Raw genomic sequence first — 56,579 nt, forward strand, 5'->3', positions numbered from 1 at the left:
GATCGGACACAGAAATAACGGGATATGACATACGGACTCCCAGCGGTAATCGCGAAAATGCGGCGCGCACGAACTGCGGGCCACGCGGCGGTTACCTCAAGAAATCAACGCAATGTCTCCGATCGGATGGGGCTGGGAACGGCTCCACGATAACCAAGGTCAACGAGGCCGTGCAAGTACATATTTCGTGACCCGACTCTCACCGCATGCGGTCACCGAGCTTCGGGAACCTCAACCCTCCGGATGCTGCTTCCACCGCGCGAGGGTGCCACGGAGCAGGCGAACGTACGGGGACCATCGGGCGGGCCGCGCCGGCGGATGGCCGACCGCTGTCGCCGCACGATCGAGCAGCTCCTCGATCATCGCGTCGTGCGACCACCGGATGACCAGGCTCCATTGCAGACGGCCACGCAGGTCACGCGGGGTCGCGATAATGGCATGCCGCAGTACGCAGGCATTCGCGCCGCTCTTCAGCACGTCGAAAGCGTGTGTGCCCACAAAAGGCGATTCGGGGCCGAACGTGAACTCCACCCGCCGACCGGGCTGGTAATTGGTGCAGGAGTATCGGTTACGGCCGTGGCCGCCGTCCGCACCGTCTGCCAGCGGACGATCCAGGACCAGCGCGGGCCAGTTCTGGTTCGGCCAGACGGGATTTCCGGGTTCGGCGAGACGGTCGAGCAGTGTGCCCGCGACGTCGGCGGGCACGGGCACGGTGCGCAGGTGAACATTGCGAATCATTGGATCCCCTCCCCCATACGGTACCGTATGGAACATTTTCCATACGGTACCGTATGGATTCATGGCGGAGAAGAGGCGACGACTCGGACGCGAGGATTGGATCGCGGCAGCCCTGGTCGCACTCACCCGGAAGGGCGTCGGCGCGGTGGCCATCGAACCGCTGGCCGCCCAGCTCGGCGCGACAAAAGGGAGCGCGTACTGGCATTTCGCCAACCGTGACGAGTTGTTGCGAGCCGCACTCGAGCGCTGGGAGCACGACGAGACCGACGCGGTCATCGCACTCGTCGACAATGTTCCGGACGCCGCCGGACGGCTACGAACGCTGCTCACCGCCGCGTTCGTGCACACCAGGGACAATCTGGCAGTACTGCTCGCGGGGACCGGCGATCCGATACTCGAGCCGGTGCTGGCCCGCGTCACCGAACGCCGGATCGCCTACATCGCAAAGCTTTTCGAAGAATTGGGTCTCCCGGAACAGGTCGCGCGGCGACGGGCGGTGCTGGTCTACAGCGCCTACCTCGGCAACGCGCAGCTATGGCGCACAGTCCCGGCGGCCTTGCCGTCGAACCCCGGCGATTGGCAGCACTACGTGGATGAGGTCCTACGGGCGTTCACGCCCTGACTCTCACTGCCCGATGCGGCGGGCCTTCATCCCGTTCTGCAGGGGGACTTCGGCGACTACGCCGCCGGGTTCCGCGTGCAGCATGCGGCCGTCGCCGGTGTAGACGCCGACGGTCGCGGGGCCGCGGACTCCGAAATTGCCGAAGACCAGGTCACCGGCCTGCGCTTTGATCAGCGGGACCTCGACGCCCTGTTCCCACTGCTGCTCGGCGGTGCCCGGCAGGGTGATGGCGCCGCCGCTCGCGGCGAACACCGAGGCCGTGGTGAAACCGGGTTCGTCGAAGCCGCCGTTGGATGGGCCCTGCGCACCGCCGCCGCCGAAAACATAGTGGGTACCGAGCCATTGCTGCCCGGCGGTGACGACCTGCGGGCCGAGCGTGGCGGAGGAATCGGGCTGGAACCGGCCGTCGCTGCCCATACTGCGGAAATTCGCCTCGGCCGCAAGGATATTCGTGACGTAGGGGCGGGTTTCGGTGAAGTGCGCGGCCACCTGGTTGGGCATGCCACCCGACGCCAGCACCGCACCCTCACCCGCGTTGTAGGCGGCCAGGGAGAGGGCGGTGACATCACCCGTCACCTTGCCCTCGTTCTCCCAGCCCTGAATCTTCTGCGCGATGGCGCACATATAGCGGCCCTGGCCGATGATGGCGTCGCCGTCGTCCCAGAGGCTGGCGCTGCCATTACCGTCCGCGTCGATCACATACGGCTGTCCGTCGGGGGCCAGTGAGGCTGCCGTACCCGGCAGGAACTGCGCCAAGCCTTCCGCGCCGGCGGGTGAGGTGAGACCGCGGTGGAAACCCGATTCCTGCTGTCCCTGCGCGGCCAGTAGCGAGGCGCTGATCTGCGGGCACAGCGATCCGGCGCGCCGATACCAGATCTCCAGCTCGGGCGGCACCTTGCCCGGAGCGAGATTGCCTCCGGCAGAACCGAATCCGTTCTCACAGGTGGGCGCATTGGCGGTCGGCAGCGAGGAACCGGCCAGCCACGGCAGGGGGTCGACCTGTTTTCCACCGGTCAGCCGGCCGCCGGGCACCACCTCGAAATGCAGGTGCGGGCCGGTGGATTCGCCATTGGAACCGACATCGGCGATGTGCTGTCCCATGGTGACGATATCGCCGGTGTGCACGAAGATGCCGGACTCGTACATGTGCCCGTAGACCGTGGAGTAGCGCTTACCGCTCTCGTCGATCGAGTCGATGACCACCCAGTCACCGAAACCCGACGCCGGACCGGAAGCGACGACCAGACCATCGGAGGCGGCATAGATCGGTGTGCCCGCGGCACCGGCGAAGTCGACACCCATATGCGTGCCGCCGCGGGCGCCGAACACATCGGAGACGGTGAAAGAGCCTGCCGCCATGGGGTATTGACGCCGCCCCACACCGGTCAGCTTGCCCGCCTCATTGACCGCACCCGGCATCGAGGCCAGCGAAACCTCCGGCGGCGCGCTGACGGTCGAGGTGGCCACCACGGTCTTGATGGTCACCTGGACACGATCCATGTGATTGCGCACCGGATCGCCGCGATCCTCCATGGGCGTCCACTGGGTGCCGTTGGCAGCGTCGGGAGTCCAGCTGCGCTGCTTCCACATCACGTAGTCGATGTGGAAGTTGGCCGCGCTCTGCTGCAGGAAGGCGACAATGGCATCACCCTTGGCCTGGTCATTGCCGACGATGAATTCGACGGCCCGGCCTTCCCTATGGTCCGGATAGGCGTCGTCGGCGACAACGCCGCGCATATCCAGCATGCCGAAACGGGCGACCACACAGCGCAGCGCGCGCAGCGCGCCGTCCTGCAAACCGGCCTCGGCAGCCGCTCCGGTGGCGGGGCAATTGGGTTCGGTGAGCGCCTGGGTGGTCGAGGGCACCACCGGTGTGCCCGCGCCACAGGTCTCTTCGCTGGAGGGCAGAATAATGACCAGGAGCAGCAGGAGCACCATCCCGGCCAGGCCGATGGCGCCGACGATCAGGGCTTTGGCCTTCACGCTCGAATACTCACGGCCGCCGCAGAGGTCACAGGAACATCATGCCATGGCCTACACACGGTTTCAGGGAGCACAACACTGTTTCGACACGCGCTGACGCCGTTTCGAGCGGCACACATCGGGCATCCCTACCTAATGCCGTACGTCACGCGCAATGAGGCCACCGCCGCCAGAATCATCGGCGGGGTCGGAGCACTGTTCGCCCTGTTCGAGGGCGTATATATCTTGCTGTTGGTACTGGAGGCCGATCAGGCCAATCGGTTCTTCGTCTTCATCAAATCATGGGCCGAACCGCTGGCGCTGTTCTTCCCGGGACTGTTCCACACCGGCAACGGCACCATCGACATCATCCTGAATTATGGTCTGGCGGCTATCTTCTGGCTTGTTGTCACCGGCTTCATCGCACGGATGGTGGCCCGCTAGAGATCGGCCGCGGCGAGGTCGAATGCGGTGAGTGCCGCGGCGAACAGCGGCGTGTGCTCGGACCGGCCCGGGTCGTAGCCGGTCAGGGTGGCTATGCGGTTCAACCGGTAGTTCAGCGTATTGCGGTGCACCACCAGGGACTCCGCGGCCGCGACCCGATTGTGGTCGTGCGTGAGATAGGCGCGCAGGGCCTCCATGAGATGCGGGTGCGCGGTCAGGGGTTCGAGCAGCCCGAGCAGCCAGGCGCGGGCCGGTCCCGGTCGCGCGAACTGGTACTGCAACGCCAGATCCGCCATGCGATACACACCGGTCGGTCGACCCAATCCGATGGCCAGGCGCGCGATCTCACCGGCCTCCTCGGCACGGGCCGGAATATCGGAAGTCAGTGTGGCGGTGGCGGTTCCGGCGATCACCCGCACGCCCGCCGCGGCGGCGATACCCGCGATCGCGGCATCCAGGCGCGCGCCCGGTTCGGTCGCGGGCACCAGCGCCCAGCCGCCGGACCGGTCCAGCACCGTCAGAGCCTGCGGGGACAGTGCGTCGATTTCGCCGTGAATGACGCGCATGGCGGGCCGGGCTCCGTCGGTGGCGGCGGGAACTTCGGCGGTGCGCAGCGCCAGCACGTGATAGCGGCCGAGCGTGATGCCGAAGCGCTCGGCGAGCAATTCGGCGGGCTTACCCTGCAGGAGCGCCTGCGCCAGTGCGCGTTTCACTTCCCGCTGCTCCCAGTGCAGATCCTGGCGCTCACGCAGATAGGACGCGGCGACGCCGGGCACCACCGCGCCCAGATATCCGAGCAGCTGCGGCACCGCCGCGATCAGCGCATCACGCTGCTCCGGGGTACGCGCCCCCGCGGCCATGAAATTCCACGCCGCCACCGCGCCCCGGTGATACACCGCGAGCACCGCATCGAGTGGAATCCCCTCGCGCGCACGGCGTACCGCCGCCTCGATCATCTCGTCGAGGTCGGCCGCACCCGGTTCGCGCTCCTCGATCAGCAGGCGCACGAACAGGCGCAGGTTCTCCTCGGAGCGCCGGATCAGGTCCTGTTCGACCCGCTCGGTGGGCAGCTGTTCGTAGTCGGGGACCGCCCGCACCACGGCGGTCATCATCTCCCGCGCCACCTCTGGCAGGTGCGCGGTCAGGAATTCCGTGAACGGTGCTGCCGACTCCCCCGGTGCAGTACTCATCTCGATATTGTGAGCGTGAACGAATCCGCCTGCACGGCAAACGGACACAGCAGGGCAATCCGGATGACAGGCTGCTCACATCCTGTCATCCGAACAAACTGCACGCCCGCACGGTTTTTCCGCGACCGACCGGTCGCTGGTACCGTTTCGAGGGGCGCGGATAGGGCATTACCGCCCTATGCCCTATATGTACGACACCTACCGCGAGAGCACCGCCGCCCGGTTGATCGGAGGCATCGGCGCTCTCTTCGCGATCATCGAAGTCGTCTACATTCTGCTGCTGGACTTCGGCGCGGATCAGACGAACCGGTTCTTCACCATCATTAAAGCGTGGGCCGAACCATTGGCCCTGTTCTTCCCCGGCCTGTTCCATACCGGAACACCCCATATGGACATCGCCGTGAACTACGGTCTCGCCGCACTGTTCTGGCTCGTTGTCACCGGGATCATCGCCCGCATCGTCGCCTGACGGACCACCGTGCGGGTTCGGCTCAGAGCTTCACGATCGAGGTCAGCGGGTAATCGCCCTGCTTCGACCGGCCGTCGAGGAAGCCCAGCTCGAGCACCACGGCCGCGGCCATGACCTCGGCGCCGGCCGCCTGGAACAGCGCCGCCGCGGCGGCGAGCGTGCCGCCGGTGGCCAGCACATCGTCGAGCAGCAGCACCCGGCGACCCTTCAGGTCGATGCCGTCGGCCGGGATTTCCAGTGCCGCCGAACCGTATTCGAGCGTGTACTCACGGCTGATCACCGGCGGCGGCAGCTTGCCCGCCTTGCGCACCGCCACCACACCGGTGCCCAGCACCGCGGCCACACCCGCACCCAGCAGGAAACCGCGCGCATCGATGCCCGCCACCAGATCCGCGTCCGGTGCGCAGGCGGCGAAGCAATCGAGCACCGTGCGGAAGCCCTCGGCATCCGCGAATACCGGCGTCAGGTCGGCGAAACGCACTCCGGGAGTCGGGAAGTCGTCGTGCCAGCGGGTCAGCCGCTGTACGGCTTCGGCCGCTCGGGCGGTGCGCTCACCGACGGTCTCGTCGGTATCCACCATTCCATGCTTGCTCATCTACACCCGCTCCTCTTCACCACGCCACCGCGGTCTTTACCGCTCCAGCACCCAACGATCCATATTCCAGCCCGCACCTGCCTTGGTGGGGCTGGCGACTCCATTCCGCATTCCGTCACCGAACGCGATGGTGCGTGGGGTGGCGAACAGGGGAATCGACGGCATCTCGCTCCACAGCAGGTTTTCCTGCTCATTGAGCAAGTTCAGCACGGTGGTCGAGTTGTCCTCCGCCGCAAGCTGATCCGCGATGGCATCGTAGCGACCGTTACCGTACCTATTGAAATTCAGGCCCTGGCCTGTGTGCAACGCCGCAATGGCATCGGTAGCCGACAGCGATCCGGAAGGTCCCGGCATGGCGGCCGTACCACCGAGAATCGCATCCACCTTGCCGTCGGTGAGCTGCTGCGCCGAGAAGTCCGGCGTCCCCGAGTCGACCACCGTGATACCGGCGGCCTTGCAGGAGTCGACGATCATGGCGACCGTCTGCGCGCGCCGATCGTCCGGGCGCAGATAGCCGATGCGGATGGTCTGATTCTGCAGTCCGGCCCCGCTCGAGGCCTGCGTGGCCGCGGCGACATCACCGTTCTTGTACTTGTCGGCGGCACCGGAGATCGCCCCGTAGTACAGCGAATCCTGCGGCACGGTACGGGAATTCAGCGGACCCGCACCGAGGCCGGAATCCACCTTGAAACCCGGGTGGCCCAGCTTGTCGAACAGCGCCTGCCGCGGTACGCACAGGGCGAACGCGCGCCGCGCCGCGACATTGCCGAAGACGCCGCCGGTGCTCAGCACCAGCTGCTCCACGCCGCGACTGGGGAAATTCTCGGCCGAGAAACCGCTCGGAATGCCGTCACCGAGCGCGCCCGTGCCCACATCGAGCACACCGACGGCCTTGGCCGCGACCTTGGCCTTCAGATCGGTGTTCTTGTCCCACACCACAATGCGCGGTGTCTTGGCCGGATTACCCCACCAGTGCTCGTTCTTCACCAGCACCAGACCGTCCTTGTCACCGAAGGATTCGATCCGGTACGGACCCGAGGACGGCAGCACATTGAGGTCCAGCTTGCCGGGGGCGAGCTTCCAGCCGTTGTTCCAGAAATCGGCAATACGCTCGGCGGTCGCCTGATCACCCGATTGCAGGGGCACCACCACATTCGGCGCCTGCACCGCCGTGGCCACAATGTGCGCGGGCATCAACTCGGAGGCATTGAACAGCGTCTTCCAGGCCGAATAGTGCCGGCCCGGCCGGAATACCACGGTGGCGTCCTTGGATCCGGGCGTGCAATCCACCCGCTCGATATCGGCGTACCCGGCGGTACTCGCCGCATCGAATATCGGAATCGGTCCGCCCGGACCGGCTTTGGTGAACCGGCCGCTGCGCGCGGCCCACGCCATCACCAGATCGTCACAGGACGTGGGTGTGCCGTCGGAGTACTTACCGTCCGGATTCAACCGGTACTGGATGGTCTGGGCATCGCCCGGGACCTCCTTGGCGGTGCCGGTATCGGTGTCCGCCACCGGCTGCCCGTCCGGACCGGTATAGAAGAACCCGGTCAGGACGCGCGAGAACACCGCCGCCGCACCACTTTCGGCGCCCAGCGTGCTGCCGCCGTTGTAACTGGCGACAACCGTGTCCACGCCGTACCCGATGGACGGCACCTGATTCTTCCCGGCGCAGCCCGTCACCATACCCGCGGCAACCGCACCGGCGAGCACGACGACGACACCGCGGCGAGCCGCGAAATAGCCCCCGCGGCGGGCCCTCTTATCGACCACCGACGGCAACCCCCTGCGCATAGCTCAGTGCCTCTTCTTGGTTCGTTTCCCGCTCGGCCGAGTTCCAGGTCGCGGTCCCTCACCACCGCGCGGACGCGATGCGGAGGCTTCCCGCCCGGCACCGACGGTGACCGGACGGCTGGCCGCATCCGCACGCTGCGCGGCCGCATCGGTTGCCCGCCCGGTCGACGCACCGCTGCGACGAGCCAGCACCTTCTTGGTATGCGCGGCCACCGGGCCGAAGCGCTCCTTGATGGTCACCAGCAGCGGCACTGCGAAGAAGATCGACGAGTACGCGCCGACGATCATGCCGACCAGCTGCACCAGCGCCAGGTCCTTGAGCGTGCCCACGCCCAGCAGCCATACCGCGATCACCAGCATGCCGATAATCGGCAGGATGCCGATGATGGTGGTGTTGATCGATCGCATCAGGGTCTGGTTGGCGGCGAGGTTCGCCTTCTCCGCATAGGTGTGCTTGGTCAGATTCAGCACCCCGTCGGTGTTCTCTTCGACCTTGTCGAAGACGACGACATTGTCGTAGAGCACATAACCGAGGATGGTGAGCAGGCCGATGACCGCCGCCGGTGTCACCTCGAAACCGACGAGCGAGTAGATACCCGCGGTCACCACGAGGTTGAAGAACAGCGAGCCGATGGCCGCGATGGACATATCGCGTTCGAAGCGAATCGCGATATAGATCATCGTCAGCAGTACGAAGACGCCCAGCGCCAGCAAAGCCTTGTGGGTGACCTGGCCACCCCAGGTCTCGCTGATCTCCGCGGTACTGATGGCGTTCATACTCGGCTGTCCGCCCGAGTCCTTCGGCTTGAACGCGTTGAACAACGCGTTCTGCAGCGTGTCGGTCTGCTCCCGGGACAGCGTGTCCGAGCGGATCTGAATGGTCGCGGCCGAACCCGAACCGACCTTCTGGACCGTCACGGCGTCGTGCCCGAGGGCCTGGTTGTAGACCTTCTCCACCTGTGAGGTGGTGGCGCCGTCCGCGGGCAGCTGGATCCGCGAACCACCGGCGAAGTCGATGCCCAGGGTGAAACCGCGAATCCCGATGCTCAGGATGGCGATCAGCAGCAGTACCGCCGCCAGACCGTAGAACAGCTTGCGCCGGCCGACGATCTCGAATCCGCCGGTGCCGGTGTAGAGCCGCTCGAACAGGCTGTGTTTCTTCGTCGTCTTGTCCGACTCGTAGTCGAGTTCGGAATCGATATCAAGAACGGAGCTGGTATCGCGCATGATCACGCCTCCTTTACCAGAACGCCGGACGCCACCTTGCGTTCCCGGGCGAGTTCAGCCACCGCGCCGAGACCGTTGACCGACGGCTTCGCCCAGAAGGCAGAGCGCGACGCCAGCATCAACAGCGGCGAGGTGACCAGGTACAGCACGATGATGTCGAGCACGGTGGTCAGACCCAGGGTGAAGGCGAAGCCCTTCACCTGACCTGCGGCCAGCAGGTACAGCACCGCAGACGCGATGAGGCTCACCGTCTTACCCGACAGGTTGGTGCGCTGTGCGCGCTTCCAGCCGCGAGGCACCGCGGATCGGAAGCTACGACCACCGCGCATCTGGTCCTTGATGCGTTCGAAGAACACCACGAACGAGTCGGCTGTCAAACCGATACCGATGATCAAACCTGCGATACCCGCCAGGTCCAGGGTGAATCCGATGGACCGCCCGAGCAGCACGATGAGCAGATACACCGCCACACCCGCGGCGACCAGCGAGAAGCCGGCCAGGAAGCCGAGCATTCGGTAGTAGAGCAGGCAGTAGAGCAGCACCGCGATCAGGCCGACGGCGCCGGCGATCAGACCGGCGTGCAGGGACGACAAACCCAGTGTGGCCGAGACTGTTTCGGCCTCGGAGGTCGCGAAGGACAGCGGCAGCGACCCGTACTTGAGGGTATTGCCGAGCTCCTGCGCGGTGGACTTGTTGATGCCCGTACCGGAGATGGAGGTGCTACCGCCGTACTGGCCACCCTGCTGCACAACGGGCGCGCTGACGACCTTCGTATCAAGAACGAACGCGAGCTGCTTGTTGTAGAACTCGGTGGTCAGCTTGCCCCAGGTGTCGGCGCCGCCGGACTTGAAGTCCACATTGACGACCCACTTGGATTCCTTCTGCTCGAAGACTCCGGAGGCGTCCTTGATCTCCTGGCCGTCGAGGCGGCTCTTGTCGAGCAGGTAGACCTGCTGGCCGTCGGTGCCACACGCGACCAGCGGCAGGTTCGGATCGTCATTGCCCTGCAATGGATCCGGCTTGGTGCAGTCCATGGTCAGCATGGCTTCCTGCTGAACCGACTGATCGGTGCTCTGCCGCAAGGCTTTTGCGGCGGCGATATCCTGCTGGGTCTGCTGCGGTGACACCTGCGCCGGCGCGGCAGGGGGAGCCGACGGCGTGGTCGGCGCCTGCGCCGGGAACACCCGGTTCTGCGCGGCCGGGGCCTCGGCAGTGGTCGGCGGCGTCTGCGCGTCGCTCGGCGCCACAGTTTCCGCCGGCGGCGCGGCGGGCTGCTGCTGCTGCCCCGCGGCGGGCGACTGCGGCGCACCGGGCTGCTGCGCGGCACCGGGCTGCTGGCCGACCGGCTTGCCGTCCTTCACCTGCGGGGCGATGGACTGCAGCACGGGGCGGATGTACATCTTGGCGGTGGTGGCGAGGGCCTTGGCCTGCGCGCCGTTCTCACCCGGGACCGTGATCACCAGGTTGTCGCCGTCGATCAGGACCTCGGAACCGGAGACACCCAGGCCGTTGACACGCTGCTCGATGATGCTCTGCGCCTGGCGCAGACTGTCCTGGCTCGGTTTCCCGCCATCGGGGGTACGCGGCGTCAGGGTGACACGGGTGCCGCCCTGTAGATCGATGCCGAGTTTGGGGCTGGCGGATTTGTCACCGGTGAAGAACACCAGGCCGAACATCACGGCCACCAGTGCGGCGTAGACGCCGAGCAGACGCAATGGATGCGCCGTTCCCTGGGAAGGTGGCACTGTACTTATCTCCTAGGCGGATTCGAGGTGGAACGAGCGGGCACACCGCAACGCCGTCGGCCACCGGATTGCGGAGGCCGACGGCGCGCGGGAATCTCAGTCCTTGGACAGCCGGGGGGCGTCGTCGGCGTTCTCGGTGGCAGCGTCGGACTTCGCCCCGAGGCCGTTGTCGGACTTCGCCCCGTTGGCGTTATCGGACTCCGCCTCCAGGGCGTTGTCGGACTCGGCTTCCGAAGCGGTATCGGTCGACTCTTCGGTCGTGGCGGCGGCATCCTCATTGCGGATCTCACGGATGCTGGCACGCAGCCACGTGGTGACGACGTCCTCGGCGATCTCGAGATCCACGGAGGTGTCATCGGCCTCGACCACGGTGCCGAACAGGCCCGACGTAGTGACGACGCGGTCACCGACCTTCAGGGTGTCCTGCATCTCGACGACCTTGGCCTGTTCCCGCTTCTGGCGGCGGACGCCCAGGAACATCGGGATGAGCAAGGCAACCAGCAGCAGCGGCAGCAGAAGGTCCATCGTCGAAGTCAGCCCTTAATTTGAGTGGTCGTGTGGTCGTTTCCCAGACAGTCTGCCAGCTGAAGCTGAGATAGGCCGCGCCGACCTGTACTGGATTCGCCCAGGGCGAAGGACACAGCAAGATCAGTCAAGCGCCGCGGCGGGCGGTCCGGCCAGACTGATCGGGTGCACATCGGACGGGATCGGCTTCGCGAACTGCTGGACGCGGTACTGGCAGAGGACAATTCGACGCTCGGCGAAATGGCGGCCGGGGCCTATGCCTCGCCGTTCCACTTCTCCCGGCAGTTCGCCCGCGGCACCGGCGAATCCCCGGTGGCGCTGCGACGACGGGTGCTGCTGGAACGTGCGGCCTGGGAGCTGAGCCGGGGCGGGAGCGTCACGGACGTGGCGTTCGCGGCCGGATACGAATCGGTGGAGGGCTTCAGCCGGGCGTACAGCCGGGCATACGGGCATCCGCCGAGCAGCACCGGTATCGAGCGGGCCGCGCGCTGGCTGCCGACCGTAAACGGCGTCCACTTCCATCCGCCCATGTCGCTCTGGGTGGAGAGCGAACCGAAAGGACGGGCCGATATGGATCCGACCGCGATCATGCTGCATCAGGATCTGGACGACACCCGGGAGCTGTTGCATCTCGCGGCCGGACTGAGTGCGGACCGGTACCGCCACGTACGCGCCCCGGGCTTCACGGTGATCCCGTGGTCCGGCACCGAGGAATCGCTCGCCGCGGTGCTATTGCAGCTGGTGTGGACGAAACAGGTGTGGCTGGCGGCGGTCGAGGGTGCGGACAGTCCACAGCAGCCGAGCGATGAGCCGGTAGCACTGCTCGAATGCTTCGAGGAGATCGGTCCGCGCTGGCTCGCGACGGTGCGTGAGATCGACCGGCGCGGGGGCTGGAACGACACCCTCATCGACGCACTCTGCGATCCGCCCGAGAGCTTCGTGCTCGGCAGCGTCATCGCGCACGTGCTCACCTACTCCGCGCATCGCCGACTGCTGGCGCGGCAGTGGCTGTCCGCCGAATTGCCCGATACCACACGAGAACTCGGCCACGGAGATCCGATCACGTGGCTACGACAGAGAGGTTGAGATGTCCTTCACCACCTATTACACCGCCAGCAGTCTGGACGGATTCATCGCCGACGCCGAGCATTCCCTCGATTGGCTGCTGTCGCGCAAGTCCGACGGCGACGGCCCGATGGGCTTCGACGGTTTCATCGCCGGAATCGGCGCGATGGTCGCGGGCGCCAATACCTATCAGTGGCTGCTCGACAATGACCCCGATGCCTGGCCGTTCGATATGCCCTGCTGGATTCTCACCCATCGCGAGTTCGCGGCGCGGCCCGAGCACGATATTCGCTTCACCAGCGAATCCGTACCGGCCGTCTACGCGCGGATGGCAGAGGCGGCCGGGGACAAGAAGCTGTGGGTGGTGGGCGGCGGGGAGCTGGCGGGGCAGTTCGCCGATCATGGACTGCTCGACGAGATCGTGGTGTCCTACGCACCCGTCATGCTCGGATCGGGTGCACCGCTGCTGCCGCGGCGACTCGAGCTCACCCCCACCGAAGTGGCACTGAACGGTGAACTCACCTGTGCCCGTTATGCGGTCGTGCGCGACTGACCGCCGCGCACGACCGACGAGCCGCTCAGGCGGACTGCGCCCCGTAGGTGTAATCGTCGAGCGGGAAGGTCACCGCTTCGCGGTGCGCGTTGAGCGTGCTGGTGGGACGCAGCAACGCCGCCTCACCGTGCTGGTTGTAGTAGTAGCTGCGCGCGGTGGAGCACTGGCCGCTGTAGAACACCGAGGAGTCCAGCTTGTCGGTGACACGATCCAGGAATCCGGCATTGGCCGCTTCGTTGACCTCGAAAACCTGTTCGCCGCGACGGTTCATCTCACCGAACAGACGGCCCATATGCTTCATCTGGGCTTCGATGGTGGTGAAGTAGGACAGCCCGCTGTAGGAATACGGGCTGTTGAGGCTGATGAAGTTCGGGAACTTCGGCACGCTGATGCCCTCGTATGCCTGGAAGCGGTTGTCGCGCCAGAACTTTCCGAGGTTGACGCCCTCACGGCCGATGATCTCGATGGCCGGGAAGTTCACATCCCACAGGTTGAAGCCGGTGGCCAGGATCAGGGTGTCGATCTCGGTCTTGTTGCCGTCGGCGGTGACGATGCCGTCGGGCTCGATGTGGTCGATGGAGTTGGTCTCCAGGCGCACATGCGGCTCGTTGAAGGTCTTGAAGTACAGGTTCGAGAAGGTGGGGCGCTTGCAGCCGAAGTCGTAATCCGGCGTGAGCTTCTTGCGAGTTTCCTTGTCCTTCACCGAAGTCCGCAGATGGGCCTTGGCCAGGGCGGCGGCAGCCTTGTTCAGCGGCTTGGCCTGCTTGAAATGCAGCACGCCGACGACCATGAGGGCTTCCAGCGCGGTGGTATTGGCCAGCCGGGCGGCCTTCTGCGTCAAAGGAACTCGCGCGAAGAGCGATTGCACCGACTTCGAGATGGCGACATCGACCTTGGGCACCACCCAGATCGGGGTGCGCTGGAAGACGGTGAGCGCCTCGGCCTTCTTGGCGACCTCCGGAATCAACTGCACGGCAGTGGCTCCGGTGCCGATGATGGCGGCCTTGCGATCGGTGAGATCGAAGTCGTTCTCCCACCGGGTGGTGTGGATGATCTTGCCCTTGAAGGTGTCGATACCCGGGAACGGCGGCGTGTACGGCTGTGACAGGAAGCCGGTGGCGGTCAGCAGGTAACGGCCGGTGAGGGATTCGCCGTTCTCGATGGCGACGACCCAGTGCTGCTGCTCTTCGTCCCAGCGTGCGCCCCCGACCACGGTGTCGAAGCGCATGCGTCGGCGCAGGTCGTACTTGTCGGCCACATGCTCGGCGTACTTCTTGAGCTCGGCGCCCGGCGCGAACAGTCGCGACCAGTTCGGGTTCGGCTCGAAAGAGTACGAGTAGGTGACCGAGGCGATGTCCACGGCCAGGCCCGGATAGTGATTGACGTGCCAGGTGCCGCCGAGGTCGTCCTCGCGCTCCAGGATCACGAAATTGCTCAGACCGAGCCGATCCAATTCGATGCCCGCGCCCATGCCGCCGAAACCCGCACCGACCACGATGGCGTCGTACTGAGGTGCCACGCCGAACCTCCCTGAAAGCTGCGGCTCACAAGAGCCCTGTGACTCAGTTGTCACGGAATGACATCTCATTCCGTTAATGAACACCGTATCATCGGGGTCGTGACGAAGCCATCCTCCCGACTCGAACGGCGCAAGGCCGAGCTCCGCCAGGAGATCATCGATACCGCGTTCGCCTGCTTCGCAGAGAAGGGCTATCACGCCACCGGCATTGCCGATATCGCCAATGAGCTGGGCATCGGGCACGGCACCTTCTACCGGTACTTCGCCAATAAGCGCGACATCATCGATCACGTCATCGACGATCTGGCCGCCCGCATCGTGGAGGCCCTGGGCACCGAGAACGCACCCGACGCGGCCGAGAGCCTGGAGGCGTACCGGGGGCAGCTCGAACGCATCGGCGCGGCGCTGAACAGCATCTTCCTCGAGGATCGGCGGGTGGCACAGCTGCTGCTGTTCCAGGCCACCGGTATCGACGCCGAACTCACCATGCGGTTGTACGGCCTGCTCGATACCGCGGACGCGCTGACCACGGCCTATCTGGAGCACGGTGTGGAACAGGGGTATCTGCGCGCCGATCTGGACACCGTCAATACCGCCAAGGCCGTCACCGGCATGCTGCTGGCGGCGATCCTGCACGGACTGCGCAATCCCGATCTCGACGAGTCGGCGGTCGCCGGCCTCACCCAGGCCATTCGGCGACTGCTCATCGACGGCGTGCGCAAGGACTGAATCCGCCACGCGCACACGGACTCATCCGACAAAGCGGATCCACAAGGGGCGGCGGCGATTCGGACATGAGCACATTGGCACAATGTCCGACGTGACCCCCGAGGACGTTCGCCGCAGGCACTTCGGCACAGCACCGTTCGGGCACCACGGCTACCACCCCGCCCAGGTGGATGCCTTCTGCACGCGCATTGCCGACACCATGATCGGTCACGATCACCTCAGCGCCGCCGATATCCGGCTGGTCGAATTCGATCAGGCCCCGCGCGGGCATCGCGGCTACGACATCGACCAGGTCGACGAATTCCTGGATCGAGCCTGCATGCAGCTGGAGTTCGTGCGCCGCGGCTGCCATCGGGTGCCGACGGGCCGCGACAAGGATCGCCTCACCCACGACGACGTCCTGCGCGTCCAGTTCTCCGCTCCCCCGTTCGGCCTGACCGGTTATGCGGCAGAGGAAGTGGGTGCGTTCCTCGATCGCCTGGCCGCCACCCTCGCCCATGACGGGCCGAACGGCCTCACCGCAGAAGATGTGCGGGGCACGGCTTTTCACACCGCACCCGGTGGGACGGCGGCCTATCACCGCGAGGAGGTCGACGCCTTCCTCGATCTGGCGGCGCACCAGCTGGAGAAGGCCTCGCGCTGAATCCTGGAAACCTCGAACTATCGTTGGCGCGACCATCAATCTCAGAGTAGCGTTGGTCTTACCAACGTTTCTTGGAGGTTCCCATGACCCAGAATCCCGCGCCGCGGCCGAGCCTCGGCCGCGCACTCGGCGAAACCGCACACAAGATCAAGAAGTTGCACGACCGCGCGCTGGCGGACCAGAACACCGACTTCCCCACCTGGATGCTGTTCACGCTGCTGAATGAACAGGGCCCCGCGCTGCGCCTCAGCGCAGTGGTGGCCGAGCTGGATCAGCGCATGGATCTGCCTCGGTCACAGGTCATCAGCCTGCTGGAGCGAATCGCACCGACGGGCGACATCGTGTTCGACACCGCGGGCGCCACCGTGGAACTCACTGCCGCCGGCGCTGATCACTTCAAGCAGACATACACCCACGCAAGACAATTGACCGATGCCGCGCTCAGCGATATCGATCCGGACCTGGCCGAGGCCGCGATCACCATGCTGCTGCAGGCGGGCGAGCGCGCGAGCGCACTGCTGGAGGCATAGATCAAGGATCGCGGAAGGGGCGCTCATATCTCCCTTCCGCGCCCCGCGCGTATACATTTCATCCAGGTACGGCGAGGAGTCTGGCCGGCACGTCAACTCATCGATCGAGCTGGAGGCGCACCGTGCGCGGCATAAATCCCGAATGGGACCGGCGGCGGGATACGCTGCGCACGAATCTGTGGTTCGTTCCCACCATCGAAGTGCTGGCCGCGGTAGCGGTCTTCGTCCTCACCTACGGCCTGGACCGGGCAACGTTCCGGGGTGAGTTCGGGATTCCCTCCTGGGTGATCGGCGGGACGCCGGATGCCGCGCGGCAGGTGCTCACCGCGATCGCCGCCGCCATCATCACGGTGGTCGGCGTGGTCTTCTCGATCACGATCGTCGCGCTGACGCTGGCCTCGACGCAGTTCGGTCCACGCATGCTGCGCAACTTCATTCGCGATCGCGGCACCCAGGTGACGCTCGGAACCTTCGTGGCGACCTTCGTCTATACGGTCGCGACGCTGGTGGTGGTCGGTCCGGAGTTCGTGCCGCACATCAGCACCACGGTGGCGATCGCCTCGCTGGTGCTCGATCTGGTCGTGCTGATCTACTTCATCAATCACATTGCGCAGGAGATCCAGCTGCCCAGAGTGATCGCCGGGATCGCGCGGGACGTCTCGATCGCGGCGGCGGCGTACACCGACGGCACAGCCCAGGGCACGGGCATCGAGACCGGGCCCTCTGCCGCCGAATTGCTGGTGCTGATGGCCGAATCCGGCGGTCCGGTACGCACCGCCACCAGCGGCTATCTGCAGTACATCCGCTACGAGCAGCTGGTCAATATTGCCGAGAAGGCCGATGCGGTCATCCATTTGCCTTACCGCCCAGGACATTTCCTCACCGAGGGGCAGGTCATGGCCATGGTCTGGCCGGCTTCGGCGGCCGAGGTGGTGGCGGTCAAGCTCGATCGAGGCCACGTGGCCGGGCCGACACGCACTCTCACCCAGGATATTTCGTTCGGTATCGACCAACTGGTCGAGATCGCCCTGCGGGCGCTGTCTTTGGCGGTCAACGACACCTTCACCGTCATGACATGCATCGACTGGCTGGGCGACTGTCTGTCCCGGCTCGCGGTGTCCTGGGATCCCGCACCGGTGCGCCGCTGCCGCAGCGGGCAGATCCGGGTGATTGCCGAGCAGGTGAGTTATGAGCGCCTCGTGCAGCGGTCCTTCGAGAAGATTCGGCAGGCCGGAATCGGCATGCCCGCCATTATGATTCGCCAACTCGACGCGCTCACCCAGATCATGGATCGGACGAGCGCGCCGGAGCGGCAGCAGGTGCTGTTGGATCAGGCGGAGATGATCGAGCGGTCCGTGGCCGATTCGGTGCCGGAGCAGTCCGACCGCGACGATATTCTGCGTCGCTGCCAGGCCCTCCGCGAGCGCATCACCGCCTGAGCGCTCAGCCCTGGGTCTTCAATCCCTTTGTCGGATCGATGAATTCATTGGTGACCAGATCCTTCGCGGCCAAACCGTCGGGGACCTGCTGGCCTTGGCTGTGCAGGATCGGGGTGACGGCGGCGATCACGCGGTCGATACGGGCCGTGTCGAAATTTCCGAGGGTATTGCCGGGGCCATTGGCGATGATCTTGTCCGCCAATTGGACTTTGACGGAATCGGTATTGGCGGCCGCGGTCATGGGCGGGCCGTCGGGGATGGCCTGGGAGATTTTCAGTAAGGCCTGATTGGTGGGTTCGGGGTTGGCTGCGTAGTCGATCTGGGCCTGCTGCAGCATGGGGACGAGCTTCTGCAGGCAGGGGCGGAGCTTGTCGAGTTCACCGGTGCGCACCGACCACTGATGCGGGTAGATCTCGTAGCCGGACTGGGAGACCAGCAGGCTGCCGGTCGGCTTCTGCCAGCCCTTCACATCGTGTTCCCAGCGGTAGGGCTCATTGGAGACGTAGCCCTGCTGCATGACTCGGCCCTTCTCGGCGACGAAGCGGCTCGGAGTGCCGTCGTAGGAGGCGTCGAGCTGTTCCTTCTTCACATCGCCGTTGGCGATGAGGTAGTCCATATAGGGCTTGCCCTCGGAGTACAGGATCGGCGCGCCGCTGGCGGCCACGTCTTTCCACGAATTGATGTGGTACGTCGCGGGATCCCACATGATGACCTGCGGGTTGGTCTGCAGCGAGGCGAAGACGCCGGTGAGCGGGAGTTTGGCCTCGGCCCGCACCTGCTCGTCGGTGGGCACCAGACCCAGGGTGATGCTGGTGTCCTGATACATCTGGGCCGGCACCGGCTGCCCGCCGAGGAACGGACCGCCCAGGCGCACTTCGACATTCACGCCGGTGTCGCCGAGCGGGCCGACATATGCGCCCTTCTTGGCGTCGACGGTGCCATTGGGTCCGACCAGCTGGTAGGCGGCGGCGCGTTCGGGGGTCCCGTACCAATCCGTCTGGATCACCACGGTGGCCGGGCATACGCCGGCGAGGACACCCTGGCCGGTCGGTTTGGGCGACGAGGAGCTACCGCCGCAGGCCGCGAGCACAAGGCTGAGGCTGCCCGCGAGCGCGGCAGTGGCGAGGAGACGTTTCTTCACAAGCATTCCTAGGTTGTCACAGAGGGGTGGAAATCAGGCGCGCTTGCCGTGTGCGCGATCGACGCGGGCGGCGAGAAAGTCGAAGGCCCAGAACAGGATCAGGCCGACGAGGGAGGACAGCAGCAGGGCGGTGAGCAGTTCTTCGGTGGCCAGGCGCTGCCGGTAGACGTCGATCATGCGGCCGATGCCGGGATCGCCCTGGCGGAAGAAGAAGTCGGCGACAATGGATCCGATGATGGCCATGCCGGCGGAGATCTTGAAGCCGGTGATCATGGCCGGAAGTGCCGCGGGCAGTTGCAGTTTCAGCAGGCGCTGCCACCGGTTGGCCCCGTGCAGCGTGAACAGGTCGTGTTCGGCGGGCTGCACCGATTTCAGGCCGAACAGCGTATTGGTGATGACCGGGAACAGCGACACCATGACGCAGACGATGACGCGGCTGCTGAATTCGTAACCGAACCAGAAGCCGAAGAGCGGGACCACCGCCAGCACCGGAATCGTCTGCAGGATCACGGCATACGGGTACAGGGAGTATTCGGCCCAGCGGGCCTGGCTCATGATCACCGCGAAGGCGACGCCCAGCACAATGGCGATGACGAGGCCGGTGAGCGCGATCTGCACGGTGGCGCCCAGCGCCGAGAGGATCTCGGTGCGGGTCGCGGCATTCAGCAGGCCCTTGGACAGCACCGACTCCGGCGGGGGCAGCAGGAACCGGGAATCCGCGGCGAGCACGAAGTGGCTGACCACCGTCCAGGCGGAGATGACGAGGACGAAGACGGTGACCGGGGCAATGATGCGCACCGGGGCAATCGCGAAGGGCCACCGCAGTTTTCGGCGATTACGCGGCCCCGGGGTGCGCAGCCCCGCGCCTGCGAGAGTCTTGGTCCCGCCACTCATCGGCGCGGCCTCGACGGGTTCGGCGGAGTTCTCGCCCGCCATGACCGCGGCGACAAGCGTTGCGGCAGTGGCGGAGCGGGCGGTGGCGGCGGTCATGCGGCGGCCCTCCCGGTCGGGGTGATGTCGGTGCGTTCGGCGTCGTGCAGCGCCGCCGAGACGGTGGCGGCGATGGCCCCGAACTCGGGGGTATAGCGCAGCTCCGGTACGCGCGGGAAGTCCAGCGGCACCGGGATATCCGCCGACACCCGCCCAGGGCGACCGGTCAGCACGACGACCCGGGTGGACATGAATACCGCCTCGGCCACGGAGTGGGTGACAAAGACGCCTGTGAAGCCCGAGCGCCGGTACAGGCCGCTCACCTCTTCGTTCAGTCGCTGCCGGGTGATCTCGTCGAGTGCGCCGAAGGGTTCGTCGAAGAGGAACAGTTCCGGTGCGACGGTGAGCGCGCGAGCGATCGAGGTCCGCATGCGCATACCGCCGGAAAGCTGTGCGGGCTTGTGGTTTTCGAAGCCCGACAGCCCCACTCGTTCGATGGCGTCCCGGGCCGCGGCGCGGCGGGTGGCCTTGTCGACGCCCGAGAGTTCGGCGGGGAGTTCGACATTGCGCAGTACCGAGCGCCACGGCAGCAGGGTCGCCTCCTGGAAGACGTACCCCAGCTTGCTGGTGGCCGCCGCCACGGTGCCCGCGGTGGGCTTGTCGAATCCGGCGGCCAGGCGCAGCAGGGTCGATTTGCCGCAGCCGGAGGGTCCGACCAGGGAGACGAATTCGCCTGGGCGAATGTCGATATCGATGCCGTCGAGCGCGTGCGTGCCGTTCTCGAAGACCAGCGAGACGTTCTGGAAGGACAATGCCGGGACGGTGGCGGCCGGGCGGGTGTATACGTTGCCGTCGTCGGCGGCATCCGTCTCACCGGCCCGGCCCTGGCCGGTAATGGCTTGTGAAGCGGTGGTGCTCATGCTTCACAGTTCTATCGGTGGCTCATTGCCGTTCGCGGTCTACATGATTACGCCACTGTTTCGTATACGATCAGTTCTCGACGAGAACGCCATTACGCGCGACGATCCGGCCGCGCTTGAGCACCAGCGTGCGTGCCGCCACGGAAACCACAGCGGCGGCGGGCGTTTCAGCGCTGACGGTGCAGAGATCGGCAGCCGCTCCCCCGATCAACCCGTAGTCGGTGAGACCGAGAACTTGTGCGCCACCGTAGGTTCCGGCGGCGAGTGCCAGTTCGATCTCCGGGTCGGACACCAGACGGTCACGGAAGGCGACGGTCATAATGCGGCGCAGCATGTCCCCGTCGCCGTACGGGGTCCACAGATCGCGAATGCCGTCATTGCCGAGCGCCAGGGTCGCACCCACCTCGTGCATGAGCCGCACCGGCACCACCGGGGCATCCCCGACCGCGCAGGTGACCATCGACACTCCCGCCTCGGCAAGGCCTTCCGCAATGCGCCGCTGTTCGCCCGGTGCCAGCTCCCCCATGGCGTAGGCGTGGCTGATGGTGACGCGACCGGCCAGCCCCGTGGCCCGGGTGCGTTCGATGATCAGGTCGTACTGCCAGGCGCCCAGGGCGGCGCGGTCATGCAGGTGGATATCGATACGCGCGCCGTACTTCTCGGCGAGGCCGAAGATCAGATCGAGCTGGCCGTTGGCATTGCGGTCGTATCCGGCCGGGTCCAGGCCGCCGATCACCTCGACGCCGTCGGCGAGGGCGGCCTCCAGAAGTTTGTCGGTGCCGGGACGGGTCAGCAGGCCACCTTGGGGGAAGGCGACCAGCTGAACGTCCACTCGACCCGAATACCGTTCGGCCGCGGCGCGCACGGCGTCCACCCCGCGCAACCCGACCTCCGGGTCGATATCGATATGACTGCGCACGTGGGCGGTACCGCCGGAGATCATGGCTCCCAGCAGGTTCGCCGCGTAATCGGCACTGGGCAGACCGAGTTCGTCGCGCCGGCCTTCGCCGTTCGCGATGCGACCCTGCAGGGTCAGGCCACCACTATTGGGCACCCAGGGGCCGCCGTACATGGTCTTGTCGAGGTGACAGTGGGAGTCGACCAGGCCAGGCAGAACCAGCGCGCCCGCCAGATCGATGGTTTCCGTGGCGGTTTCGGTGAGATTCGGGCCGATCTTGGCGATCCGGCCGTCGCTGATCGCGATATCGGCGGTTTCCAAAGGCTGACCGGGAATCCAGGGGCGGCCGCCGCGAAGCAATAGATCGTTCATCGATGTTCCTCTTCCGACCAGACAGATATGCAACACATCGTATACAAACTGCCCTGACCCAGCGCGCTGAAGATCGCGGTGGGGCAATGCGGCTCACACCCGGCCGCACCCGCCTGCGGTCACACAGGCGGACAACCGCTTTCATGCAGTACATTTGCGCCAATCGATCCGGCAGCACCACGATGGATCGTATGCAAATGCCCCTTTCCCCGTTTCGTTTGTGAGGCCGCAGTGAGCAGCACCGTCCGGCGCATGACGCCGCAGCAGCTGTGCCGCGCGATTCGCGACGACATCATCAGCGGGGTGTTCACCCCGGGCCAGCGCCTCACCGAGGAGTCGCTCGCCGAGAGTTACGGTGTCTCGCGCGTGCCGGTGCGGGAAGCGTTGCGCACCTTGGAGGCCGAGGGTTTCGCCTCGTCACGGCCCTACGCCGGAGTTTTCGTCGCGGAATTGACCGAGGAGGAGGCGGCGGATCTGCTGGAGATCCGCGCCCGCCTGGAACCGCTGTGCGCCTCCCGCGCGGCCGTGCGCCGCACGCCCGAACAGCTCGGGCGCCTCAAGGAACTCACCGTGCTGGGCCAGGATGCCGTGCGCGCCGGTCGACTGGAAGAACTGACCCGCCTCAACAGCCGCTTCCACGAGGTGCTCGCCGAGGCGTCCGGCAGCACCCTGCTCGAACAGCTGATCACCCAGCTGAGCTGGAAGATCGCATGGGTCTACGCCGTCGAACTGCCACGCCGGGCCAGTGACTCCTGGCATGAGCACGAGGAGATCTGCGCCGCACTGGAGGCCGGTGATCCCGACCGCGCCGCGCAGGTGGTCGCCGACCATATCGCGCAGGCGGCGTACGCCTATCGGCTGCGCCAGCTGCCCTAGGCCATCGGAAGTCCTTGCCCGGCAAGGTGGCTCGTAACATCAGCGCAGCAATTCCCGCCTTCGGACGAAACACGCCGGTCGTATACAAACGGTGACACTCTCGTTCAGGAGGCACCAATGGCGGATCTCGTGCTGCGCAATGCCCGCATCGACGACAATATCGAGCCGGTGGATATCGTCATTGCCGACGGCCGCATCACCGATATCGGCCACCGACTGCCCGTGCGGGCTCGCGACGAAATCGATTGCGCCGGTCGCGTGGTCATTCCCGGCCTCATCGAATCCCATGTGCATTTGGACAAGGCGCTCCTGGACGCGGAACGGCCGAACCCCGACGGCACCCTGGCCGGGGCCATCGCGGTCACCGCCGAACTCAAGCGCGGTTTCACCGTCGATTCGATCCGCGACCGTGCCCGCCGCGTCCTGGATATGGCAATCGCCCATGGCACCACCGTTATTCGCGCACATCCCGACGTCGATCCCATTGTCGGGCTGCGTGGTGTGCAAGCCCTGCTCGAGCTGCGCGACGAATACCGAGACCGCATCGATCTCCAGATCGTCGCGTTCCCGCAAGAGGGCATCCTGCAAGCTCCCGGCACCCTCGACCTGCTCCGCGAAAGCCTGCACCTCGGCGCCGACGTCATAGGCGGCTGCGCCTACAACGAACCCACCGTCGCCGAATGCCGCCGCCACATAGACCTGGTCTTCGACCTCGCCGCCGAATTCGATGTCCCCGTGGACATGCATGCCGACTTCGCCGACGATGCCACCGATCCGCGCTTCGCCATGGCCGACTACATCGCCGACGTCACCGACCGTACCGGCATGTCCGGCCGAGTCACCCTGGGCCACATGACATCCCTGGCCGGACAGGAACCCTCCCGCCGACACCACACCCTCGCCCGCCTCGCCGCCGCCGGTGTCGCGGTAGTTCCGCTCCCCGCCACCGATATGCATCTGGGCGGCCGCACCGACACCACCAATGTCCGCCGCGGCATCGCCCCGCTCCGCGAACTCTGGGCGGCAGGCATCACCACCGCGTACTCCTCCAACAACATTCGCAATGCCTTCACCCCCTACGGCAATGCCGACCTCCTCGACATCGGCCTGTTCCTCGCCCAGACCTGCCACCTCTCCGGCGCCGAAGACCTGACCCGAGTCCTCGCCATGGCTACCACCGAGGCCGCTCGCGTGATTGGGATCGCGGGCGACTACGGCCTACGCCCCGGTGCACCCGCGGACCTGGTCGTCCTCTCCACCCACCGGGTGGCCGACGCTCTCCTGGACCGCCCTGATCGCAACTACGTGCTGAAGGCAGGCCGAATAGTCGCCCGCACCAGCAGAATTCGGGATGGAATCGACACGCACCAACCGTTCACTGCCGGGTTTGCCATCGCCAAGCGATCTCTCGAATTCGCCGATACACCGATGGATGCGTCGAATTGATCTCCACGAACAAGTCGAGCGCGCGGATCACCAGCGAGCCCGATTCGACGATTTCCACCGGCATCCAGTCGTACTTTCGGCGGTGCGCGAGGTATGCCCGCCATCCTGCCCCGTATCCGACGTCCACGACCACCTGATCGGCGGCGAATTCGCTGCGGCGGGAGATGGCGAGCTGAGCGAATCGCTGCACCCCCGCCGACCCGAGCAGCACGATCGCGGCAACCGAACCGAGCAATTGCCACGTCAGCACGCTCAATCCGATCAGAACGCCCAGCTGTCCCGCGGCCACCGCGCCTGTCTGGAGCACGTGGGCCGAACGCGAGGTAACCAGACGGGCGAACCTCGTGACCGCAGCCAAAGGCAATCGCAGGGGTATGGCATACCAGTGGGCCAATCGCCACCACCAGACACCGCCGCTGCCCAGGAGGTGGCCGATTTCATGAGCCAGCAGGCCCCGCAACTGCTCAGGCGGGAGTTCGGGCACCGCGGCTGCCGAGAGGACGACCATGCCGCCAGGTAGAGCGCCACCCGTCGGCCCCTCGCCCTGCCGCACCCACAGCGAAAACGCGGAGTCTCCGAGCCCCAGTGCGCACATCGTCTCGTGCCACGCAGGATTCAACACCTCAGACTCCGCGGCATTCGGCCGGCGCGGCACGTAATCGGCGATCTGCTCCTCTGATCGAGGGAAGGCCAGTAGCAGCAGGGTCGCGGAGACGAGCCATACAACCAGCAGTACCACGGCCAGCCAATCCCCGACGAGGGCGCCAAGACGTGCGAGCAGCAGTCCGATCAGCACGGGCACCGGCCACGAAACGATCAGCATCAGGGCCGATGTCAGCAAACGCCGCCTGCGCAATTGCGACCGATAGGCAGCACGATATTCGGAGTCCGCGGATTCGAGCCGTGGAGCGAACATAGACGGTACCGATACTGAGAAGGGAGCTGAATATTCAAGATACACAGCAGAAATCGCGCATCCTCGCCCCGAATTCCATGGTCCCCGAAGAGCTACGAGCGATTCGGCAACAGGGCAACCCTCATGCGTACAGACAGGCGCCGATGCGTCCGTCCGGGCGTACCAGTAGTGCGGTGGTGCCGGACAGGCCGAACTCCCGCCGAAGCTGTTCTGGCAATTGCTTTCCCGACAGAAGTGTAGGGCCTGGACCGATCAGGTCGAAGGTGGAGTGACCGTCGGCCAGCCAAGCATGCGGCAGCCGGGCTCCGACCGCTGCCGAGGGCCGGTAGCCGCTGGAGTTCAGCGGGCCTGCGGGATCGCCGTAGCCGGTGGTGAGCAGCACAGCCGCCGCCGACCCCAGAAGTACTGCACCCCCCGCTGCGCCACCCGTACCCGCGTCGCCACCCACCGTGAACGCAAGTCCTGAAGTCCATCGCGGCAGGCCACACGCCAGCTACACCCAAAACCCAGCCCGCGCCGAGTGGGCTCTGACGGTGGACAACTGCGGCGTGTCGCCACCATGAGAGCCCACTCGGCGTCGCGGGTGGGGGTGGGCGCGCGAATGGCGCCTTTGGGGAGGCGGGGGCCGCGGGTCGGGAGAGTCGGGGGGTGGGATTTCGGACGACGTCGACGACGGGTGACTCGCTGTCGACCGGCGGTCGGTCAGTGTGGTTGGGGGAGATGGGATAAGGCAATGATGTGGGCTTGGCGGATCAGGGTGTGGTCGGTGTCCGGAGCCCCGAGGAGGCAGAGGCCTACGGGGAGGCCGTCGATCGGGCGAGTGGGGAAGGTGACTGCGGGGAGGCCTGCGAGGGAGGCCAGGCAGGTCAGGTGGAGGGTCCTGGTTCGGCCTGCCTCCAAGGTGATGGCGGGTGCTGCGCGTGGGGGTGGGAGGGTTGCTGTGGTGGGGAGTAGGAGAGTTCGGCCGGTCAGTGCGCTTCGCAGGTGGTCAGCTGCGGCGGCCACCACTGCGCGAGCGCGGTCCGCGGCGGTATCGGAGATGGTAGCGGCGTAGGCGAAGCGTTGGGCCACTTCGGGTTCCAAGGCGTTGGGGTGGGTGGTGATCCAGTTCCCGTAGGTGGTCCAGGCTTCGTGCGCCTGCACCATACGGAAGGCGGTGAACCAGGCGTCGAGGTCGGCATCCAGGTCCAGGTCGGTGGCACTCAGCGCATTGGCGGCGGAGAGTGTACGGCTCGCCAGGTCGCCGTCTGCGACGACGCACAGCGAGGGATCGACGACGAGCCGCGGCGAGGTCGAGTCGGGGTCCGGTAGCAGGCAATCAGCCACGGCGGCAAGTGTTTCCGGGTCGCGTGCTATCCAGCCGACGGTGTCGAAGGAAGGGGCCAGTGGGACGAGACCTTCGGTGGAGATACGGCCGTGAGTGGCGCGGATGCCCCAGAGGCCCTGGTAGGCGGCGGGAACTCGGATGGAGCCTGCGGTATCGGTGCCGAGGCCGATGGTGACCTCACCTCGCGCCACAGCCACCGCCGAACCACTGGAGGAACCACCCGGAATACGTTCGGGCGCTGCCGGATTCACCGGCATGCCGTAGCGGCCGTTGGATCCGGTGATGCTGTAGGCGAATTCGTCGGTGTGCGCTATGCCGGTGATGTCGGCACCGGCCGACAGCAGAGTCGAAACGGCGGCGGCGTGGTCGGGCTGCGGTTCACCGAGATAGTCGGGTACGCCTGCGCCGAGGGCGAATCCGGCCACGGCGTAGAGGTCTTTCACCGCCACGGCGTGACCGGACAGCGGGCCCGGCGCGGTGGCCGCGACCAGGGGCGCGCCCAGTACGCGCCAGACGCCGTCACCGCTCCCCCGCACCTCGGGGTCTTCCTCCACTACGCACGCCCCAGAATGCGGCGCGCCAGGTCGGTGGTCGCATGGTGCGCGAAGTCGGCCACCCTGATCTCGCCGTGCACGCCGCGCACCTGGTCCACGGCCTGCGAGATATTGAAATCCGTCGCGGCACTGAGGTAGAGGTAGGCCTGCTGCGGGTCGGCGTCGAACAGGGACACCACCATTTCGACGGCATTGCGGACGCAAACCTCGAGCGCCCGATTCAGGTCGGGGTCCAGGCCGGTGGGGATGACGAAGCCGTGGGCGGCGGCGAACGGGCCGATGGAACGGCTGAGGCCTGCTGTCACCTCGGCGGCGGGGACCAGGTCCACGGTGAGGCGGGCCCGCAGCGGTGCTTCCAGTGCGGTCAGCGCGACCTCGCCATTGCCCTGCGCGAAATGCGGGTCGCCGATGTAGAAGAGCGCGTCCTCGACCTGCACGGGCAGAAAGAGTGTCGCCCCGGGCGTGAGGCGGCGGATATCGATATTGCCGCCGTGCTGACCGGGCGGCACCGAGGAGATGTGCGAGTCGGTATCGGTGGCCACACCGATGAGCCCGAGGAACGGGTTGATCGGGAACTCCGCACGGTGGGGCCGGTCGGGGTGAATCGGCATGGCACCGAACCACTCTCCGTCGCGCGCCGCGACGCTGCAGAACTGGCCGTAGTCACCGTCGAAGCCGAGACGATGCGCGAGCACACCGCGATTGTGCCGGGTGGAGACGACGCCGTAGGGCGCGCGCATGGCCAGGTCATCGATGCGAATGGCGAGCAGGTCGCCGGGCTGGGCGCCGGTGACAGCGATCGGCCCGGTGACAATATGCGGTCCGGCGAGGGAGTCGCGCTTGCGGGCGGCGGCGACTTCGACTGTGTCGGTCAGGATATGACCGGTCTCAACCCCGTGCCTGCCGAAATAGGCGACCGGGTCCGACCCCTGATCCTCGAGAATGCCCTCATGGCTGATGGTGTCGATGAGTACTGTCTGCCCGGGGTCGACGGTGGCGATGGGTTTGTCGCCGATACAGGGGATGCGCCCCCACAACACCTTCGGCGGCTCGGCCGGGATGTAAAGGTCCGCACCGGCGATCCCCTCGCCCTGTTGCAGCACCGGAAACGCGGGGACGAACTCCTGCACGATCGACGTCACGCTCATACCTTCCATACCCGACCGCAATTGGTCGGACCATCCGATATGCCGACCATAAGACAGGCGAACGACCGAAGACGCTATTCGAAACCTAACGTAACCAATGGTTTACAGCCACGAAATGGCAACCATACGAACGGATTTAGAGTTGAGTCGGTGACCACTTCGATACCACCGCTGAGCCGCCGCTCCCGCAGTGTGAGCGCGGAGGTCGCGGCGCACCTGGAGGGCCTGATCATCAGCGGTGAGCTGTGCGCGGGCGACAAACTGCCGCCGGAGCGCGAACTCGCCGCCAGTATGAACATCTCCCGCTCATCCCTCCGGCAGGCCATGTTCGAACTGGAATCGAAAAAGCTCATCGAGCGCCGTCAGGGACGTGGCAGCACCGTCACCGAGATGCCGCGCGGGGCAGCGGAATTGGCTGGCAGTCTCGCCGAAGCCGATATCGAACTCGGCTACGCCAGCGAGCTCCGAGATCTCGTCGAGCCACGAATCGCTCAGCTGGCCGCACTGCGCGCCGTGGAGTCGAATCTGCTCTCGCTGGAGTCCGTCCTCACACAAAGCCACGAAACCCTCTCCGCCGCCGAATCACTGCGCCTGGATATCGAGTTCCACACCCTGCTGGCACACGCCGCGCAAAACCCCCTGCTGGTGACCCTGTGCACCATGACCACCGACTGGACCCGCCGCACCCGAACCCTCTCGCACCGCACCAAACTCGGCCGGCGCACGTCCCTGCGCGGCCACCAACTGATCTACGACGCCGTCGCCCGTCGCGACGGCGCCGCCGCAGCAGCAGCCATGGAACTGCACCTGCACGAGGTGCGCGACCTCAGCCTCCCCCGGGCCGCGCGGTAAGCGCGCAGCGCAGCACTCGAACTGCTGCGCTGCAGCAGGTCAGGGCGGCGTGGTCTCACCCGGACTCCGGAATGCGTGGCCCGATCGCCCAGCGCACGATGCGAGTGGCTATGCGCACAATGTCGTCGACACCGATGAACGGCCGCGGAGCTCCTGCTATCCGAGCGGATTGCCACGGCCGGCTCAGCGTGAGTCGAAGATCGCGCCGGGCACGAAACCGACTGCGGGAAGTCAGGATCCGGCGAGGGCGACGGCGCGGAAGGTTCGGCGGTAGGCCAGTGGGGCGACGCCGATGGCCTCGTGCAGGTGCTGGCGCAGGGAGGCTCCGGTGGCGAAACCTACTTCGGCGGCAATGCGATCCACCGGCAGCTCGGTGGTTTCCAGGAGTTCGCGGGCGCGGAACACTCGCTGTTGAATCAGCCAGCGGCCCGGGCTCATGCCGACCTCGTCGCGAAAACGGCGGGCGAAGGTGCGGCCGCTCATGCGTGCCTGGCCCGCGAGATCGGCCATGGTCAGGGGTTCGTGCAGGTTCTCCAGCGCCCACTGCCGGGCGGGGGCGGTGCCCGGGGAGGCGAGCGGGGGCATCGGTTGTTCGATGAACTGGGCTTGACCGCCCTCCCGCCACGGCGGCACCACACAGCGGCGAGCGACCATATTGGCGACCTCGCTGCCGTGATCGCGGCGAATGATGTGCAGGCACAGGTCGACTCCGGCGGTCGCACCCGCCGAGGTGAGGACGTTGCCGTCATCGACGTACAGGACATTCGGGTCCACACGGACGCGGGGGAAGCGGCGCTGGAATTCGTCGCTGAAGTTCCAGTGCGTGGTCGCGGGGCGATCGTTCAGCAGGCCCGCGGCAGCCACCACAATCGCGCCGGTGCAGATGGAAACCAGCCTGGCCTGCGGTGGAATACGGGCAAGAGCATCCGAAACCTGCTGCGGCAGTCCGTCCTTCAGGATCGACAGCACATCACACGGCGGAATGACCACGGTATCTGCGGTCTCCAGGATGCTCGCATCGTGGGCGACGGCAATGTCGAAATCGGAATTGCTGCGCACCGGCCGGCCGTCGACCGAACAGGTCAGCACCTCATAGCGCCCGTCGGCGGTGCCGAACACCCGATAGGGGATGCCGAGTTCGAACGGATACACCCCGTTCAAGGCCAGCACGACCACCCGGCGTGGCGGGATTGCCTGCATCTCCATGGCACGATCCTATCGAATAATGGCGATCGTGCCATTTCCCGGGGCGGCAGACGACGGCAAGCTGGGTGACATGAGCGAGCAGAGCATCAGCATTCCCGAGACCATGCGTGCCATCAGCCAGGATGTGCTGGGCGGACCGGAGGTACTGCACGAGGTGGAACGCCCGGTGCCGCAGCCCGGTCCCAGCGAAATCCTGGTGCGGGTGCGCGCCACCGCGCTCAATCCCACCGACTGGGGTCACCGCAGCCGGACCGGGCTGTTTCTTCCGGAACCGCCGTTTGTGCTCGGCTGGGATGTGTCCGGCGAGGTGGTGGCGATCGGCGTCGGCGTCACCCTGTTCGAGCCCGGCGACGAGGTCTTCGGCATGCTGCCCTATCCGCACGGACACGGAGCCGCAGCGGAATACGTCACCGGTCCCGCCCGCGCATTCGCCCGGAAGCCCGCCGGTCTCAGCCACATTCAGGCCGCCGCCATCCCGCTGGCCGCGCTCACCGCATGGCAGGTGCTGGTGGATACCGCCGATCTGCAAGCGGGACAGCGTGTCCTGATCCACGCCGCCGCCGGTGGAGTCGGCCACTTCGCCGTGCAGATCGCCAAAGCCCGCGGCGCGTACGTGATCGGGACCGCCAGTTCCGCCAATCACGACTTCCTGCGCAGCCTCGGCGCGGACGAGGTGATCGACTATCGCACCACCGATGTGGCGGAGGCCGTCCGGAACGTCGACGTCATTCTCGATCCGATCGATGCCGACCACGCCATCGAATCACTGAAGTCCCTGAGCCCCAATGGAATCCTGGTATCCATCCGCGCCCGCGAAGCTGAGGTGCTGATCGCGGCTGCCCGGGAGCGCGGCGTGCGCGCGGCCGTATTGCTGGTCGAAGCCGATCACGCCGGCATGACCGCCCTCGCGGACCTCGCCGCCTCCGGTGCCCTGCGCCCCACGATCGCAGGCGTCTTCCCGCTCGCCGACGCCGCCAAGGCGCACGCCCTCGGCGAAACCGGCCGCACCGCCGGCAAACTAGTCCTCACCGTCGACTGAACTCGCATTGGGCGGTTGATCACCAGGAACTGGTGGCGGCATCAGTCGAGAACAGCCCGCCACCAGTTCCTGGTGATCATGAAAGCTCGCCTATGCGGAGTCGAACAGGCCCGGATGTGATTCGCGGGCACGGACTTCGATGGAACCGAAGACCAGGTCGGGGGGCGGCACCAGACCCAGGTGCTCCCACGCTGCGGCTGTCGCGACCCGGCCGCGCGGGGTGCGGGCCACCAAACCCGCACGGACGAGGAAGGGTTCGCAGACTTCCTCGACGGTGGCGGACTCCTCCCCCACCGCGACGGCCAGGGTCGAGACGCCTACCGGGCCACCGTTGAAGCTGCGGATGAGTGCCGTGAGTACGGCGCGGTCGAGACGGTCCAAGCCGAGCACATCCACGTCGTAGACGGCAAGTGCGGCCTGCGCGAGCTTCCGGGTCACAATGCCGTCGAACTTCACCTCGGCGTAGTCGCGGACGCGGCGCAACAGGCGGTTGGCGATACGCGGCGTGCCACGGGAGCGGCCGGCGATCTCGGTCGCGGCGTCGATCTCCAGCTGCACACCCAGAATGCGTGCCGACCGGACCAGAATCTGTTGCAGCTCAGCGGGTTCGTAGAAATCCATATGCCCGGTGAAGCCGAAGCGGTCACGCAGCGGGCCGGTCAGCGCACCGGAGCGGGTGGTCGCACCGACCAGGGTGAAGGGTGCGATATCCAGCGGGATCGAGGTCGCGCCCGGACCCTTGCCGACCACCACATCGACGCGGAAATCCTCCATGGCCAGGTACAGCATTTCCTCGGCGGGCCGGGCGATGCGGTGAATCTCGTCGATGAACAGCACATCGCCCTCGACGAGATTGCTGAGCATGGCGGCCAGATCACCGGCCCGTTCGAGCGCGGGACCGGAGGTGAGGCGCAGCGCGGAACCCAGTTCGCCCGCGATGATCATGGCCATACTCGTCTTGCCGAGTCCGGGCGGACCCGAGAGCAGCACGTGATCCGGTGTGCCGCCTCGCTGTTTCGCCCCGCGCAACACCAGCGCGAGCTGTTCGCGCACGCGCGGCTGGCCGATGAAATCGTCCAGGGATTTCGGGCGCAGGCTGGCCTCGATCTCCCCATCGGAGGTGAGATAGCTTGCGCTGACGGCGGATTCGTCGGAATCGGCCGAGTCGGCGTCGAAGTCGGGTTCGTCGATCATGATCGCCTAACGGTTCTTGCCCAGCAGCCCCAGCGCCGCCCGCAACGCCTGTGAGGTACCCAGGTCGGGATCGTGAACCAGGACCGCCTCCACCGCGGGTTCGGCCTGCTTCACCGGGAAGCCGAGGCCGATCAGCGCCTCCACCACCTGCTCGCGTACCGGGGTGATCATGGCGGCGGGTCCGGATCCGGGCGGACCGGACTGCACCGGAACAAGATCCACCTTGTCGCGCAATTCCACGACCATGCGCTCGGCGCCACGCTTGCCGATACCGGGCACGCGGGTCAGGGCGGCAACATTGGATTCCGCGAGCGCCTTGCGCAGCGCTTCGGGTTCGAGCACCGCGAGCACCGCCATGGCGATCTTGGGGCCGACGCCGGACACGGTCAGCAGGAGCCCGAACAGCTCCCGCGACTCGGTGTCGGAGAACCCGAACAGCGTCATGGAATCCTCGCGCACGATCATGGTCGTGTAGAGGCGGGCATCCTCGCCGCGGGTGAGCGTGGATAGTGTGATGGGAGTGGCATTGAGCCGATACCCGACGCCGGCGGCCTCCAGGACCACATGGTCGAGCCCGATCTCGAGCACCTCACCGCGTACCGACGCGATCACCCGGACACCGCCTTCCGTTGCTGGGCAAGCCGTTCCTCGTACATGCGCCGCTGCGCGGCCGCCATGGCCTCTGCCTTCGCCATACGATCGATCATCGGCGCGCGCCAACAATGGCAGATGGCCAGTGCGAGCGCGTCGGCAGCGTCGGCCGGTTTCGGCGCGACCGCCAGCCCGAGGATACGGGTCACCATGGCGGTTACCTGTGCCTTGTCCGCCGAACCGTTTCCGGTGACAGCTGCCTTCACCTGACTGGGAGTGTGGAAGTGCACGGGGATCCCGCGCCGCGCCGCCGCGAGTGCGATGACGCCACCCGCCTGCGCGGTGCCCATGGCCGTCCGCACATTGTTCTGCGAGAACACCCGCTCGATCGCCACGGCTTCGGGCTTGTACTTGTCCATCCACAGCTCAGCGGCATCGGCGACACCCATGAGCCGCTGCGCCAGATCCATATCCGGCGGCGTGCGCACCACATCGACCTGAATGGCCTTGACCGTCCGCCCCGAACCACCCTCGACCATGCTGAGCCCGCACCGGGTAAGCCCGGGGTCGACGCCCATCACCCGCACGAAAGCCCCTCTCACCGCAGACGAACAACTGTTCGAGAGTCTAACGGAACAGCGGAGATTCCCCGCCCATCGACACGGGCACGCCGCTCACGGACAGGACGGCTGCACACCCAGCAGCGTCGGATCCTTGGCCCGCTTCCCCCACTCCTGCGCCGGATTCGCCACCAGCCGCCGGGTACGTAGATCCATCAGCCCACTCACATGACTGACGGTCGCGGAGAGCTCCCCATCAGCCCGAATCAGGTTGTGCTCAACGCGGTACGTCTTCCCCTCACCCCACATCCAAGAGCACGACACCTCTACCGAATCCCCCGCCCGCAACTCCCTGTGGTACTTGATCACCGTCTCCAAATTCACCGGACCCAACCCCTCAGCCAGCAACTCCGCCACCGAAATCCCCGCAGCCTGAACACATTCGAACCGTGAATGATCAGCAAACTGCTGATACGCAGCCCCCGTCACATGCAACTGCGGATCCAGATCAGACACCCTGACCTCGATCCGAATCCGGAACGGCTCATACGTATTCGTCACAACCCCACCCTTGCAGACCCCACCGACAAGAACGCGCTGCTCAGATTCCTTGCGCAAGAAAGGCCTGGTAGGCGTCCTCGGTGAACAAAACGAATCGCACTTCACGCACGGCGGTGTCGGTTCCGCGGACGGTCTCGACCGCAAGCCGAGCCCCATCGTCGATGGGCCACCCGAAGATCCCCGTGGAGATCGCCGGAAACGCGACCGTCCGCGCCCCCAATTCATCTGCCACACGCAGCGATTCCCGATAGCACGACACCAACAATTCGGACCGATCCGCACTCTCCGACCACACCGGCCCCACCGTATGAATCACCCATCGCGCCGGCAGCCGCCCCGCCGTGGTGGCCACCGCCTGCCCGGTCCCCAACCCACGCCCGTAGTGCGAAGCCCGCAAGGCCCGGCACGCAGCAAGAATCTCGGGCCCGCCTTTGCGATGAATAGCCCCGTCCACACCCCCACCGCCCAGCAGTGACGAATTCGCCGCATTCACCACCGCATCCACATCCTGCCCAGTGATGTCCCCCCGAACCGCAACCAATTCGACCATGCCCGCATTCTCGCACCGGACGACACAGCAGGAGGTGGCAGGATGAGTCTGCCGGAGTGTTCTCAGGGGGTTGAATATGAAGCGGCACATCGAGTTCGAACGACTGCACAACTTCCGGGATCTGGGTGGCTACCGGACCGGCGACGGGCGGATGGTCGCGTGGGGACGGTTGTATCGATCCGACTCGCTGGGAAAGCTACGCGACCAAAACTGGAATCACTTCCTCGACCTGAATATTCGCACGGTCATAGATCTGCGGTATCCGTGGGAGATCGAGGCCAAGAGTTCGGTTCCCGAGCCGGAACGATCGAGAAGCTGAAAGTCCGGCTGGTCACCGATGCGTAGTGACCAGCCACAAACAGTCAGGTCACCCGGCGGAGCCGGTGCGGGGGCCGAGTTTTTGGTCGTTGTCGACTGTTGCGGTTCGGTAGTCGATGGTGAGGGGATAGGTGGAGTCCCAGGTGCCGGGGTCTTGGACCTGGTTGTTCTGCCAGGTGCCGTCCGGCTGCATTGTCGACTCCGAGTGGGAGGTGCCGGGCTGGTAGTTACTTGGGCAGGAGATGGGGACCTGCTCGGTAGCGCGGCGGCCTACGTAGGCCGAGAAGTCGTGGGCGCCACCGCCGATCGAGCAGGTCACCTGGCCGGTGACGTAGTAGATGTCGTCGGTGTCGTTGCGGCAGGTGTAGTCGCTGCACGAGACGCCGGAGGCCAGATCTTTCGCGGCGGCTTGCGGGGCGAGTACCGCTACTGCGGCGGAGGTCAGGGCGGCGATGCCGAGAGCTACGGTCAACGGTTGCGCCATGCGTATGTCAACTCCTTCGTCAGCCCGACCTGAAAACCACTGTACCGATACGAAAATCGAAGGCCGCCCCCAAAAATGGGGGCGGCCTTCGAGTACCGGGAGGGGGGCGAACTCAGTCGTCGAGTTCGGCGAGGACCTCATCGGAGATGTCCACGTTGGTGTAGACGTTCTGGACATCATCGCTGTCTTCGAGAGCGTCGATCAGCTTGAAGACCTTGCGGGCGGTGTCGGCGTCGACCGAAACCGACATCGACGGCTGGAAGCCCGAGTCGGCCGAGTCGTAGTCGAAACCGGCCTGCTGCAGCGCGGTACGGACCGCGATCAGATCGCTCGGATCGGAAATGACCTCGAAGGACTCGCCCAGATCGTTGACCTCTTCGGCGCCGGCATCGAGCACCGCCATGAGCACATCGTCCTCGGAGTGGTTGTGCTTCTCCAGGGTGACCAGGCCCTTGCGGTGGAACAGGTACGACACCGAACCCGGGTCTGCCATATTGCCGCCGTTGCGGGTCATCGCCAAGCGCACTTCACCGGCAGCGCGGTTGCGATTATCGGTGAGGCACTCGATCAGCACGGCAACACCATTGGGGCCGTAGCCCTCGTACATGATGGTCTGCCAGTCGGCGCCGCCGGCTTCTTCGCCACCGCCGCGCTTGCGAGCGCGCTCGATATTGTCATTGGGCACCGACGACTTCTTCGCCTTGATAATGGCGTCGTACAACGTCGGATTGCCGTCCGGGTCACTACCACCGGTGCGGGCCGCCACCTCGATGTTCTTGATCAATTTCGCGAAGAGCTTGCCGCGCTTCGCGTCGATCCCGGCCTTCTTGTGCTTGGTGGTGGCCCATTTGGAGTGGCCGCTCATTCCCTACTTCCTCTTTTCAGGGGGCAGGAGCCCACAGATGGACAGCGCCCCAGTCTACTGATCTTGTGCAGCCGGGTTACACCCCGATGCGCGGGCGCACCACGGTGTCGACGAACAGCCGGTGCACCCGCAGGTCGCCGGTCACCTCCGGGTGGAAGGACGTGGCCAGCACATTGCCCTGCCGCACCGCGACGATGGTGCCCGCGGCGGGTCCGGAGGGCACGCGCGCCAGCACCTCGACATTGTCGCCCGCCCGCTCCACCCATGGGGCACGAATGAAAACCGCGCGTACCGGGCCGTCATCCAGGCCGCGGAATTCCAGATCGGTTTCGAAGGAATCCACCTGACGACCGAAGGCATTGCGCCGCACCGTCATATCGATGGCGTTCAGCGTATGCATGTCCGGGCGGGTGTCTAGCACCTCGGAGGCCAGCAGGATCATGCCCGCGCAAGACCCGTAGGCGGGCAGGCCGTCACGCAGTCGTTTGCGCAGCGGCTCCAGCAGGTCGAAGACCTCCAGCAGTTTGCTGATGGTGGTCGACTCGCCACCGGGCAGCACCAATCCGTCGACGGCATCGAGTTCGGATTCGCGGCGCACGGCCACCGGCTCGGCGCCGCACGCTGCCAGCGCGTGCATATGCTCGCGCACGTCGCCCTGCAGGGCCAGCACACCAATCGTCGGAGTCACGCCGTCGAGCATACGTTCGGGTGCTGATGTGGCCCTGCTCACCCAGGGTGTGAAGGTTTCGTTAGGACGGGTGTCCAGGTGTCGATCGAGGTGAACACTCCGCGATGTGACTGATGTGTTACGAGAAACCACACCCGGCCCGCGCGGTGGGGTTGACGCTCCGCCGCCGAAGCACGGGCTGACTGTTTCGACCGGGTTGGCCGGCCTTTCGCTGGATGCCATGGCGTCGGTCGCCTACGGCCCCGAGGCGATCGTGCTGGTGCTGGCCGCCGCAGGCTCGGCCGGGCTGGGATACACGCTGCCGGTGACCCTGGCCATCGTGGTCCTGCTGACCGTTCTCATCGCCTCCTACCGGCAGGTCATCGCGGCCTTCCCGAATGGCGGCGGCGCGTACGCGGTGGCCAAGGAACGGCTCGGACGTCGCACCAGTCTGGTCGCCGCGGCCTCACTGATCGTCGACTATGTGCTAAATGTCGCGGTCTCCATCGCGGCCGGTGTGGCCGCACTGACGTCCGCGTTCCCCGAGCTGCTGCCGTACACAATGTGGGTCTGCCTGGCGGTGCTGGTGGGCATCACGGCGCTGAACCTGTACGGCATCCGGGAGAGCGCGCGGGCCTTCATGGCCCCGACCGCCGTCTTCGTCATCGGCATCTTCGCGGTGATCATCGCGGGACTGCTGCGGTCGGACCCGGCGAGCGTCTCGAGCGGCGCCGCCGTGGCGACCGATGCCAAGACCATCGGAGTCCTGCTGCTGCTCAAGGCATTCTCCAGCGGTTGCGCGGCACTCACCGGCGTCGAAGCCATCGCGAACGCGGTACCGAGCTTCGCGCAGCCCCGAGTCAAGCGGGCCCAGCGCGCCGAGGTGGCCCTGGGCCTGCTGCTCGGCCTCATGCTGATCGGCCTGGCCACCCTGATCGGGAAGTTCTCGATCCACCCGATCGACGGCACCACCGTCCTGTCACAACTGACCGAAGCCGCCCTCGGCCACGGAATCGCCTACTACGTCGTGCAATTCGCGACGGTGCTGCTGCTGGCGCTGGCCGCCAACACCTCCTACGGCGGGCTGCCGACGCTCACCAAGATCCTCGCCGACGACAATTGCCTGCCGCACCGTTTCGCGGTGACCTCCCCGCGCCAGGTGTACCGATTCGGCGTACTGGCACTGGGCATTTCGTCCGCGGTGCTGCTGGCGGCCTCCGAGGGCAATATGAACGCGCTGGTGCCGCTGTTCGCCATCGGCGTCTTCGTCGGCTTCACCATCGCCCAGGTCGGCATGGTCCGGCACTGGCTCGCCACACGCAGCGACGGCTGGCAATGGCGTACGGCCCTCAATGGTTTCGGCGCGGTCCTCACTTTCGTCGCCGCGATCGTCACCACCTCCATGAAATTCACCGAGGGCGCCTGGCTGATCGTGCTGGTGCTTCCGCTGCTGGTGATGGTCATGGAACGAATTCGCAAGATCTACGGCCGAATCGACGGCTGCCGCGGCGCCGGCTGCGTCCCGGAAACACCCCGCCCGACCGAGACCGCCATCGTGGTCCCCGTCTCCGAGGTATCCGAGCTGAGCCGCGAAGCCCTCTCCGCCGCAATGTCATTGGGCCGCGATGTGATCGCCGTCCACGTCTGCATGCACGACGAGAACATCACCGTCTTCACCAAGGAGTGGGAAGCGTGGCATCCCGATGTGCGCCTGGTACTCCTCGAAGACGGCGACGCCACGGTCGGCGGGCCGGTGGCCCGGTATGTCCGCGACCATTTCGAAGGCCGCCGCAAGGTCGTAGTAATCGCCGAGGTCGAACCCCCCGCAGGCTGGAACCACGTCCTGCCCAGCCACCGCAGTGATGAGCTGGAGCGAGTCCTGCGCAAGATGCCGGACACCGTGGTCTGCCACCTGCGCGTGCAAACGGCCTAACCGAGGCTGCGGCACCCCAGCACATTCGGCCACGAGCTCGAACTGCCGGTGGTGCCGAAAAGTAAGGCCCTGACCAGCATCTCGCTGGCAGGGCCTTCCACGCCAGAGATCCCATCGGCTTTGATCGCAACGCACTATTCTGCCGATTGCCGGATGGTCCGTGCGTCAGATATCCCTGGTTCAGGGCAGCAGTCGCCCGGTCACTGCGGAGCAACGTCATCCCGAGGACGTCACCGGGCCCGGAGACCGTCGAGGATGAGCGAGACGACCGCCGCGGAGTCCGTATCGATCTCGGGGGAGTGCCATTCCGCAGCGTGTGTCGGGTCATGAAAGCGGCTCGTCGCATTCAGGACGGCTCGTGCGATCACTTCCGGCTCGCCGGCGGCGAAGTCGCCGGTGCCGACACCGTCGATGATGATGTCCCGGAGCTGGGCGACCAGGAAGCCGACATGGTCGGAGGACACGGTGCTGTGCTCGGCCGCCAGCACTCGGAAGGTGGCGAACAGCTCCGGATCCTCCCTGGCCTTCGCCCATTTGATGGCGAACATGGTGGTGAGCAGTGCTCGCAACCGCTCGGCTGATGGCAGTTCGGAATTGTCCGCCGCAGCGGTGAGTTCGTTCCGCACCCGGTCGAGCCAGCGCCGGATCACGGCCTCGCGGAGCGCGGCCTTGGACGCGAAGTGCCGGTACACGCTGCCGTGGCTCACACCCAACTGCCGTGCGACGTCGAGCACCGTCGTCTTGTCCGGACCGTGACGGCGCAGGATCTCCTCGGTGGCCGACACGATCGTCTCCGCGTCGAGCGGCTCCCCGCGCATCGGGCCTCCTTGTCGGCTGGTCAGGTCATCGGCCACGCGAACCTATGTCGCCACCGAGCCGGCGGTCAAACAGTGTCACGTGACTGACAACTATTGAAATCTGTCAGTCATTCTATATACAGTGACTTCATCGCTCAACCATCGACCGAGGAGACTCGTCATCAACACCTCCACCGCTTCCATTGCCGGTCGCTCCGTGTCCCGGATCGGCTCGGCCTCGTGAAGGCCGTCGTCTACCGCAACAACGGTGGTCCCGACGTTCTCCAGCTGGTCGATCGCGAACCGCCCGTGCCCGCTCCCGGTGAGGTCCGCGTCCGAGTGGCAGTGTCCGGGGTCAACCCCACCGATTGGCAGGCCCGCGCCGCCCAGGCCATGGCGTTCCCGGAGATCACGCCGCACCTGGACGGTGCCGGTGTGATCGACGCCGTCGGCGCGGGGATCGATCAGAGCAGGGTCGGCCAGCGGGTGTGGCTGTTCATGGCCGCCGCGGGCCGGGCCACCGGCACCGCTGCGGAGTTCACCATGGTGCCGGCCGGGCAGGCCGTGCCGCTACCGGACGATGCGGGTTTCGACGTCGGCGCCGCACTCGGCGTTCCCGCGCTCACCGCGCACCGCACGCTCACCGTCGCCGAGGATGGGCCGCGTCGGCTCCGGCCCGGCGCACTGGCGGACAAGGTGGTACTCGCCGCGGGCGGGGCCGGGGCGGTCGGGCACGCGGTGATTCAACTGGCCCGCTGGTCCGGTGCCACCGTGATCAGCACAGTCAGCAGCCCGGAGAAGGCCCTGCTGGCCACCGCCGCCGGCGCCCACCACGTCGTCAATTACCGCGAGAGCGACCCTGCCGCCGAGATCCGCGCGATCGCCCCGGAAGGCGTAGACATCGTCGCTGAGGTGGCGCTCGGCGCGAACCTCACACTGGACCTGGCCGTGCTGCGGCCGCGCGGCACGATCTCGACCTACGCCAACGACGGTGGTCACCCGGTCGAATTGAATGTGCTGCAGCACATGGTGCGCAACACCCGCATGCAGTTCATAGTGCTCTACACCGCCGGTCCTGACGTCCGTGCCGCGGCCGTCTCGGACGTCGCCGCCGCCGTCCGAGACGGCGCACTGCCGGTCGGAGAGGAGCACGGCCTGCCACTGGTCCGCTTTCCGCTCCGCCACACCGCGGATGCCCACCGGGCAGTCGAGGCCGGCACGGTAGGCAAGGTCCTGATCGACGTCATGTCGTGACGGTCCTCCGGCCGCTCATTACGCAGGCCAGTGCCAGCGTCCTTCACCCAGGCGGACGCTCTGCCACTGGCCGTGTGCGGTGTTCGACGGCTGCGGGTCCGCGAGACATCGGATTCCATCCCGACCACAACATGACCGATGATCGTGACGAAGTGATCTACCTCGTTCGCGACGCCCTGTAATGGCGGGGATGGGGCGGGGCCGGCGGCATGCCCTCTGCGTTGCCGATCGTGACTTCGGTTTTCGCTGATACGGCCTTCGGCTTGCTCGGACCGTCGAGAGTCACCGATGAACGGCGTCAGGATTCACCGATGTGGCCCCGGCCGTGAGCTTTTCGATCGAGAGGGGTTGACCTCGAGTGGGGTTGAGGGGTGAAGCTGGAGAATACTGTGCTGTCGAATCGAAGGAGTCGGTCATGGCCGATATCTCTCCGCATCTGGTTGTCTCCGACCCTGAACAGGCCCTCAATTGGTATCGAGCGGTGTTCGAAGCGGCGGAGTTGAGCCGAATCCCGCTGCCGGACGGCACCGCCTTCGCCATCGAGTTCAGCATCGGTGACACCCACCTGCATCTGGCGGGGGAGTACCCGGACATGGGCATCGTGTCACCGGCCACCCTGGGGGGCACCTATCTGGCGTTGCAGGTGGAAACCGACGACGTCGACGCCACCTTCGAACGCGCAATCGCCGCCGGAGCCAAGATCTTCCACCCCCTCGACGACGTCTTCTACGGCGAACGCACCGGCCAGTTCATCGACCCCTTCGGCCACCGCTGGGGCGTCCGCAAACAGATCCGCGACGTCCCAGCCGACGAGGTAGCGCGTGAGGTAGCGCGAATCTTCGGCGGCTGACCGCGGGCCAGCCACAGCGCTGAACTAGCCGAATGCAGTGTGCCGCGCCCTCGCGCGTGCCCATGCCTGTGGAGGCCGATCCTCCACCCTGGTTGGATCCCGAAACATGGACGATCACCTTTGACAACCTGTCGTCCTGCCGGTGGAGCGGGAGCATTGCACTCGGACTGCCTGGCGCGGTGATGGCGGGTGATCGATGTAGTGAAAGAACGCGCGGATGATTCTCAGCGAGGGTTGAGCCGTTTCCATTCTCGGTCGCGCCAGTGCTCGACGAAACGGTGGGCCCGGCCCGGGTGGGTGTGCGCGTTGCCGCTGAGGAGGCAGTCCAACATCGCCAGCACGCGCGAGCGGTGACGCAATTGGACGGGATCCGGAAACGCACGCAGTATTGCGATTTCAACCACGGTGCGAGAGTAACGATCGTGGCTGACATGACCGCCCACGTTTGCGTTGAGCGTTCGGCGTCGAGGCTGTAGTCGTAGCGAGCCGTGCAGGCTCAGTTGGTTCCGGAGGGGAAGGACTCTGCTTTCTTGTCGCGGAAGGTGCGGATGAGTCCCTCCTGGACCACGACGGCGACGAGTTCGCCCTGGCGGTTCCAGATGCGGCCGGCGGTGAGGGCGCGGCCGAAGCCCGCGGAGGGGGACTGCTGGTCGTAGAGCAGCCAGTCGTCGGCGCGGAAGGGGCGCAGGAACCACATGGCGTGGTCGAGGGAGGCGTTCTGGGTGGGCTCGTCGGGGTGCGGGACCTTCGAGGAGCCGAGGAGGGTCATATCGCTCATGTAGGCGAGGGTGCAGACGTGGAAGAGGGGGTCGTTGGGCAGCGGGTGGCGGTAGCGGAACCACACCTGCTGCTGGGCGGCCAAACCCTCGCGGCGGTCAACCAACTCTTGCGGGACGGTACGGATATCCCAGTGCTCCCATTCGCGCATGGCCCAGAGCCGTTCGGGGCTCATGCTGGTGGAGGCGTCGGGCAACTCGTCGGGTGCGGGCACCGTCGGCATTTCGTCCTGATGCTCGGGACCCTGGTCGCCGATGTGGAAGGACGCCGACATGGTGAATATGGCATCACCGTTCTGCACGCCGGTGACGCGGCGGGTGCAGAAGGAACGGCCGTCCCGAATCCGATCGACCAGGAAGACAGTGGGTTCCAGAGGATTGCCTGGCCGCAGGAAGTATCCGTGCAGCGAATGCACCTGATAGGCGGGCTCCACGGTCCGGACCGCCGCAACGAGCGCTTGTCCGGCAACCTGACCGCCGAACGTGCGTGGCAGCTGCGTCTTGGTGGACGCGCCACGGAAGATGTCACGCTCGAGCCGCTCGATTTCGAGGGCCTCTTCGATCGTTGCCATGCACCGTTCCCTTCCGGATTGTCCGGCTCAGGCTAACAACTGGGCACTACCGGTACCCGCGCGACCTGCCCGAACATCGCACGCCGAAGTCCGGCAAATACTTACGATTTGCTTACAGGCAACGGTGGCAGCATGGGCAATGGGGGTAGACCCCATCAAGTTCCATCGCTTGCACGGGGGGCTAGTCAGTGTTGACACTTGCCGAGGCCGATACGGCCTTGGCCCGGCTCGATGCCGATCGATCCGATATGTCCGCGAATCTGGTGGAGTTGGAGGGTCATCCGGGGGTTCGCTTTCTCGACGAGGTGCCACTCTCCGGTACCAGCGCGCAGCGGTGGGCGGCGGCTCGGGGACGACTGGGCGTGGTGTGGTCGCAATTCACCCTGTTCGAGGGTGTGGTGGCGCGAGTACACAAGGTGCGGGCGCGAAGGCTGCGCCCTGGTCCGGCCGAACTGGCCGAGCTGACAGCGCTGCTGTGCGGGCCTTCGGTGGTGCTTGCGCCGCAGCCGATTCCGTTCGCCGAGCGGCAGCTGACCGGGCCCGCAGTGGTCGGGCGATCGCTGACGCTGGTGCAGCTGGTCGGTGAGATGACGGCGGGCTACTCCGAGGTGGCGCGAATGGCCGCGGCCGCCGATACGGTGGCCTCGTCCTTTCTGCCCGGGGTGGATCGGGCCGATGCCGGGGTGCGGGAGATTCGGCAGATCGCGGTGAGGCTGGAACTCGCCGCGATCAACCATCCCCTGCTGGCCCATATCGCGACGGTCGAGCAATGGCTGAATACCGAACGGGCCCTTGCCATGTCGGACCCACTGACGGTGGCCGAACGGCACCAGGATCCCGCCGATCCGGTTGCCCTCACCCGCGAAATCGACGAACTGCGGGCGAAACTAGCGGAACTGCGGGTGCGCCGCGAGAGTGTCGCGCAGCGGCTATCGACCCTTGCCGAGGCAGTGGAAGCAACCGCGGCGCTGTACGACACGGCGCTGGCCGCAGCCGCGATCACCGCCGCCAAGATCCTCGGTGCCACTCCCCCACTACTGGAACCTCTTGCCCCACTGCGGGATCGACTGGCCCTGCTGCAGACCGGCCGCGCATCACACTGGACTCGAGTCAATGACGAGGTGGTGGCACTGACCCGCGAGGCGGAGCGAGCGCGCACCGCCGCTGATACCGCTCGCGATCACGCGGTGGCACTACTGGATCGGCGCGACGAATTACGCGGGCGGCTGGACGCGTACCGTGCCAAGGGCGCGCGCCTGCGTTTGAGCGAGGACGCCACGGTCGATCAGCGATATCGCCGAGCACACGAGCTACTGCATTGCGCGCCTTGCGATCTCGCTGCCGCAACACGGGCGCTGACGGAATATCAGCGGTCCATTATCGAACGGACAACCACAGCATGACCACCTGTACCCGGCCCGGCTGCGCCGGCGCCATCGCGGACGGCTTCTGCGACGAGTGCGGAATGGCGCCCGCGCCGCAGCTCGTCTCGGCGGTGAACGGTGTCGCGGTCACGCCTTCGACCGCCACCCCCGCCCACTCCCTCGCTCTTCATGCTCCCGGGCCCTCGACCCCGCTCACCTCGTCCTCTGGCAGGCAGAGCCGCGGCGGCTCGAGCCGGTCCTCGTCACGATCCAGCCGTTCCAACCGCACCGGCCGATCGGCGCGCGGCCGTCTGGGCGCGGGCCTCGTCTCGATTCCGCAAGTGCCGTACCGCGATCCGTCGACGGCGGTGCTGTCCGACCCTCAGGTCCCGGAACGAGAGCGGTTCTGCGGCAGCTGCAGTACGCCGGTCGGCCGGGGCCGCGACACCACCCCGGGACGACCTGAAGGCTTCTGCCGCCAGTGCGGGTCCGCCTACTCCTTCACCCCCAAACTCGCTGCCGGAGATCTTGTTTCGGGCCAATACGAGGTGCTGGGCTGCCTCGCACACGGGGGCCTGGGCTGGGTCTATCTCGCACGCGACCGCAATGTGAGCGACCGCTGGGTGGTCCTCAAGGGCCTGCTCGACAGCGGCGATGCCGATGCCATGGCCGCGGCGGTGGCCGAGCGGCAGTTCCTGGCCACGGTGGAACACCCGAATATCGTCAAGATCTTCAATTTCGTGCGGCATCCCGACCCCCGGACCGGGGAACAGGTCGGCTATATCGTCATGGAGTATGTCGGCGGGGCCTCGCTCAAGGAGTTGCGGTCCAACCGCGATGCCATCGGCAATCTGGAACCGCTGCCGCTGGCGCAGGGCCTGGCCTACATTCTCGAGATCCTGCCCGCGCTCGGGCATCTACACAGCCTCGGACTGCTGTACTGCGATTTCAAGCCCGACAATATGATTCAGACCGAAGAGCAGCTCAAGCTCATCGACCTGGGCGCCGTGCGGCGCATGGACGACGAGGACAGCGCCGGCTTCAAAACCGACGGCTATTGCGCACCGGAGCTGGAAACCGAAGGCGCGTCGATCGAATCGGATCTGTTCACGGTGGCGCGCACCCTCGCCCTGCTGACCTTCAATTTCGACTACCGCTCGGCCTACCGCTACGACCTGCCGCCCGCCGGCGAGGTGCCACTGCTGGCCGCCTACCCGTCCTTCCATCGCCTGCTGATCCGCGCCACCGCACCCGACGCCAATGATCGTTTCGCCTCCGCCGCGGAGATGATCGAACAGGTCACCGGGGTACTGCGGGAGGTGGTCGCGGCCCAGGACGGTGCGCCTCGACCGGCTCCTTCGACCGTATTCAGCGGGGAGCGAAGGCCTTTCGGCACCGAGCCGAACCAGTGGCCGGTCATGCCGGCACCGGCGGTGATCGCAGCGGCGCTGCCGATTCCACTCGTGGATCCCACCGATCCGGCTGCCGGGTTCCTCGCCACCAATGCCGGTGGCGACCCGAAAATGGTGGTGGCCGCCCTGGAGGCCGCACCGGTCTCCTCCCCCGAATTGACTCTCGCCCTGGTGCGGGCCCGCATCGAAGCCGGTGATCCGGTGGCCGCCCGGGCGGAACTGGATGTGCTGGAGGCGTCCGAGGACGCCGACTGGCGGATCACCTGGTATCGAGGCTTGGCCGCCTTGGCCGCGGGGGAAACTGATTCCGCGCGTGGGTTTTTCGATACCGTCTACGACCTGCTGCCTGGTGAGGCCGCAGCCAAGCTGGCCTTCGCGGCTGCCGCCGAGTGTGAGGGCGACGCCACCACGGCCGCCGCACTCTACGAACGGGTGTGGCGCACCGACAATGGTTATGCCAGCGCCGCATTCGGTGTGGCGCGAACCCGATTGCGGGACCGCGATATCGACGGGGCCATAGCGGCCGCGGAGTCCGTGCCCGCCAGTTCGAGTCACCATGTGGCCGCGCAGTTGGCCGCCTTCGGCGCGCAACTCGAGGGCGGCGGCTTGCAGCGGGCGCACGAGTACCTGGCGGCAGCGGGCGACCGGCTCACCGCGCTCCCTCTCGATCCGGAACATAAGGCGTGGAAGAGCATTGCCGTTCTCGACGCGGCACGGGAGCTGGCTGCGGGACAACCCATTCCGCAGGGCCACACGGTGCTCGGCTGCCGATTCACCGACACCGACCTACGGCGGGCCCTCGAGACGCAGTACCGGACCCTGGCGCGACTGTCGCCGGACAGCACCGCCAAGCGCGATCTGGTGAACCGGGCCAATGCCGTTCGACCTGTCAGTTGGGTGTGAGGAATGCGGTCGACGACGACCACGAAGGGTGATGAGTTGAGCGACATCTGCCAGGGATGCGGCGCCGTATTCGAGATCGGCGACCGATTCTGCGAGGACTGCGGATACTCCCTTTCCGGAGAGTCCGCCGAAATCACTGCCCTACAGTGCGTTTCGTGCGCCTCCGGCAGCATAGACGCGGACGGCTTCTGCCGGAACTGCGGGTTGCAGGCAGCTGCGCCGGATCGCCGCGAACTCGATCTCGGCAGCTGCGCAGCGGTGACCGATCGTGGAAAACGCCACGCGCACAACGAAGATGCGGTGGCTCTGCGCGAACTCACCCAACCGCAGATGCGAGTACTAGTCGTGTCCGACGGCGTCTCCTCCTCCGATCGTCCTGACGAGGCCGCCGAGCGCGCCGTCGCCACCACTGTCGACCGGCTCGCCGAGGAGTTGCAGGACGGTACTCATCCCGCCATAGCGACGGTCACCGCCATGGCGCAAGCCGCGGCGGCGGTTGCGGCGCTCGGTGACTCCGGTGACCGCAGTCCGGCCTGCACCCTGGTGTCGGCGGTGCTCACCGCCGAGGGCATCACCCTCGGATGGGTCGGCGACAGCCGCGCCTATTGGCTCGCCGCAGGCGATTCGGCGACCCCGCCGCGCTGCCTGACCGACGACGATTCGGTCGCCGCCGGGCTCATCGCACACGGCATCGATGCAGAAACCGCCATGGCGAGCCCCGAGGCACACACGCTGACCGCCTGGCTCGGCGCCGATGCGGACGCCCTCGAACCGCATGTGCGCAGCTTCGTCCCGGACGGTCCGGGCGTGCTGCTGCTCTGCAGCGACGGGCTCTGGAATTACTTCCCGGCCGCCGAGACCCTCACCGACCTGGCCGCTCCGGCCACCCGGACCACACCGCTGGCCACGGCACACAACCTGGCCGATCTGGCGCTGGCCGCCGGTGGCGGCGACAACATCACCGTCGCCGTGGCACCGTTTCCGTCGAACCCGAGGAACTGCTGATCATGAACGCCCCCATCGGTTTCCGCATCGATACCTTTCAGAACGAATTCCTGCCGGCGGGCGGAACCCGAGTGAATGCCGTGGTGACGGTGACCGCCACGACGAGTGGAACCGATACGGCGGTGGATGGCGCGGCTGAGGTCATCATCGTCGACTGCTCCGGATCCATGGATCACACCTACGGCAAGCTCAGCGCCGCCAAAAACGCTACCGCCGCGGCGATTTCGGCAGTGCGGGACGGTGTGGCCTTCGCTGTTGTCGCCGGAACCGACACCGCGCGCATGGTGTATCCGGTGACGCCGTCGCTCATCGAGGCCAATGCCAATCACAAGCAGAACGCCATCAATGCCGTCCAGGGTTTACGCGCCGGTGGCGGCACCGCGATCGGCACCTGGCTGAAGCTGGCGCGCAAGCTGTTCGGGGATCGGGCCGGACTGCGGCACGCCATTCTGCTCACCGACGGACGTGACGAACACGAGTCCGCCCAGCAGCTCGATACCGAGATTCGTTCGAGCACCGGAGTTTTCGCCTGCGATTGCCGCGGCGTGGGCACCGATTGGGAGATCGACGAACTGCGCAAGATCTCCACCGCACTACTCGGCACCGTCGATATCGTCGCCGATCCGGCGGATCTGGTGGCCGACTTCCAGGCCATGACCGCCGCAGCCATGGGCAAGGAGGTCGCCGATGTGGCGCTGCGCCTGTGGACTCCGCGCGGAGCGACCGTGAAGTTCGTCAAGCAGGTGGCGCCCGAACTGGCCGATCTGACCGGTCGACGTACCGAATCCGGCACGCAGACAGGCGATTACCCGACCGGATCATGGGGCGGCGCCGAGAGCCGCGACTATCACGTCTGCATCGAGGTCGCCCCCGGCGGCGTCGGAGATGTCATGCTCGCGGGCCGGGTCAGCCTGGTGCGCACCACCGCCGCAGGCACCGAGGTGCTCGGGCAGGGTCTGGTCAAGGCCGTCTGGACCGATGATGTGGTGCAGTCCAGCAAGATCAGCCCCGAAGTCGCGCACTACACCGGGCAGGCCGAACTTGCCGGGGCCATCCAGGAGGGGCTCACGGCGCGGCGGCTCGGCGATTTGGACACGGCCACACAGCGATTGGGGCGGGCGGTGCAGCTGGCCGCCGAATCCGGACATGAGGACACCGCGAAACTCCTTGCCGGAGTGGTCGATGTCCTCGACGCCCGGACCGGAACCGTGCGGCTGAAGTCGGCGGTGCGCAAGGCGGACGAGATGACATTGGATACGCGGTCCACCAAGACTTCCCGCGTGCACAAGCGTTAGGGGCCTACGATGCTGACCTGCCCTGCCGGACATGACTCGGCGGCAATGGATTTCTGTGATGTGTGCGGACTGCAACTCGCAGAGTCCGAACGCACCACGCCCACAGCAGAACCAATGGGTGAACCGTGCCCGCAGTGCGGCGAGCCGCGCTCGGGGCGGTTCTGTGAAGGGTGTAGCTACGACTTCGTCGCGGGGCTACCCGTAGCAACCGCTGTTCCGCTCGCGCCTCCAATCACGCCCGCACCTCCTGTTGCAGCGCCGGTGCCGAGCGAATCCGTGTGGATAGCAACCATTTCCGCTGACCGCGGCTATTTCGACACCATGCGCAGCGAGGACGACGAGATCGAGTTCCCCGCGCACTACCCCGAGCGCGCATTCGTCCTGCGCGGTGCACAGGTCCGGGTGGGCCGCCGCCGCGCGGCCGGGGGTGCGGGCCCCGAGATCGACCTCACCGGCCCGCCCCAGGATCCCGGCATCTCGCATGTGCACGTGCTTTTCCTGGCACAGGCCGAGAACAGCTGGGCCCTCATCGATCTCGGCTCCACCAATGGCACCCGTGTCAATGGCGGAACCGATCCGATCGCACAGGGGACTCCGGTCGCGATCACGTCCGGTGATCGCATCCACCTCGGCGCCTGGACGACGCTCACCCTCACTTCCTCGAAGCAGAACCGGGACAACGCCTCATGACCACGGTCACCACCCGCCCGGCGCGCCCGGCCCTCGACAGCGCCCGCAGACTGCTGCCGGCCCGCGCCGACACTCCGGGCTGGATTCGCTGGCTGGCCGTACTCGCGGTGCTGCTCACCGCGGGCACCGCGCTGGTAATCGCTACGGGCGCGAGCTCCACCCGGCACGGCATCGACGTGATCGGCCACCGCACCGCACCCACCGTCGCCGCCACCGAGGATCTGTATTTCGCGCTGGCCGATATGGATGCGCAACTGTCGAATATGCTTCTCGCCGGGGATGATTCAGCACTAACGAAGGTGCGTGACACCGCCCTGGCCGGTATGGAGCAGCGGCGTACCCAAGTCGACGCCGATCTGCAACAGGCCATGACCATCGCCACCAATGCCGATGCCGCCGCGCAGATCCGCGAACTGCTGGACCTGTTCGGCAAGTATCAGGGGCTGGCCGCGGACACCCTACAACTGGCCAATCTTGACCACGGTGCGGCCGGAAAGCCCTCGGCGCGGACGCTGGACGCCTACCGCACGGCCACCGGGATGGTTCCCGATCTGATGGCGCGCGCACAGAAACTCGCCGACACCAATAGCGGAGTGCTGGAGAGCGCCTACAGCGACAGCGAGCACACCACCTCCGTGGCCCGCGTGCGGATCGCACTGCTCGGCCTGCTCGTCCTGGGCACCCTCATCGGCCTGCAGATCCTGCTGCGGGTGACGCTGCGCCGGCGCATCAACCCAGCGCTGGCCCTCACCACGGTGCTCGCCGCTGCGCTGCTGCTCGGTGGATTCCTCGCGAATTCCAATGCCGGACAACAACTCACCACCGCCAAAAAGGATGCGTTCGACTCCCTGCTGGCCCTGCGCCAGGCGCGCGCCATCTCCTACGATGCCAATGCCGACGAGAGCCGCTTCCTGCTCGACCCGGAACGCGCCGCCGCCTATCAGGATGCGTTCTACAACAAGTCGCAGCGCCTGGCCGGGGTCTCCGCACACACCCTGGACGATTACGTGCCCACCCTCGACAAGGCGCTCAGCACGAACAGCGCGGGATTGGAAACCGCACTGACCGCCGACTCGTTCCTCGGAAAAGAGCTGCGCAACATCACCTTCAGCAGTGAACGCACCGCCGCGCAGAACACCTTGACCGCCTACCAGACCTATCAGCACGACGACCGCACCCTGCGCGCGCAGGACCGCACCGATCTGCGTGCCGCCATCACCCTCGATACCGGCCCGTCCAACGACCACTTCGCCGCCTACGATCAGGCGCTCGTCGCCACCATCGATATCAATCAGCGCGCATTCGACAGCGCCATCGCCGACAGCGAATCCGCGCTGGCGGGCTGGAACAACTGGCTTCCACTGGGCGGTGCCGTGCTGATCAGCGTCCTCGTCCTGGTCGGTGTCCGCCCACGCCTCGCCGAGTACCGCTGACCCAGCCGCACCGTCCGAAACCTGTCGATCATGATGGACAGGTGCCCCAGTTCACCGCCATCACCCCCGACGCCCTGGCCGAGCTGGTCGCCGACCGTGCGACCAGCCTGCCCGGGCATGCGGTGATCGCCATCGACGGCGCCGACGCCGCCGACCCGGTGACCTTCGCCCGCACTGTCGCCGACCTCCTGCGCGCAGGAGGCCGCCCCGCAGAGGTCGTCGCCCTGCACGATTTCGTCCGCCCCGCCTCCGTCCGCCTGGAATACGACCGCACCGGCGAATACACCTACCGCACAGCCTGGTTCGACTACGCGGCCCTGAATCGTGAAGTCCTGCAATCTCTCCGGCAGCACGGCCGCTGGCTCCCCGCCCTCTGGAACGAGCACACCGACCGCTCCGCCCGAGCCCGAATCCACACCGCCGCCCCCAGCACCGTCCTCCTCGTCGCAGGCCCCATGCTCCTGGGCCGCAACCTCGACTTCGACCTGACCATCACCCTCCAGATGTCCGAACCAGCCCTCCGCCGCCACACGGACCCCGAGGCCGCATTCACCATCGAAGCCCTCCGCGAACACCGAACCGAAGACCCCGACATCCTCGTCGCCTGGGACCACCCCGACCGCCCCGCCGTCCGTGACTCAACTCGGCAGGTCCCTCACCGGGACCGATAGCACGCACCTGGAAACAGGCGTATGCAGGCACTATGGGACAGCATCCGCAGCGCACCCCGTTCTACGGGGTGCTGATGTTGCTCACGGTCATGATCAGCGGACTGTGGGTGCGCGACCTCCCCTGGCTCGCCCTACAGGTGGTCGCCTGGGTCGTGCTGTTCATCATCGCGGTCGCGGGTTTCCTGATGACCTTCCGCGACTACTCCTGACGGCACGACCTACCTAGGTGAGCCACCTCGGCACCAGCGCACCGAGCATTCCCGGGTTGCGCCGCCTGCCACAACGCGCACCATCAACGACCCGAGTCCTCGATGCCCAGCCTTGCGGGCAGCGCGCACTCGGCCAACCGGGTCAGAAGGATGCACGAATCCATGCCCAACGCCCGAAGCTTGTCTGTTGGGATCGTGCTCGGGTCACGCATCATCGCCAATAGGATATGTTCTGTTCCGAGATCGAATGAACCACTGGCAGAGGCTATTTCATCGGCAGAACCGAGTAGATGAGCCAGATTCGGAGCGTAGGAAAACGGCACGATCGGTGGCTGAGTCATGGGAAGTCGCTTCCTCCGGACGTCTCCGCTGGAGTGCTCGCGCGGGCGTAGGTGTGTTCCGGTGACAAGGTGATGATGTCGACGACGGCCACCAGGTCCGCAGGCACCTCGCCGGCGTCGAAATGCGCGATACTCGGAGTGACGATCGCGTCAATGCCGAGTCTGTCCACGACTAGCCGCAGCCGATATACCGGTCGTTCGGTAGTCGCACTGAAGACAACTATCTTACGCAGATCGTAACCCAATCTCGCAGCAGCACTGCGGATCTGGATCTCGTCCCATTGCCGGCGGGCGCCTGAGACATCGCTGCGCAGGAATCCGATAGCTGACGGCAGTGGCATCGTCACCACCCCCGCAATGGAACGAAGGTGCGCTGTGACTCTTCAGCGATTCGTGCACGAATTTCCTGGACCGGCATACCGCTACGGTGGCGCGCAGCATCAGCTTTGGCCGAGGGTAGAGCCGCGCAGAAGATTGCGGCGGTTACCAATGCGGCAGCGAGAATAACGTCCATGTCCAGCGCCTCCGGTCTTGCGTCATGGGGTCGGCCCGATGCTGAGGATTTGGAACGACCTGCACTCCGACTCGCCCCGGCACCAGATGCTCACCTCAGATTGATACGGCTGGGACCTGCGAACTCTTACAATTTGTGGCACTCTCGGGACGAGGGGACGAGTTGAATTGAGGCCGTGATGATCGAGGAATCGACCGGCGTCGGCGAGAAAGTCGCCCAGGCCCGCAAGCTGAAAGGCTGGACACAGGCGAGGCTGTCCATGGAAACAGGACTGTCGACGTCCCTGATCCAGGCGGTCGAGCAGGGCCGCAGGGCCGCGACGCCGGGTTATATCTCGGCGTGCGCGAAGGCATTGCGAACCAGCACAGCCGAATTGCTCGGTCAGCCGTTCCCACCCACGACCGCCGAGGATCGGGACCTGCACGGCGCGATTGCGTTGCTGCGCAATGAGCTTGCCGCCTACGACCTGGCCGACGACGACATCGAAGTACGGCCCCTGCGCACGCTTTCGAATGATGCGATCCAGGCTCGCCGGTATCGCCGGGATGCCGCCGCACCCAAGCTCGCCACGATTTTGCCCCCATTGGTCACCGAGGCCCGAGCACTCGTTCATCGGAGCGCCGGGAACGAGCGCGACCAAGCTTTTGTCTTGCTGGCCGAGCTGTACTACAACGTTCGCAGCCTCGCCCACAAGATGGGATATATCGATCTCGCGGCAGCCTCTGTGGACCGAATGACCTGGGCCGCCAACGAAAGCGGCGATCAACTCTGGATAGCGGCAAGCCAGTTTCATCGCGCATCTCTGTTGACGAACGGCGGCGACTGGAAGACCGCACTGACGTATCTGGAGCGATGCCGCGCCCACCTCGAGCAAGCACTCGGAGCGGGTGACGAGCGAGATCTCATCGCTTGGGGTGGCCTGCACCTGCAATCAGCATTGGCCTCAGCACGCGCGGGATCTCGTGATCAGGCGGACTCGCATCTCGCAGAGGCAATCGAGACCGCCACCCGAATCGGTCACGACCGCGACGAGGTTCTCGTATTCGGCCCGACGAACACGCGCATCTGGTCGGTATCTCTCGCCGTCGAGATGATGGATGGGGGCGAGGCACTGAAACGCGCCGAAGAACTGTTCATCCCTGCCGGCACACCACGTTCCCGATCCGGACACCACTACATCGACCTGGCGCGGGCCTATCTACTGCACGGTGACCGCACCCTCGCCCTCGACGCACTCCACACCGCAAAAGCGACCGCGCCGTCGCTGACCCGCTTTCATCCGATGGTCCACGAAACAATCCGTGTCCTCGCCCGTGAGGACGCTCGCCGCACCGACACGGTCCGGGGTTTCGCCGCATGGTGTGGCATCGCCCCCAGCGTCTGACCACAGTCTCCGATCAGAGTCCGTTACCCGGAGAGAATCGGTAATCCGCAAGCCCGGCAGAATATCGGCATGGTGATTCGCCACAATCTTTCGTTCCGGGGCCAGGTCATCTGGCTTACCCCAGAGCAGGGCGGTCGCTCGTCGGGTCCGCCGAACACACCTGCTGATCAAGACTATGCCGCAACAGCATTCGTGCCCCCGCACAAGACCGAGGACGGATGGGCGTCATTCGTCCTGCGAGTGGATGACCGGACAGCTTGGCGCTCACCCGCCAGCGCGGGATGGCCGACCGTTGAAAACACAGGCGCTTACGCGAGACTTCCGGTAACGCCGGCTCATCGACGGGATCCGGTGGCGGACACGGGCGGGGACGCCGTGGCGGGACGTGCCCGAACTGTATGGGCATCGACCCGTAGTCCCGATGGCGCGCTATGCACCACCGAGCGACATGGACGGCACCGTGCGCGTCGAGCAACCCTCTGGCACGCCCTGCCCCGCCAGACGGTCATCGATCCAACGCAGGGCCGCGGGAGTCGCACTGATTGCGAGACTGACGTGCTCGCTCAATTGGTCCCGCGTATAGGTGATTTGCGCCCCCGATGCGCACCACTGTGCCACCGCCTGGTCGGTCGGCGCGATCTTGACGATCTCGTCGTTCACGGCGTTATAGAGGAACAGCGGCGCGGTCGGTGCCACGGGGCCGAAGTCCAGGTCGGCAAACGACGCCTGTACCTGCTCGAACAGCTGCAAAAAGGGGATCGTCAGGTAGTCGTCCATGCGCAGGAACGCATGCTGAGCCACATTCGGCGTCATGCATTTGCTGTCACCCGCAGCGATCAGAGCTTGCCCGGCAGGCGTCAGATATTTGTTGAAAGCCGCTGCCAGACGTGGATCGGCGCGCATCATGCCCGGCAGGAGCGACGGCAGGAAACCGGAGAACGGACCGCCATCGAGCGACTCCAGGTAGCGGCTGATAGGCGCTGTCCAACCGCCCATGGTGACACCGACCAGTCGTAGTTCGGGAGCGTATGTCGGTTGAACTTGCGCGGCCCAACGGGTAGGGAGCGACCCGCCGGAGTAGCCCATCGCAGCAACCGGAGTATCGGTGCCGGACAGGCCGAGCGGCGCGAAACCCTCGGCTGCGCGCACTCCGTCGAGCGCGGCGTAACCCGGCTGTTTCGGGCTGAACACCGACCCTTTCGGCCCCTCCCAGTCGGGTACGGAAATCGCATGACCTGACGACAACATCTGTTCGATCGTGATGAGATCCAGAGAGGCGTCGTACTGGTCAGGCGCTCCTTGCCGGAGCACGAACGAGGGAGCGCACTGTGGGGCCGAGGCATCTTCGGCATTCTGATAGGTGATCAAGCCTTTGACCTGCCCGGTTCGTGGGCGCAGCACCGTCGTCACGGTCGCCATGGGGTTGCCATCGGTATCGGTCGTTCGATACAGCAACTGCCAGGCATCGGCGTCCTGCGCCTGTGGCCCCATCGAGGCCACCTCGACGGATCGCGAATTCAGGATGGTGCCCGGCGCCTGTGAGTCCCAGCCCGATGGCGGGGTGTAGAACGGGTCGTTCTGCGGAGTTGGCAGCGGATCCGCACTACCGACCGCCATGGAAGTGCCGGTGAAGCACAACACGGCCGAAACTGCGATCAGAGCCGAGCGCAGCTGACCGCGCTTGACCGCTGAACACGTTGCACCACAGGCTGATACGACACTGCCCATCATTCGGACTTCCCTCCCCGGAGGGGACCGCTTCCCGCGAATCCCCCTAAAGGCAGTCAGAGTACATCCCCCGATCGGGATGGATACCCGAACCGACGACGAAGATCACGCCGGTCGCGGCTGCCGCCCACGCCGGCGAGTGACCGCACTCGAACGGTGCGCGCCGTCAGACCGTGCGAGGAAGATCGATGACAACGGCAATTGCCGACGCGGTCATCGACAGTAGCGTGCATTCGGCGGA

At 66.1% G+C, this 56,579-nt stretch carries 58 protein-coding genes; 27 read left to right on the forward strand and 31 right to left on the reverse strand.

The genetic code is table 11. The annotated features are described in order from the left end of the window. Positions 1-231 precede the first annotated feature (231 nt). Positions 232-738 carry an SRPBCC family protein gene (locus JWN03_RS28870; protein ID WP_297621673.1) on the reverse strand — a complete coding sequence of 169 codons (507 nt, stop codon included), beginning with the start codon at positions 736-738 and terminating at the stop codon, positions 232-234. Positions 739-799: 61 nt separating this feature from the next. On the opposite strand from JWN03_RS28870, the gene JWN03_RS28875 reads away from it, so the two are divergent. Continuing rightward, positions 800-1,360 (forward strand): TetR/AcrR family transcriptional regulator, encoded by a 561-nt coding sequence (locus JWN03_RS28875; protein WP_297621675.1) that lies wholly within the window; start codon positions 800-802, stop codon positions 1,358-1,360. A gap of 3 nt (positions 1,361-1,363) precedes the next feature. On the opposite strand, the gene JWN03_RS28880 is transcribed toward JWN03_RS28875, so the two are convergent. Beyond that, complete coding sequence (locus JWN03_RS28880) at positions 1,364-3,343, reverse strand: peptidoglycan DD-metalloendopeptidase family protein (protein WP_366914490.1); 1,980 nt, start codon at positions 3,341-3,343, stop codon at positions 1,364-1,366. 135 nt (positions 3,344-3,478) lie between these two features. On the opposite strand from JWN03_RS28880, the gene JWN03_RS28885 reads away from it, so the two are divergent. After that, the gene (locus tag JWN03_RS28885) at positions 3,479-3,766 is read left to right on the forward strand and encodes a hypothetical protein (RefSeq protein WP_297621677.1); all 288 of its coding nucleotides are present in this window, start codon (positions 3,479-3,481) and stop codon (positions 3,764-3,766) included. On the opposite strand, the gene JWN03_RS28890 is transcribed toward JWN03_RS28885, so the two are convergent. Continuing rightward, complete coding sequence (locus JWN03_RS28890; protein ID WP_297621679.1) at positions 3,763-4,956, reverse strand: PucR family transcriptional regulator; 1,194 nt, start codon at positions 4,954-4,956, stop codon at positions 3,763-3,765. The two genes, JWN03_RS28885 and JWN03_RS28890, sit on opposite strands and share 4 nt — an antisense overlap. A 178-nt stretch (positions 4,957-5,134) precedes the next feature. On the opposite strand from JWN03_RS28890, the gene JWN03_RS28895 reads away from it, so the two are divergent. Further along, positions 5,135-5,425: a hypothetical protein gene (locus tag JWN03_RS28895; RefSeq protein WP_297621681.1), complete on the forward strand. Its 291-nt coding sequence runs from the start codon at positions 5,135-5,137 to the stop codon at positions 5,423-5,425. A gap of 22 nt (positions 5,426-5,447) precedes the next feature. Here the strand turns inward: JWN03_RS28895 and JWN03_RS28900 are convergent, their stop codons facing one another. From JWN03_RS28900 to yajC, 5 genes are all read right to left on the reverse strand, one after another. Beyond that, positions 5,448-6,020 carry an adenine phosphoribosyltransferase gene (locus JWN03_RS28900; protein WP_297621683.1) on the reverse strand — a complete coding sequence of 191 codons (573 nt, stop codon included), beginning with the start codon at positions 6,018-6,020 and terminating at the stop codon, positions 5,448-5,450. Positions 6,021-6,056: 36 nt separating this feature from the next. Continuing rightward, positions 6,057-7,709, reverse strand: a complete 1,653-nt coding sequence (locus JWN03_RS28905; RefSeq protein WP_297621780.1) for an ABC transporter substrate-binding protein — start codon at positions 7,707-7,709, stop codon at positions 6,057-6,059. Positions 7,710-7,820: 111 nt separating this feature from the next. Continuing rightward, positions 7,821-9,044 (reverse strand): protein translocase subunit SecF, encoded by a 1,224-nt coding sequence (gene secF / locus JWN03_RS28910; RefSeq protein WP_297621685.1) that lies wholly within the window; start codon positions 9,042-9,044, stop codon positions 7,821-7,823. 2 nt (positions 9,045-9,046) lie between these two features. Next, positions 9,047-10,789 carry a protein translocase subunit SecD gene (gene secD, locus JWN03_RS28915; RefSeq protein ID WP_297621687.1) on the reverse strand — a complete coding sequence of 581 codons (1,743 nt, stop codon included), beginning with the start codon at positions 10,787-10,789 and terminating at the stop codon, positions 9,047-9,049. Between the two features lie 96 nt (positions 10,790-10,885). Further along, complete coding sequence (gene yajC / locus JWN03_RS28920; RefSeq protein WP_297621689.1) at positions 10,886-11,314, reverse strand: preprotein translocase subunit YajC; 429 nt, start codon at positions 11,312-11,314, stop codon at positions 10,886-10,888. Between the two features lie 165 nt (positions 11,315-11,479). Between yajC and JWN03_RS28925 the strand changes: the two genes are divergently transcribed. Together JWN03_RS28925 and JWN03_RS28930 are read left to right on the forward strand one after the other, a co-directional pair. Next, positions 11,480-12,400 (forward strand): helix-turn-helix domain-containing protein, encoded by a 921-nt coding sequence (locus JWN03_RS28925; protein ID WP_297621690.1) that lies wholly within the window; start codon positions 11,480-11,482, stop codon positions 12,398-12,400. Between the two features lies 1 nt (position 12,401). Beyond that, a complete protein-coding gene (locus JWN03_RS28930) occupies positions 12,402-12,932 on the forward strand; it encodes a dihydrofolate reductase family protein (protein WP_297621692.1) in 531 nt (176 codons plus the stop codon). A gap of 25 nt (positions 12,933-12,957) precedes the next feature. Here JWN03_RS28930 and JWN03_RS28935 read toward each other — a convergent pair whose 3' ends face one another. After that, positions 12,958-14,451, reverse strand: a complete 1,494-nt coding sequence (locus JWN03_RS28935; RefSeq protein WP_297621693.1) for a flavin-containing monooxygenase — start codon at positions 14,449-14,451, stop codon at positions 12,958-12,960. 57 nt (positions 14,452-14,508) lie between these two features. Between JWN03_RS28935 and JWN03_RS28940 the strand changes: the two genes are divergently transcribed. From JWN03_RS28940 to JWN03_RS28955, 4 genes are all read left to right on the forward strand, one after another. Then, complete coding sequence (locus JWN03_RS28940) at positions 14,509-15,180, forward strand: TetR/AcrR family transcriptional regulator (RefSeq protein ID WP_297621694.1); 672 nt, start codon at positions 14,509-14,511, stop codon at positions 15,178-15,180. 82 nt (positions 15,181-15,262) lie between these two features. Further along, entirely contained in the window at positions 15,263-15,823 is a 561-nt protein-coding gene (locus tag JWN03_RS28945) for a DivIVA domain-containing protein (RefSeq protein WP_297621695.1), read from the forward strand. A gap of 83 nt (positions 15,824-15,906) precedes the next feature. Next, on the forward strand, positions 15,907-16,353 hold the full coding sequence (locus JWN03_RS28950) for a hypothetical protein (RefSeq protein ID WP_297621696.1): 447 nt from the start codon (positions 15,907-15,909) through the stop codon (positions 16,351-16,353). 122 nt (positions 16,354-16,475) lie between these two features. Then, a complete protein-coding gene (locus JWN03_RS28955; RefSeq protein WP_297621697.1) occupies positions 16,476-17,792 on the forward strand; it encodes a DUF2254 domain-containing protein in 1,317 nt (438 codons plus the stop codon). 4 nt (positions 17,793-17,796) lie between these two features. Here the strand turns inward: JWN03_RS28955 and JWN03_RS28960 are convergent, their stop codons facing one another. The 4 genes from JWN03_RS28960 to JWN03_RS28975 all read right to left on the reverse strand — a co-directional run bounded on the left by JWN03_RS28960 (position 17,797) and on the right by JWN03_RS28975 (position 22,053). After that, positions 17,797-18,933, reverse strand: coding sequence for an ABC transporter substrate-binding protein (locus JWN03_RS28960; protein WP_297621698.1), 1,137 nt, complete (start codon positions 18,931-18,933; stop codon positions 17,797-17,799). A 33-nt stretch (positions 18,934-18,966) separates the two neighbouring features. Next, a complete protein-coding gene (locus tag JWN03_RS28965; protein ID WP_297621699.1) occupies positions 18,967-19,923 on the reverse strand; it encodes an ABC transporter permease in 957 nt (318 codons plus the stop codon). After that, entirely contained in the window at positions 19,920-20,783 is an 864-nt protein-coding gene (locus tag JWN03_RS28970) for an ABC transporter ATP-binding protein (RefSeq protein ID WP_297621701.1), read from the reverse strand. Before JWN03_RS28970 ends, JWN03_RS28965 begins: the two co-directional genes overlap by 4 nt. Positions 20,784-20,853: 70 nt before the next feature. Next, positions 20,854-22,053 (reverse strand): amidohydrolase, encoded by a 1,200-nt coding sequence (locus tag JWN03_RS28975; protein WP_297621703.1) that lies wholly within the window; start codon positions 22,051-22,053, stop codon positions 20,854-20,856. 231 nt (positions 22,054-22,284) lie between these two features. Here JWN03_RS28975 and JWN03_RS28980 point away from each other — a divergent pair, with 231 nt between their 5' ends. After that, complete coding sequence (locus JWN03_RS28980; protein ID WP_297621705.1) at positions 22,285-22,929, forward strand: GntR family transcriptional regulator; 645 nt, start codon at positions 22,285-22,287, stop codon at positions 22,927-22,929. Positions 22,930-23,046: 117 nt separating this feature from the next. Continuing rightward, entirely contained in the window at positions 23,047-24,375 is a 1,329-nt protein-coding gene (locus JWN03_RS28985) for an amidohydrolase family protein (protein WP_297621707.1), read from the forward strand. On the opposite strand, the gene JWN03_RS28990 is transcribed toward JWN03_RS28985, so the two are convergent. After that, the gene (locus tag JWN03_RS28990) at positions 24,305-25,198 is read right to left on the reverse strand and encodes a M48 family metalloprotease (protein WP_297621709.1); all 894 of its coding nucleotides are present in this window, start codon (positions 25,196-25,198) and stop codon (positions 24,305-24,307) included. The two genes, JWN03_RS28985 and JWN03_RS28990, sit on opposite strands and share 71 nt — an antisense overlap. A gap of 382 nt (positions 25,199-25,580) precedes the next feature. Between JWN03_RS28990 and JWN03_RS45585 the strand changes: the two genes are divergently transcribed. After that, entirely contained in the window at positions 25,581-25,757 is a 177-nt protein-coding gene (locus tag JWN03_RS45585; RefSeq protein ID WP_366914492.1) for a hypothetical protein, read from the forward strand. Positions 25,758-25,993: 236 nt separating this feature from the next. Here JWN03_RS45585 and JWN03_RS29000 read toward each other — a convergent pair whose 3' ends face one another. Next, positions 25,994-27,172 carry an amidase family protein gene (locus JWN03_RS29000; protein ID WP_297621713.1) on the reverse strand — a complete coding sequence of 393 codons (1,179 nt, stop codon included), beginning with the start codon at positions 27,170-27,172 and terminating at the stop codon, positions 25,994-25,996. Continuing rightward, positions 27,172-28,314: an acetamidase/formamidase family protein gene (locus JWN03_RS29005; RefSeq protein WP_297621715.1), complete on the reverse strand. Its 1,143-nt coding sequence runs from the start codon at positions 28,312-28,314 to the stop codon at positions 27,172-27,174. Before JWN03_RS29005 ends, JWN03_RS29000 begins: the two co-directional genes overlap by 1 nt. Before the next feature lie 156 nt (positions 28,315-28,470). Here JWN03_RS29005 and JWN03_RS29010 point away from each other — a divergent pair, with 156 nt between their 5' ends. Further along, positions 28,471-29,172, forward strand: a complete 702-nt coding sequence (locus tag JWN03_RS29010; RefSeq protein ID WP_297621717.1) for a FadR/GntR family transcriptional regulator — start codon at positions 28,471-28,473, stop codon at positions 29,170-29,172. 231 nt (positions 29,173-29,403) lie between these two features. Here the strand turns inward: JWN03_RS29010 and JWN03_RS29015 are convergent, their stop codons facing one another. Beyond that, positions 29,404-30,378, reverse strand: coding sequence for a GlxA family transcriptional regulator (locus tag JWN03_RS29015; protein ID WP_297621719.1), 975 nt, complete (start codon positions 30,376-30,378; stop codon positions 29,404-29,406). 28 nt (positions 30,379-30,406) lie between these two features. Here JWN03_RS29015 and JWN03_RS29020 point away from each other — a divergent pair, with 28 nt between their 5' ends. Further along, a complete protein-coding gene (locus tag JWN03_RS29020) occupies positions 30,407-31,417 on the forward strand; it encodes an NADP-dependent oxidoreductase (protein WP_441343074.1) in 1,011 nt (336 codons plus the stop codon). A gap of 90 nt (positions 31,418-31,507) precedes the next feature. Here the strand turns inward: JWN03_RS29020 and ruvB are convergent, their stop codons facing one another. The 5 genes from ruvB to JWN03_RS29045 all read right to left on the reverse strand — a co-directional run bounded on the left by ruvB (position 31,508) and on the right by JWN03_RS29045 (position 34,873). After that, positions 31,508-32,611 carry a Holliday junction branch migration DNA helicase RuvB gene (gene ruvB / locus JWN03_RS29025; protein WP_297621721.1) on the reverse strand — a complete coding sequence of 368 codons (1,104 nt, stop codon included), beginning with the start codon at positions 32,609-32,611 and terminating at the stop codon, positions 31,508-31,510. A gap of 6 nt (positions 32,612-32,617) precedes the next feature. Beyond that, the gene (ruvA, locus tag JWN03_RS29030) at positions 32,618-33,223 is read right to left on the reverse strand and encodes a Holliday junction branch migration protein RuvA (RefSeq protein ID WP_297621722.1); all 606 of its coding nucleotides are present in this window, start codon (positions 33,221-33,223) and stop codon (positions 32,618-32,620) included. Beyond that, positions 33,220-33,789, reverse strand: a complete 570-nt coding sequence (ruvC, locus tag JWN03_RS29035) for a crossover junction endodeoxyribonuclease RuvC (protein ID WP_297621723.1) — start codon at positions 33,787-33,789, stop codon at positions 33,220-33,222. Before ruvC ends, ruvA begins: the two co-directional genes overlap by 4 nt. Positions 33,790-33,876: 87 nt before the next feature. Further along, positions 33,877-34,323, reverse strand: a complete 447-nt coding sequence (locus JWN03_RS29040) for an acyl-CoA thioesterase (protein ID WP_297621724.1) — start codon at positions 34,321-34,323, stop codon at positions 33,877-33,879. A gap of 40 nt (positions 34,324-34,363) precedes the next feature. Beyond that, on the reverse strand, positions 34,364-34,873 hold the full coding sequence (locus tag JWN03_RS29045) for an O-acetyl-ADP-ribose deacetylase (protein ID WP_297621725.1): 510 nt from the start codon (positions 34,871-34,873) through the stop codon (positions 34,364-34,366). 76 nt (positions 34,874-34,949) lie between these two features. Here JWN03_RS29045 and JWN03_RS29050 point away from each other — a divergent pair, with 76 nt between their 5' ends. Further along, complete coding sequence (locus JWN03_RS29050) at positions 34,950-35,192, forward strand: tyrosine-protein phosphatase (protein WP_297621726.1); 243 nt, start codon at positions 34,950-34,952, stop codon at positions 35,190-35,192. 48 nt (positions 35,193-35,240) lie between these two features. Here the strand turns inward: JWN03_RS29050 and JWN03_RS29055 are convergent, their stop codons facing one another. The 3 genes from JWN03_RS29055 to pdxT all read right to left on the reverse strand — a co-directional run bounded on the left by JWN03_RS29055 (position 35,241) and on the right by pdxT (position 37,240). Continuing rightward, positions 35,241-35,675 carry a hypothetical protein gene (locus JWN03_RS29055; RefSeq protein WP_297621727.1) on the reverse strand — a complete coding sequence of 145 codons (435 nt, stop codon included), beginning with the start codon at positions 35,673-35,675 and terminating at the stop codon, positions 35,241-35,243. Between the two features lie 112 nt (positions 35,676-35,787). Next, entirely contained in the window at positions 35,788-36,540 is a 753-nt protein-coding gene (locus tag JWN03_RS29060) for a YebC/PmpR family DNA-binding transcriptional regulator (RefSeq protein ID WP_297621728.1), read from the reverse strand. 76 nt (positions 36,541-36,616) lie between these two features. Beyond that, a complete protein-coding gene (gene pdxT, locus JWN03_RS29065; RefSeq protein WP_297621784.1) occupies positions 36,617-37,240 on the reverse strand; it encodes a pyridoxal 5'-phosphate synthase glutaminase subunit PdxT in 624 nt (207 codons plus the stop codon). Between the two features lie 208 nt (positions 37,241-37,448). Between pdxT and JWN03_RS29070 the strand changes: the two genes are divergently transcribed. Continuing rightward, the gene (locus tag JWN03_RS29070) at positions 37,449-39,140 is read left to right on the forward strand and encodes an APC family permease (RefSeq protein WP_297621786.1); all 1,692 of its coding nucleotides are present in this window, start codon (positions 37,449-37,451) and stop codon (positions 39,138-39,140) included. 230 nt (positions 39,141-39,370) lie between these two features. Here JWN03_RS29070 and JWN03_RS29075 read toward each other — a convergent pair whose 3' ends face one another. After that, a complete protein-coding gene (locus JWN03_RS29075) occupies positions 39,371-39,958 on the reverse strand; it encodes a TetR family transcriptional regulator (RefSeq protein WP_297621729.1) in 588 nt (195 codons plus the stop codon). Between the two features lie 219 nt (positions 39,959-40,177). On the opposite strand from JWN03_RS29075, the gene JWN03_RS29080 reads away from it, so the two are divergent. Both JWN03_RS29080 and JWN03_RS29085 read left to right on the forward strand, forming a co-directional pair. Further along, entirely contained in the window at positions 40,178-41,191 is a 1,014-nt protein-coding gene (locus tag JWN03_RS29080) for an NADPH:quinone reductase (RefSeq protein ID WP_297621730.1), read from the forward strand. Between the two features lie 415 nt (positions 41,192-41,606). After that, the gene (locus JWN03_RS29085) at positions 41,607-42,041 is read left to right on the forward strand and encodes a VOC family protein (RefSeq protein WP_297621731.1); all 435 of its coding nucleotides are present in this window, start codon (positions 41,607-41,609) and stop codon (positions 42,039-42,041) included. 224 nt (positions 42,042-42,265) lie between these two features. Here JWN03_RS29085 and JWN03_RS29090 read toward each other — a convergent pair whose 3' ends face one another. Both JWN03_RS29090 and JWN03_RS29095 read right to left on the reverse strand, forming a co-directional pair. Next, complete coding sequence (locus JWN03_RS29090) at positions 42,266-42,445, reverse strand: hypothetical protein (RefSeq protein ID WP_297621732.1); 180 nt, start codon at positions 42,443-42,445, stop codon at positions 42,266-42,268. Positions 42,446-42,537: 92 nt separating this feature from the next. Then, positions 42,538-43,389 carry an acyl-CoA thioesterase gene (locus tag JWN03_RS29095; protein ID WP_297621734.1) on the reverse strand — a complete coding sequence of 284 codons (852 nt, stop codon included), beginning with the start codon at positions 43,387-43,389 and terminating at the stop codon, positions 42,538-42,540. 188 nt (positions 43,390-43,577) lie between these two features. On the opposite strand from JWN03_RS29095, the gene JWN03_RS29100 reads away from it, so the two are divergent. The 8 genes from JWN03_RS29100 (at position 43,578) to JWN03_RS29135 (ending at position 52,371) form a co-directional block, all read left to right on the forward strand. Further along, on the forward strand, positions 43,578-44,792 hold the full coding sequence (locus JWN03_RS29100; protein WP_297621736.1) for a hypothetical protein: 1,215 nt from the start codon (positions 43,578-43,580) through the stop codon (positions 44,790-44,792). Continuing rightward, positions 44,789-47,068 (forward strand): tetratricopeptide repeat protein, encoded by a 2,280-nt coding sequence (locus tag JWN03_RS29105; RefSeq protein ID WP_297621738.1) that lies wholly within the window; start codon positions 44,789-44,791, stop codon positions 47,066-47,068. Before JWN03_RS29100 ends, JWN03_RS29105 begins: the two co-directional genes overlap by 4 nt. Positions 47,069-47,071: 3 nt before the next feature. Continuing rightward, the gene (locus JWN03_RS29110) at positions 47,072-48,073 is read left to right on the forward strand and encodes a protein phosphatase 2C domain-containing protein (protein WP_297621740.1); all 1,002 of its coding nucleotides are present in this window, start codon (positions 47,072-47,074) and stop codon (positions 48,071-48,073) included. Between the two features lie 2 nt (positions 48,074-48,075). After that, positions 48,076-49,368: a vWA domain-containing protein gene (locus tag JWN03_RS29115; protein ID WP_297621742.1), complete on the forward strand. Its 1,293-nt coding sequence runs from the start codon at positions 48,076-48,078 to the stop codon at positions 49,366-49,368. Between the two features lie 261 nt (positions 49,369-49,629). Beyond that, entirely contained in the window at positions 49,630-50,058 is a 429-nt protein-coding gene (locus tag JWN03_RS29120) for an FHA domain-containing protein (RefSeq protein WP_297621744.1), read from the forward strand. Further along, positions 50,055-51,491, forward strand: coding sequence for a hypothetical protein (locus JWN03_RS29125; RefSeq protein ID WP_297621746.1), 1,437 nt, complete (start codon positions 50,055-50,057; stop codon positions 51,489-51,491). Before JWN03_RS29120 ends, JWN03_RS29125 begins: the two co-directional genes overlap by 4 nt. 41 nt (positions 51,492-51,532) lie before the next feature. Further along, positions 51,533-52,162: a hypothetical protein gene (locus JWN03_RS29130; protein ID WP_297621748.1), complete on the forward strand. Its 630-nt coding sequence runs from the start codon at positions 51,533-51,535 to the stop codon at positions 52,160-52,162. A gap of 32 nt (positions 52,163-52,194) precedes the next feature. Continuing rightward, entirely contained in the window at positions 52,195-52,371 is a 177-nt protein-coding gene (locus JWN03_RS29135) for a hypothetical protein (RefSeq protein WP_297621750.1), read from the forward strand. A gap of 83 nt (positions 52,372-52,454) precedes the next feature. On the opposite strand, the gene JWN03_RS29140 is transcribed toward JWN03_RS29135, so the two are convergent. Beyond that, positions 52,455-52,712 (reverse strand): Clp protease N-terminal domain-containing protein, encoded by a 258-nt coding sequence (locus JWN03_RS29140; RefSeq protein WP_297621752.1) that lies wholly within the window; start codon positions 52,710-52,712, stop codon positions 52,455-52,457. Then, on the reverse strand, positions 52,709-53,053 hold the full coding sequence (locus tag JWN03_RS29145) for a hypothetical protein (RefSeq protein WP_297621754.1): 345 nt from the start codon (positions 53,051-53,053) through the stop codon (positions 52,709-52,711). Before JWN03_RS29145 ends, JWN03_RS29140 begins: the two co-directional genes overlap by 4 nt. Positions 53,054-53,404: 351 nt before the next feature. Between JWN03_RS29145 and JWN03_RS29150 the strand changes: the two genes are divergently transcribed. Next, complete coding sequence (locus JWN03_RS29150; protein WP_297621756.1) at positions 53,405-54,610, forward strand: helix-turn-helix domain-containing protein; 1,206 nt, start codon at positions 53,405-53,407, stop codon at positions 54,608-54,610. 429 nt (positions 54,611-55,039) lie between these two features. Here the strand turns inward: JWN03_RS29150 and JWN03_RS29155 are convergent, their stop codons facing one another. After that, a complete protein-coding gene (locus tag JWN03_RS29155; protein ID WP_297621758.1) occupies positions 55,040-56,341 on the reverse strand; it encodes a lipase family protein in 1,302 nt (433 codons plus the stop codon). Positions 56,342-56,579: the final 238 nt, after the last annotated feature.

It is taken from the genome of Nocardia sp. (assembly GCF_025465275.1).
Classification (GTDB): domain Bacteria; phylum Actinomycetota; class Actinomycetes; order Mycobacteriales; family Mycobacteriaceae; genus Nocardia.

Bases quoted from the DNA above. Each gene is read 5' to 3' on its own strand.
- JWN03_RS29095 (WP_297621734.1), bottom strand. From the start codon at position 43,389: ATGGCAACGATCGAAGAGGCCCTCGAAATCGAGCGGCTCGAGCGTGAC.
- JWN03_RS28870 (WP_297621673.1), bottom strand. From the start codon at position 738: ATGATTCGCAATGTTCACCTGCGCACCGTGCCCGTGCCCGCCGACGTC.
- JWN03_RS28950 (WP_297621696.1), top strand. From the start codon at position 15,907: ATGACCCAGAATCCCGCGCCGCGGCCGAGCCTCGGCCGCGCACTCGGC.
- yajC (WP_297621689.1), bottom strand. From the start codon at position 11,314: ATGGACCTTCTGCTGCCGCTGCTGCTGGTTGCCTTGCTCATCCCGATG.
- JWN03_RS28930 (WP_297621692.1), top strand. From the start codon at position 12,402: ATGTCCTTCACCACCTATTACACCGCCAGCAGTCTGGACGGATTCATC.
- JWN03_RS28895 (WP_297621681.1), top strand. From the start codon at position 5,135: ATGCCCTATATGTACGACACCTACCGCGAGAGCACCGCCGCCCGGTTG.
- JWN03_RS29105 (WP_297621738.1), top strand. From the start codon at position 44,789: ATGACCACCTGTACCCGGCCCGGCTGCGCCGGCGCCATCGCGGACGGC.
- JWN03_RS28945 (WP_297621695.1), top strand. From the start codon at position 15,263: ATGTCCGACGTGACCCCCGAGGACGTTCGCCGCAGGCACTTCGGCACA.
- secF (WP_297621685.1), bottom strand. From the start codon at position 9,044: ATGCGCGATACCAGCTCCGTTCTTGATATCGATTCCGAACTCGACTAC.
- JWN03_RS28905 (WP_297621780.1), bottom strand. From the start codon at position 7,709: ATGGTGACGGGCTGCGCCGGGAAGAATCAGGTGCCGTCCATCGGGTAC.
- JWN03_RS28890 (WP_297621679.1), bottom strand. From the start codon at position 4,956: ATGAGTACTGCACCGGGGGAGTCGGCAGCACCGTTCACGGAATTCCTG.
- JWN03_RS29070 (WP_297621786.1), top strand. From the start codon at position 37,449: ATGGCGTCGGTCGCCTACGGCCCCGAGGCGATCGTGCTGGTGCTGGCC.
- pdxT (WP_297621784.1), bottom strand. From the start codon at position 37,240: ATGCTCGACGGCGTGACTCCGACGATTGGTGTGCTGGCCCTGCAGGGC.
- JWN03_RS28975 (WP_297621703.1), bottom strand. From the start codon at position 22,053: ATGAACGATCTATTGCTTCGCGGCGGCCGCCCCTGGATTCCCGGTCAG.
- JWN03_RS29085 (WP_297621731.1), top strand. From the start codon at position 41,607: ATGGCCGATATCTCTCCGCATCTGGTTGTCTCCGACCCTGAACAGGCC.
- JWN03_RS28990 (WP_297621709.1), bottom strand. From the start codon at position 25,198: ATGCTGATCGTTTCGTGGCCGGTGCCCGTGCTGATCGGACTGCTGCTC.
- JWN03_RS28885 (WP_297621677.1), top strand. From the start codon at position 3,479: ATGCCGTACGTCACGCGCAATGAGGCCACCGCCGCCAGAATCATCGGC.
- JWN03_RS29115 (WP_297621742.1), top strand. From the start codon at position 48,076: ATGAACGCCCCCATCGGTTTCCGCATCGATACCTTTCAGAACGAATTC.
- JWN03_RS29110 (WP_297621740.1), top strand. From the start codon at position 47,072: ATGCGGTCGACGACGACCACGAAGGGTGATGAGTTGAGCGACATCTGC.
- JWN03_RS45585 (WP_366914492.1), top strand. From the start codon at position 25,581: ATGCGGCAGCCGGGCTCCGACCGCTGCCGAGGGCCGGTAGCCGCTGGA.
- JWN03_RS28965 (WP_297621699.1), bottom strand. From the start codon at position 19,923: ATGACCGCCGCCACCGCCCGCTCCGCCACTGCCGCAACGCTTGTCGCC.
- JWN03_RS29145 (WP_297621754.1), bottom strand. From the start codon at position 53,053: ATGCCACTGCCGTCAGCTATCGGATTCCTGCGCAGCGATGTCTCAGGC.
- JWN03_RS29055 (WP_297621727.1), bottom strand. From the start codon at position 35,675: ATGGCGCAACCGTTGACCGTAGCTCTCGGCATCGCCGCCCTGACCTCC.
- JWN03_RS29015 (WP_297621719.1), bottom strand. From the start codon at position 30,378: ATGGAGATGCAGGCAATCCCGCCACGCCGGGTGGTCGTGCTGGCCTTG.
- ruvB (WP_297621721.1), bottom strand. From the start codon at position 32,611: ATGATCGACGAACCCGACTTCGACGCCGACTCGGCCGATTCCGACGAA.
- JWN03_RS29050 (WP_297621726.1), top strand. From the start codon at position 34,950: ATGAAGCGGCACATCGAGTTCGAACGACTGCACAACTTCCGGGATCTG.
- JWN03_RS29125 (WP_297621746.1), top strand. From the start codon at position 50,055: ATGACCACGGTCACCACCCGCCCGGCGCGCCCGGCCCTCGACAGCGCC.
- JWN03_RS29075 (WP_297621729.1), bottom strand. From the start codon at position 39,958: ATGCGCGGGGAGCCGCTCGACGCGGAGACGATCGTGTCGGCCACCGAG.
- JWN03_RS29060 (WP_297621728.1), bottom strand. From the start codon at position 36,540: ATGAGCGGCCACTCCAAATGGGCCACCACCAAGCACAAGAAGGCCGGG.
- JWN03_RS28970 (WP_297621701.1), bottom strand. From the start codon at position 20,783: ATGAGCACCACCGCTTCACAAGCCATTACCGGCCAGGGCCGGGCCGGT.
- JWN03_RS28940 (WP_297621694.1), top strand. From the start codon at position 14,509: ATGACATCTCATTCCGTTAATGAACACCGTATCATCGGGGTCGTGACG.
- JWN03_RS29135 (WP_297621750.1), top strand. From the start codon at position 52,195: ATGGGACAGCATCCGCAGCGCACCCCGTTCTACGGGGTGCTGATGTTG.
- JWN03_RS29155 (WP_297621758.1), bottom strand. From the start codon at position 56,341: ATGATGGGCAGTGTCGTATCAGCCTGTGGTGCAACGTGTTCAGCGGTC.
- JWN03_RS29045 (WP_297621725.1), bottom strand. From the start codon at position 34,873: ATGGTCGAATTGGTTGCGGTTCGGGGGGACATCACTGGGCAGGATGTG.
- JWN03_RS28985 (WP_297621707.1), top strand. From the start codon at position 23,047: ATGGCGGATCTCGTGCTGCGCAATGCCCGCATCGACGACAATATCGAG.
- JWN03_RS28875 (WP_297621675.1), top strand. From the start codon at position 800: ATGGCGGAGAAGAGGCGACGACTCGGACGCGAGGATTGGATCGCGGCA.
- JWN03_RS29150 (WP_297621756.1), top strand. From the start codon at position 53,405: ATGATCGAGGAATCGACCGGCGTCGGCGAGAAAGTCGCCCAGGCCCGC.
- JWN03_RS28900 (WP_297621683.1), bottom strand. From the start codon at position 6,020: ATGAGCAAGCATGGAATGGTGGATACCGACGAGACCGTCGGTGAGCGC.
- JWN03_RS29140 (WP_297621752.1), bottom strand. From the start codon at position 52,712: ATGACTCAGCCACCGATCGTGCCGTTTTCCTACGCTCCGAATCTGGCT.